This is a genomic window from Frateuria sp. Soil773, assembly GCF_001428405.1.
Taxonomy (GTDB): Bacteria; Pseudomonadota; Gammaproteobacteria; order Xanthomonadales; family Rhodanobacteraceae; genus LMSL01.
The window spans coordinates 423830-480385 of sequence record NZ_LMSL01000002.1; the positions used below are offsets into that span (position 1 = coordinate 423830).

General features: G+C 70.5%; 37 protein-coding genes and 1 tRNA gene. 16 read left to right on the forward strand and 22 right to left on the reverse strand.

From position 1 onward, the window contains the following. The first annotated feature begins 1646 nt into the window (after window positions 1-1646). On the forward strand, window positions 1647-3047 hold the full coding sequence (locus ASG87_RS01925; RefSeq protein ID WP_055999933.1) for a TIGR03013 family XrtA/PEP-CTERM system glycosyltransferase: 1401 nt from the start codon (window positions 1647-1649) through the stop codon (window positions 3045-3047). Between the two features lie 81 nt (window positions 3048-3128). Here ASG87_RS01925 and ASG87_RS01930 read toward each other — a convergent pair whose 3' ends face one another. Further along, the gene (locus tag ASG87_RS01930; protein ID WP_055999936.1) at window positions 3129-3800 is read right to left on the reverse strand and encodes a J domain-containing protein; all 672 of its coding nucleotides are present in this window, start codon (window positions 3798-3800) and stop codon (window positions 3129-3131) included. A 187-nt stretch (window positions 3801-3987) separates the two neighbouring features. Here ASG87_RS01930 and ASG87_RS01935 point away from each other — a divergent pair, with 187 nt between their 5' ends. Both ASG87_RS01935 and ASG87_RS01940 read left to right on the forward strand, forming a co-directional pair. Then, window positions 3988-4767, forward strand: a complete 780-nt coding sequence (locus tag ASG87_RS01935; protein WP_157510833.1) for a hypothetical protein — start codon at window positions 3988-3990, stop codon at window positions 4765-4767. A 321-nt stretch (window positions 4768-5088) separates the two neighbouring features. Further along, on the forward strand, window positions 5089-6027 hold the full coding sequence (locus tag ASG87_RS01940) for a cupin-like domain-containing protein (RefSeq protein WP_055999943.1): 939 nt from the start codon (window positions 5089-5091) through the stop codon (window positions 6025-6027). Between the two features lie 9 nt (window positions 6028-6036). Here ASG87_RS01940 and ASG87_RS01945 read toward each other — a convergent pair whose 3' ends face one another. Together ASG87_RS01945 and ASG87_RS20380 are read right to left on the reverse strand one after the other, a co-directional pair. After that, the gene (locus tag ASG87_RS01945) at window positions 6037-6861 is read right to left on the reverse strand and encodes a TIGR04325 family methyltransferase (RefSeq protein ID WP_162258290.1); all 825 of its coding nucleotides are present in this window, start codon (window positions 6859-6861) and stop codon (window positions 6037-6039) included. Between the two features lie 55 nt (window positions 6862-6916). Further along, window positions 6917-7225 (reverse strand): hypothetical protein, encoded by a 309-nt coding sequence (locus tag ASG87_RS20380; RefSeq protein WP_162258291.1) that lies wholly within the window; start codon window positions 7223-7225, stop codon window positions 6917-6919. A 224-nt stretch (window positions 7226-7449) separates the two neighbouring features. On the opposite strand from ASG87_RS20380, the gene ASG87_RS01950 reads away from it, so the two are divergent. The 11 genes from ASG87_RS01950 (at window position 7450) to ASG87_RS02000 (ending at window position 30193) form a co-directional block, all read left to right on the forward strand. Next, the gene (locus tag ASG87_RS01950) at window positions 7450-14805 is read left to right on the forward strand and encodes a type I polyketide synthase (RefSeq protein WP_082582681.1); all 7356 of its coding nucleotides are present in this window, start codon (window positions 7450-7452) and stop codon (window positions 14803-14805) included. Then, window positions 14802-19709: a non-ribosomal peptide synthetase gene (locus ASG87_RS01955; protein ID WP_055999950.1), complete on the forward strand. Its 4908-nt coding sequence runs from the start codon at window positions 14802-14804 to the stop codon at window positions 19707-19709. The genes ASG87_RS01950 and ASG87_RS01955 overlap by 4 nt, the downstream gene beginning before the upstream one ends. Window positions 19710-19739: 30 nt before the next feature. Further along, entirely contained in the window at window positions 19740-20870 is a 1131-nt protein-coding gene (locus ASG87_RS01960) for a glycosyltransferase family 2 protein (RefSeq protein ID WP_055999953.1), read from the forward strand. Next, window positions 20867-21973 (forward strand): polysaccharide deacetylase family protein, encoded by a 1107-nt coding sequence (locus ASG87_RS01965; RefSeq protein ID WP_235499539.1) that lies wholly within the window; start codon window positions 20867-20869, stop codon window positions 21971-21973. The genes ASG87_RS01960 and ASG87_RS01965 overlap by 4 nt, the downstream gene beginning before the upstream one ends. After that, window positions 21961-23235 carry an O-antigen ligase family protein gene (locus tag ASG87_RS01970; protein WP_055999956.1) on the forward strand — a complete coding sequence of 425 codons (1275 nt, stop codon included), beginning with the start codon at window positions 21961-21963 and terminating at the stop codon, window positions 23233-23235. Before ASG87_RS01965 ends, ASG87_RS01970 begins: the two co-directional genes overlap by 13 nt. 52 nt (window positions 23236-23287) lie before the next feature. Continuing rightward, complete coding sequence (locus ASG87_RS01975; protein ID WP_055999959.1) at window positions 23288-24634, forward strand: phenylacetate--CoA ligase family protein; 1347 nt, start codon at window positions 23288-23290, stop codon at window positions 24632-24634. Further along, window positions 24631-25761 carry a glycosyltransferase gene (locus tag ASG87_RS01980; RefSeq protein WP_235499540.1) on the forward strand — a complete coding sequence of 377 codons (1131 nt, stop codon included), beginning with the start codon at window positions 24631-24633 and terminating at the stop codon, window positions 25759-25761. Before ASG87_RS01975 ends, ASG87_RS01980 begins: the two co-directional genes overlap by 4 nt. Then, window positions 25758-26930, forward strand: coding sequence for a glycosyltransferase (locus tag ASG87_RS01985; protein ID WP_055999962.1), 1173 nt, complete (start codon window positions 25758-25760; stop codon window positions 26928-26930). The genes ASG87_RS01980 and ASG87_RS01985 overlap by 4 nt, the downstream gene beginning before the upstream one ends. Window positions 26931-26973: 43 nt before the next feature. Then, entirely contained in the window at window positions 26974-28146 is a 1173-nt protein-coding gene (locus ASG87_RS01990; protein ID WP_055999965.1) for a glycosyltransferase family 4 protein, read from the forward strand. Continuing rightward, window positions 28143-29333 carry a hypothetical protein gene (locus tag ASG87_RS01995; protein WP_055999968.1) on the forward strand — a complete coding sequence of 397 codons (1191 nt, stop codon included), beginning with the start codon at window positions 28143-28145 and terminating at the stop codon, window positions 29331-29333. Before ASG87_RS01990 ends, ASG87_RS01995 begins: the two co-directional genes overlap by 4 nt. A gap of 65 nt (window positions 29334-29398) precedes the next feature. Beyond that, the gene (locus ASG87_RS02000; RefSeq protein ID WP_055999971.1) at window positions 29399-30193 is read left to right on the forward strand and encodes a hypothetical protein; all 795 of its coding nucleotides are present in this window, start codon (window positions 29399-29401) and stop codon (window positions 30191-30193) included. A gap of 24 nt (window positions 30194-30217) precedes the next feature. Here ASG87_RS02000 and ASG87_RS02005 read toward each other — a convergent pair whose 3' ends face one another. From ASG87_RS02005 to ASG87_RS19750, 13 genes are all read right to left on the reverse strand, one after another. After that, on the reverse strand, window positions 30218-31765 hold the full coding sequence (locus ASG87_RS02005) for an oligosaccharide flippase family protein (protein ID WP_157510834.1): 1548 nt from the start codon (window positions 31763-31765) through the stop codon (window positions 30218-30220). Beyond that, a complete protein-coding gene (locus ASG87_RS02010) occupies window positions 31762-33471 on the reverse strand; it encodes a hypothetical protein (protein WP_235499541.1) in 1710 nt (569 codons plus the stop codon). Before ASG87_RS02010 ends, ASG87_RS02005 begins: the two co-directional genes overlap by 4 nt. A 24-nt stretch (window positions 33472-33495) precedes the next feature. Next, on the reverse strand, window positions 33496-34500 hold the full coding sequence (galE, locus tag ASG87_RS02015) for a UDP-glucose 4-epimerase GalE (protein WP_055999975.1): 1005 nt from the start codon (window positions 34498-34500) through the stop codon (window positions 33496-33498). Next, entirely contained in the window at window positions 34497-35342 is an 846-nt protein-coding gene (locus tag ASG87_RS02020) for an alpha/beta hydrolase (RefSeq protein ID WP_055999976.1), read from the reverse strand. Before ASG87_RS02020 ends, galE begins: the two co-directional genes overlap by 4 nt. Next, on the reverse strand, window positions 35342-36121 hold the full coding sequence (locus ASG87_RS02025; RefSeq protein ID WP_162258292.1) for an alpha/beta fold hydrolase: 780 nt from the start codon (window positions 36119-36121) through the stop codon (window positions 35342-35344). The genes ASG87_RS02020 and ASG87_RS02025 overlap by 1 nt, the downstream gene beginning before the upstream one ends. A 5-nt stretch (window positions 36122-36126) precedes the next feature. After that, a complete protein-coding gene (locus tag ASG87_RS02030; RefSeq protein ID WP_055999982.1) occupies window positions 36127-37425 on the reverse strand; it encodes an outer membrane beta-barrel protein in 1299 nt (432 codons plus the stop codon). A 61-nt stretch (window positions 37426-37486) separates the two neighbouring features. Continuing rightward, window positions 37487-38260, reverse strand: a complete 774-nt coding sequence (locus ASG87_RS02035) for a polysaccharide biosynthesis protein (RefSeq protein ID WP_235499542.1) — start codon at window positions 38258-38260, stop codon at window positions 37487-37489. Window positions 38261-38262: 2 nt separating this feature from the next. Then, window positions 38263-39807 (reverse strand): XrtA system polysaccharide chain length determinant, encoded by a 1545-nt coding sequence (locus ASG87_RS02040; protein ID WP_056000278.1) that lies wholly within the window; start codon window positions 39805-39807, stop codon window positions 38263-38265. A gap of 28 nt (window positions 39808-39835) precedes the next feature. Beyond that, window positions 39836-40459, reverse strand: a complete 624-nt coding sequence (locus ASG87_RS02045; RefSeq protein ID WP_082582683.1) for an XrtA/PEP-CTERM system exopolysaccharide export protein — start codon at window positions 40457-40459, stop codon at window positions 39836-39838. A gap of 670 nt (window positions 40460-41129) precedes the next feature. Next, window positions 41130-42116 carry a transglutaminase family protein gene (locus ASG87_RS02050; RefSeq protein ID WP_162258293.1) on the reverse strand — a complete coding sequence of 329 codons (987 nt, stop codon included), beginning with the start codon at window positions 42114-42116 and terminating at the stop codon, window positions 41130-41132. A 47-nt stretch (window positions 42117-42163) separates the two neighbouring features. Continuing rightward, window positions 42164-42595: a hypothetical protein gene (locus ASG87_RS20740; RefSeq protein ID WP_162258294.1), complete on the reverse strand. Its 432-nt coding sequence runs from the start codon at window positions 42593-42595 to the stop codon at window positions 42164-42166. Between the two features lie 50 nt (window positions 42596-42645). Next, window positions 42646-43005: a hypothetical protein gene (locus ASG87_RS19745; protein ID WP_157510836.1), complete on the reverse strand. Its 360-nt coding sequence runs from the start codon at window positions 43003-43005 to the stop codon at window positions 42646-42648. A 74-nt stretch (window positions 43006-43079) separates the two neighbouring features. Then, window positions 43080-43802 (reverse strand): hypothetical protein, encoded by a 723-nt coding sequence (locus ASG87_RS19750; protein ID WP_157510837.1) that lies wholly within the window; start codon window positions 43800-43802, stop codon window positions 43080-43082. A gap of 135 nt (window positions 43803-43937) precedes the next feature. On the opposite strand from ASG87_RS19750, the gene ASG87_RS20390 reads away from it, so the two are divergent. Beyond that, window positions 43938-44219 carry an ATP-binding protein gene (locus tag ASG87_RS20390; protein WP_326937872.1) on the forward strand — a complete coding sequence of 94 codons (282 nt, stop codon included), beginning with the start codon at window positions 43938-43940 and terminating at the stop codon, window positions 44217-44219. A 132-nt stretch (window positions 44220-44351) separates the two neighbouring features. On the opposite strand, the gene ASG87_RS02055 is transcribed toward ASG87_RS20390, so the two are convergent. From ASG87_RS02055 to ASG87_RS02080, 6 genes are all read right to left on the reverse strand, one after another. Further along, window positions 44352-44428, reverse strand: a tRNA-Arg gene (locus ASG87_RS02055). Window positions 44429-44585: 157 nt separating this feature from the next. Continuing rightward, a complete protein-coding gene (locus ASG87_RS02060) occupies window positions 44586-46484 on the reverse strand; it encodes a M61 family metallopeptidase (protein ID WP_055999990.1) in 1899 nt (632 codons plus the stop codon). Window positions 46485-46560: 76 nt separating this feature from the next. Beyond that, window positions 46561-48474, reverse strand: coding sequence for a M61 family metallopeptidase (locus tag ASG87_RS02065; protein ID WP_056000284.1), 1914 nt, complete (start codon window positions 48472-48474; stop codon window positions 46561-46563). A 337-nt stretch (window positions 48475-48811) separates the two neighbouring features. Continuing rightward, a complete protein-coding gene (locus tag ASG87_RS02070) occupies window positions 48812-50323 on the reverse strand; it encodes an amino acid permease (protein ID WP_055999993.1) in 1512 nt (503 codons plus the stop codon). Window positions 50324-50554: 231 nt separating this feature from the next. Further along, window positions 50555-53527 carry a TonB-dependent receptor gene (locus ASG87_RS02075; RefSeq protein ID WP_235499543.1) on the reverse strand — a complete coding sequence of 991 codons (2973 nt, stop codon included), beginning with the start codon at window positions 53525-53527 and terminating at the stop codon, window positions 50555-50557. A gap of 366 nt (window positions 53528-53893) precedes the next feature. Further along, complete coding sequence (locus tag ASG87_RS02080) at window positions 53894-54943, reverse strand: glycerophosphodiester phosphodiesterase (protein WP_055999996.1); 1050 nt, start codon at window positions 54941-54943, stop codon at window positions 53894-53896. A 355-nt stretch (window positions 54944-55298) separates the two neighbouring features. Here ASG87_RS02080 and ASG87_RS02085 point away from each other — a divergent pair. Then, a partial coding sequence (locus tag ASG87_RS02085; RefSeq protein WP_162258296.1) for a type VI secretion system Vgr family protein occupies window positions 55299-56556 on the forward strand: 1258 nt, incomplete at its 3' end.

The window sequence follows — 56556 nt, forward strand, 5'->3', positions numbered from 1 at the left end:
GTGGCCGAAGTTGGGACCGGCGCCGGCTTCGGCCAGGCGCACCCAGGTGCCGCTGTGGTCGTCGCCCGGGGCGTGCCCGTCGGGGGCGCTCTTGCTGGCCGTATCGGTCAGGCCGCCGGGCAGCGGCGCGGCGCCGCGCTGCCACCAGAACTGCACNTCACGATGGCCGTTTGCAAACCCGGCGCGATCGGGCGGTGGCGGTGCCGGGGCACAATCGGCGTGCCTGCCGGCACCGCGCGAAAGGTATTGCGGTAAGTGCCACTCTCTAATTCGGCCCGTTGCAGCAGGTGCGCCAGGTCCGCCCCCAGGTTGTTGGTGGCGTGGTGTTCCACCACCAACGGCACGAAGTCGATTCCGTCGAGGTTCGGATGATCGGTCAGCGTGTAGCGCTTGCCGGCTTCGAGCGTGCGTACCGCGCCCTGGCCTTCGAAGCATCGAGCGTCGAGGCGGTGCGCATCGAGGAGCTGCTCAGCGCGCCGCCGGGCCTGCTCGGCGTTGTCATGGAAGCCCGCACGGTCGGCATCAAACAAGTCCAGGCCGGGCAGGCTCGGGCCCTCATTGGCAGCGGCCTGCGCCGTGCCCGCGATGCCCCGCAGGGCGTCGGCTTTCCAGCTCGACACCACCACGCTGTCCGGCGCGACTTGCACGCGCTCACTGAATGCCGTGATGGCATCGTCTGCCTCGGTCGCGTCGATGCGATGGAAGCGAATCGATGCAGGCGCGCCGTCGGGCGATGAGGCGTGGCCATCGAAGATCACGAGCGTATGAGCCGGCATCTGATCGCCTTCGCCGCTGTCCTGGTCGTGCTCGAAACGATAGGACAGTCCTTCTTCACCGAGTAGACGCAGTACGTAGTCGGCATCCAGCTCGCGGTACTGGGTGCAGATCGGACGCACGCGCAATGCGGCGCTGACGTCCGTGCGATGGCGCACTTCCGGATGATCCGCGAACACCTGCGCAATCACATCGAGCGCGTGCTTGTCCTGGAAGATCAGCGCATTGCGGCGCAAGCGCAGGAACGCGAGGCTCGATTCAATCACCAAGCGGTAGCGAGCAAGCCCGCCATCGGAGCCCAGGGCCGCGGCGTGAGTGATGTACCCGTGCCAGGACCGTGTGCCGCCATCGGCGGTGGCGATGCGCAGACTGGCCAGGCTGCCGGGCAGCGGGCCCAGGTCGATAAAGGCCGAGGTCGACAGGCAAGAGACGGCGAACTGAAAATCGTCGTTGACCGTTTCGTGCCCGTGCATCTGCTCGACCAGGAATGCGTCGGGCAGCTCCGTGTCGATGCCGAGCAGACGGGTTGTTTGCGAGAGCAGGCCAAACAAGGCCGGTAAATCCAAAGCGTCCATGCAACATTCCTTATCGATCGCTTGCATCCAAGCCGGCAGCAGCACCTCCATTCATGCCGCTCGCTGCCTTATACGCCGCCATGCTTTGCTTTGCCATGACCGAGGCACGATCACGGGAAATCCGACACGGTCTTGCAGCCACGCAACGGATGGCTATCCCGAAACTTACCCCCACGACGATATGCCGACCTCCGTTTGGCCTAGGCGGGCTGTGCGTAAGTGGCATCGACACCGCGCGAAGCGCCGGCGTAGCCTCGCTGTCCGTCGGCACCAATCGGTGGCGTGGGGGGATTGGTCATGTTCCGTTTCCTGCGACAGCAGTCCGTGCGCTGGCTCGTGCTGCTCGGCGCGAGCGAGCTGCTGCTGCTCGCCGCCTCGCTGGGCCTGGCGATGTACCTGCGCTTCGCGCACCTGCCGGAGGATCTGGCCGAATTCTCGCAAAGCCTGCCGCAGCGCGCGCTGGTGTTCGCCGTCGTCATCCAGTTGGGCATGGCCGCGCTCGGCCAGTACCAGACCCACCTGCGCACGAGCTGGTTCGGCCTGCTGGCGCGGCAGGCGGTGGCGTTCGCGCTGGGCGGCACCGGGCTGGCGATCGGCTACTACCTCGTGCCGCAGGCCTACGTCGGCCGTGGCGTGCTGGGCATCGCGCTGGCGATCGGCTTCGTGGCGATCATGCTGTTCCGCCTGCTGTTCCTGCGCCTGGTCGAGATCGAGGCGCTGAAACGGCGCGTGCTGATCCTCGGCGCGGGCCAGCGCGCCGCGCAGATCCACCAGCGCATGCGCCGCCGCTCCGACCGGCGCGGCTTCAGCCTGGTGGGCTACCTGCCGCGGCTGGGCGAGCCGGTGCGCGTGCCGGAGGCGCAGGTGCTGCATCCGCAGGTGCCGCTGCACGTCCTGGCGCAGCGTGCGCAGGTGGACGAGATCGTGGTCGGCGTGGACGACCGCCGCGGCAGCCTGCCGATGGACGAGCTGCTCGAATGCCGGCAGGCCGGCGTCGCCATCACCGACCTCACCACGTTCTTCGAGCGCGAATCGGGCCGCCTGCAGTTGTCGCTGCTCGATCCGTCCTGGCTGGTGTTCTCCGGCGGCTTCGACGCCACCCCGCTGCACCGCGCGGCCAAGCGCGGCTTCGACCTGCTCGCCGCCACCGTGCTGCTGCTGGCGTTCTGGCCGCTGATGCTGCTGGTGGCGCTGGCGATCCGGCTCGAATCCGGCCCCGGCCAGCCGGTGCTGTACCGGCAGGAGCGCGTGGGCGAGCGCGGCCGCACCTTCTGGCTGCTGAAGTTCCGCAGCATGCGCACCGACGCCGAGCGCGACGGCGTGGCGCGCTGGGCGCGCAAGGACGACGACCGCGTGACGCGGGTGGGACGGATCTGCCGCAAGCTGCGCTTCGACGAATTGCCGCAACTGTGGAACGTACTCAAGGGCGAGATGAGCATCGTCGGCCCGCGACCGGAGCGGCCGCAGTTCGTCGCCGACCTGGCCACCAAGATCCGCTACTACAGCCTGCGCCATTGCCTCAAGCCCGGCCTCGCCGGCTGGGCCCAACTGAGCTATCCCTACGGCGCCTCGCAGGAGGATGCGGAGGAAAAGCTCAAGTACGACCTGTTCTACGTGAAGAACCACAACCTGCTGCTGGACCTGCTGATCCTGATCCAGACGGTGGAGGTGGTGCTGTTCGGACGCGGCGCGCGCTAGCGGTCCGCTAGGGCCGTCGGGTGGCCGTCCCTGGCCGCGCCGGAACCTTCCGGCACGGACCGGCGACGCCGCCTGACGACCCTAGCGGATCGCCATCTCGGCGGCCGGCGGCGCAGGGCGCACGCTGGCCGTCCTCAGCGCATGCAGCGGCGAGCTGTACCAGTCCACCACCTCGTCGTGCTCGAAGCGGATCCACGAGGGGCCGTATTCCCAGCGGTCGCCCTGCACCGCCGTCGGCTCGCCCTCGGCGGCGAGCACCTCGTCCGGCGACATGCCCGGCCGCAGCGCCGGGGGATCGTCCGCCACCGTCCAGCCCACCGCGGCGCTGGCGGCGACGGGCGACGAGGACATGATCTCCGGCGGCAGCGACGCCACGTTCCACAGCGATACGCCCAGCGCCGCGGCCAGCAGCAGGATCAGTACCTTCGGGCGCTCCTGCGACGGCGCATCCAGCTGGACCGCCGGCGGCTGCCGCCATGCCGGCGCCGCGGTTTCCGGCGCCGCCGGCCGCGACGATCCCGGTGCACCGGGCAGGCGCCCGTGCCGGCGCTGGAACTCCATCGCCGCCCCGTACTGCGCGGTGAGCCGCTGCAGGCGCTCGGCCGCCCTCGCGTCGAGCGGGTTCCCGACGCGGTGGTCCGGATGCAGCATGGATACGTGCCGGCGATAGGCCCGCTTGAGCTCCAGCAGGCCGCAGCCCGGGCTCAGCCCCAGTTTCCGGTACAGGTCGAAGAAATCGGTCTCGCTGGCCATGTCCTTTCCCCCGCACGGCCCGCGGTCCCTGCTAGGAGACTGCGGCTCCCGTATCCGGACGACGCCACGGCGGCACGGCCGGAGCGCAAGCCTCGCTCACCTCGGGCAAATTGGCAAGCACAATTTACTGTTGACATGATCTGACGCAATTCACAAAATCAACCGTACTTGGCAGGGAATACCACCCATGCACGGCCGTCGCACCCGGGTTGCCGCTCGTTGCCGCGCAGGCGTGGCCGCCGCGCTGCTGGCGGCCGGCCAGGCCGCGGCGCAGGCGCCGCCCGCCGTCACGCCCACCGGAACAGGCATGCCGCCGGCCGCCGCCGTCACGCTCGGCGCGCACACCCTGCTCGCCCAGTCCGAGGGCTTCGGCACGGACCCGGCCGTCACCGCCCCGATCGCGACCCGGCCGGGCGGCAGCGCGCTGATCGTGTTCAACGGCGGCTACGCCGGCAACGCCGCGCCGCCCGTCGACAGCTACGCCAACCGCTGGACCCGGCTCGGCCGCGTGACCTACGGCAACGGCTACGACGGTTTCGACGTCAAGGCCTACGTCGCGCTGCGCGCCAGGGGCGGCCCCGGCCACACGGTGAGCTTCGCCAAGCGCGCCAACGCCGCCGGCGAGATCTCGGTGCCGTTCGTCGAGGTCAGGAACGCGGGCAGGCTGCAGGACGTGGCGCAGAACTACCCGGCCGCCGGCCTGGTGCTGACCAGCGGCTCGGTCACCACCACCGGGCCCGCCACCCTGGTGGCGCTATGGTGGGGGGACGGCGCGGTAACACGGATGACCGCCACGCCGAACAACGGCTTCACCGTGATCGACCGCTTCCTGATGCTGCCGGACAACAGCGGCGTGCAATGCGCGGTGGCGTTCCGGCAGGTCGACGCGGCGGGGACATACAACGTCAGCTGGATAGGCGCGCCCATCCAGGGCGCCATATTATGGCTACTGGCATTCCAGTCCTAGGTAACGTCGATTCCGCCCGTAAAGAGGGCAAGGCGCTTTTGGCATTGGCCATCGAGGCGCTGGATTCCTGCCCGTGCAGGAATGGCGGGCGTAATGGGCGTCCATCCGGATCTTTCCCGATGGACACGCGCGGCGATTATCCACCGGCATTTCATTTTCCGGCACGGGTCTCATTCGAAAGGCATTTTCAGGAATAACCGCGATTCCATGTCGTCGGCCGGGCCGGCGAAGCCGATCGGAGGCCGCCGCCGGAACCGGCGAAAGGCGACAGGTACCGCACAACCGGCCATGCAATGCGGACAGGTTCCGGAGGGAGCCACCATGCTGGGCGAATTCGTCACCGACAGGCAATACGCCGCCCTGCTCGAGCGCGGCGGGAAAACGGCTGCGCCGATGCTCGCCTTCGAGCCCGCCGGCTTCGACGCCTGCTACAACCGCAAGCCCTTCCTGGTTGGGCACCGCCTGGCCGGCCACCCGCAGTTCGCGCTGCCGCGCCTGTTCGCGCTGTGCCGGCGCCTGCCGCCGGAACAGCTCCTGTTCCGGGTGGGGAACATCCCCGGCGACACCGAGCTGGAGACGTCCTACGACCGCTACCGGCGCGGCCTCACCCTGGACGAGGTGCTGGAACGCTTCGAGGAGAACCAGGCCTACCTGTGCATCAACAACCCCGAGCGCGACGCCGAATACGCGCCGCTGATCGAGGGCCTGCTCGCGGAAGTCGCCGCGCGCACCGACGCGCTCGACCCGGGCATGAGCTGGTACTCCAGCTACGTCTTCGTCTCCGCGCACGACTCGGTGACGCCCTACCACATGGACCGCGAGATGAATTTCCTGCTGCAGATCCAGGGAACCAAGAAGGTGTTCCTGTGGGACCCGGCGGACGACGAGGTGATGAGTCCGGCGCAGAAGGATTTCCTGCTCGCCCACGTCGGCAGCCGGCCGCGCTACCGCCCGGCGCTGGAGGAGAAGGCGATGGCGTTCGAGCTGCGCCCCGGGCTGGGCGTGCACCATCCCTTCATCGCGCCGCATCGCGTGCACACCGGCGCGGCGCTGTCGGTCTCGCTCGCGCTGACCTTCCGCACGCGGCGCTCGGACATGTGGACCGACGCGCACCGCTTCAACGCGCGGCTGCGCCACCTCGGCCTGCGCCCCGGACCGGTGGGCCGCAACGCGCTGCTGGACCGCGCCAAGTCGGAGATCGCGCGGGCCGGCCAGCGCGTGCACCGCACGCTGGCGCCGACCGCGCCGGACGCGCCCTAGCCCACCGCGCTAGGCCTCGCGGCTGAACAGGAAGCCGAAGTAGCGATCCAGCGAATGCCCGGGATGGAACGGGATCCGGCAGCGCCGGTCCGGGTTTTCCCAGCGGTCGCGCAACTGGTAGCCCAGCGCCTTCAGCCCGTCGACGAACTCGCGCTCGGCGCTGATCCGGTACGGGCAGCAGGTGGTGCCCATGTTCTGCACGGTGAAGTAGGACTCGGCCATGTGGATCGGCACCGAGTTCAGCAGCAGGTGCGCGGGCCGGCGCGGCAGATCGGCCAGCAGCCCGGCCAGCGTGTAGTCGAGGTATTGCAGCGAGCCAGCGGCGAACAGGATGTCGGCCTGCCCCGCGTCCGCGGCGCGCTCGGTGAACGCCAGGCGGCGCGGCGCATCGTGCTGTTCCGCCCAGGCGGCGCCGGCGGCGTTCACCGCCGGCACGTCGTGGACCTGCCAGCGCAGCCCCTCCGGGTAGTCCACGTAGCGCTGGTAGGCGTAGTAGGCGATGCCGATGTGGCCGCCCAGGTCGAACACCGAGCGGCTCCCCTCGGCGAACAGCCGCGCCAGCCACAGCATGACCGGGTAGTCGTAGAGGAACACGCGGCGGGTGCGGTCGCGGTACAGCGCGGCGGAGGCGCTGTTGTCGTAGCCGGTGGCGCGCGTCGGCGGCACGCTCGCCGCCGCCGCCGCCCAGCTCGGGAAGACGCCGCGGTAGAGGTTCTCCAGCAGCGAGTCGTGGGCGAGGAAGCGGCGCTCGTAGCGGGCCTCGCGCATGCGCCGGATGACCGGGAAACGGTCCGCATAGGCGACCCGCTCGCGCCTGGCTTGATTAATGTCCATGGCAACTGGCCATCCCGAAGATAATCGATCGTTGGCGCCAACCCATGGCGTCGGTTCATCGGCCATAAGGCAGGCCCGGGAAAATCGTTTCGGGCACCCGGGAAAATCCGCCGCCATTAGCCGCGACACAGCCTGCATCGCGCTTGTCCGCACGGTCAATTAGAGCGTAAGTGGTGTATATCGGCGCGGCATGCCCGATATATAAATCCATTGCCGTGACCGAAGGTTCGCCGGCGAGCCGCCACAGCAAGGGGGATGCATGAACGGCAACGCGACCACGCATTTCGAGCGCGCCCGCAGGCAGCCCGGCGCCGTGCCGGCCGTAGCGCCGCGACGCGGTGCGCGATCCGTCCGCACGGGCCATCGCCCCGGCAGCCGGGACCGACCCGGATCGCCGTGGCGCAGGGGGCCGGCGCACGGCAGCTGACCCCGCTTCAACCGTTCGACCTATGCCGGACCGCCATGCCGCCCGCACCCGGGCAGCCGGCCGGCCGCACGGTTCCGCACCTCCGCCCGCGGCGATCCGGAACCGACCGATGGAGCCATGGCGCGGCGCCCGGTGCGTTGCGCGCAGATGACGGAAGCCCGATGAACGTGTCTTCGGCAGAGTGTCCCGCGGTAGCCGCCGCACCCTTGTTCGACGCCCTCGCCTGCTCCGCCGGCCGTGCCGGTGCGGCCTGGCGGCGGCGCGAGTACCCGCTCGATCCCGGCTCGCTCGCCGCACTCGCCGGCGCGGCGCGGCCCGCGCTGGCCGGTTGCGCCGCGCTGGCGCTGGCCGAGGCGCGGCTGACCGGCGCGGACGCCGTGGCGGCCACCCTCGCCGCCGCGTCGGGCGCGCGGCAGGCGACCGTGGCGGTGCCGCGCGCCGAGACGCGCGCGGCCTGGTGCGATGCGCTGTCCCGCGCGCTGGCCGATGCCGGCCCGGCGCAGCCGGCGGCATGGGCCGTCGCGGATGCGGAGGAAGCGCCCGACGGCGCCTGCGCCAGCCTCTGGCGATGGCACGCCGACGCGGCCCGGCTGCAGGTGGATTTCCGCGCCCCGTTCGACGACGACGCCATCGACCTGCTGGCCGGCTGCGCGCTGCGCGCGCTGGCGGCGCTGGCCGCCGACGCCGAGGCGCCGCTGGGTACGCTCGACGTCATCGACGATGCCGAGCGCGAGCGCCTGCTGCACGACTGGAACGCCACCGCCCGGCCGCGGCACGGCACCGATACCGTGCACGGCCTGTTCGCCGAGGTGGCGCGCCGGCATCCCGCGCGCACCGCGGTCGAGGCGCGCGGCACCGCGCTCAGCTATGCCGAACTCGACGCGCGCTCCGACCGCGTCACCGCCGGCCTACTGGCCGCCGGCATCGCTCCGGGCACGCCGGTGGCGCTGCTGCTCGAACGCTCGCCCGACGCCATCGTCGCCCTGCTGGGCATCCTGAAGGCCGGCGCCGCCTACCTCCCGCTCGACCCGGCCTATCCCGCCGAGCGCATCGCCTTCGCCGTCGACGATGCGTGCGCCGGGCTGGTCGTCGTGCCGGCCGGCCAGCCCGCGCCGGCCGGCATCGCCGTGCCGGTGCGCACGCTGGAGCAACTGGAGCACGAGGCGACGCCCGCCGCCTTGCCGTCGCTGGACGGCGAGGCGCTGGCCTACGTGATGTACACCTCCGGCTCCACCGGCACGCCCAAGGGCGCCGAGATCGCGCACCGCGCGATCGTTCGGCTGGTGCGCGAGGTGGACTACGTCGCGTTCGGCGAACAGCCGCGCGTGCTGCACGCCGCGCCGCTCGGCTTCGACGCCTCGACCTTCGAGATCTGGGGCGCCCTGCTCAACGGCGGCACCTGCGTGGTCCACGACGAGCGCATCCCCAGCGGCTGCGGCCTGGCCACCACCATCGAGCGCCACGGCGTGCGCATCGCGTGGCTGACCGCGGCACTGTTCAACGCCATCGTCGACGACGACGCCAGCCGGCTGCGCGGGCTCGCCCAGTTGCTGACCGGCGGCGAGGCGCTGTCGGTGGCGCACGTGCGCAAGGCCTACGCGGCGCTGCCGGACATCGTGCTGATCAACGGCTACGGCCCCACCGAGTGCACCACCTTCGCCGCCACCTGGCGCATCCCGCGCGGGCTGGCGGCGGACGTGCGCTCGATCCCGATCGGCCGGCCGATCGCCGACACCGTGCTGCGCGTGCTGAACGCGCGCGGCGAGCTGCTGCCGGCCGGCGCGGTCGGCGAGCTCCACATCGGCGGCGCGGGGCTGGCGCGCGGCTACCTGGCGCGCCCCGAGCTGACCGCCGAGCGCTTCGTGGACGATCCCTTCGGCCGGCCCGGCGAGCGGCTGTACCGCACCGGCGACCTCGCGCGCTGGCTGCCCGACGGCACGATCGAGTTCGTCGGCCGCGCCGACGGCCAGGTCAAGATCCGCGGCTACCGCATCGAGACCGGCGAGATCGAGGCGGCGCTACAGGCGCTGCCCGGCGTGCGCGCCTGCGCGGTGCTGGCGCGCGAGGACCGCCCGCAGCAGAAACGCCTGGTCGCCTACGTCGTTTCCGCCGACGCGCCGTTCGACGCGCGCCGGCTGCGCGGGCAACTGGCGCGCACGCTGCCGGAGTTCATGGTGCCGGCGATCTACCTGCGGCTGGACGCGCTGCCGGTGACGCCCAACGGCAAGCTCGACCGCCGCGCGCTGCCGGCGCCGGACAACCGCCGCCCCGAGCTGGCGGTGCCCTACGCGCCGCCCGCCAGCGCGCACGAACAGCGGCTGTGCGAGCTGTTCGCCGAGGTGCTGGGGCTGGACCAGGTCGGCCGCGACGACCATTTCTTCGACCTCGGCGGCAACTCGCTGCTGGCGGTACGCGTCGTCGCGCGCCTGCATGCCGAGCTGCCGGCGGCGCCGACCATCGCCGCCTTCTTCGCCGCGCCGACCCCGGCGGCGCTGGCCGCGGCCGCCGAGGGGCGCGACGCGCGCGGCCCGCTGGCCGCCCGGCTCGCGCACGGCACCGCGCACGACGGCGCCGTGCCGGTGGCGATCGTCGCGATGGCCGGGCGCTTCCCCGGCGCGGCCAGCGTGGAGGCGTTCTGGAGCAACCTGTGCGCCGGGCGCGAGTCGATCACCTTCTTCGGCCCCGGCCAGCTCGACCCGGGCGTGCCCAGGCGCGAGCGCGAGGACCCCGCCTACGTCGCCGCGCGCGGCATCGTCGACGGCGTGGAGGATTTCGACGCGGCGTTCTTCGGCATCCCGCCGCGCGAGGCGGAGCTGATGGACCCGCAGCAGCGGATCTTCCTCGAACTGTGCTGGGAATGCCTGGAGCGCGGCGGCTACGTGCCGGACGCGCACGACGGCCCGGTCGGCGTGTTCGGCGGCATGCACAACGCGACCTATTTCCAGCGCCACGTCGCCACGCGGCCGGACCTGGTCGACAAGCTCGGCGCGTTCCAGGCGATGCTCGCCAACGAGAAGGATTACCTCGCCACCCGCATCGCCCACAAGCTCAACCTGACCGGCCCGGCGATCAGCCTGAACACCGCCTGCTCGACCTCGCTGGTGGCGATCTGCCAGGCCTTCGACGCGCTGCGCCAGGGCCACTGCGAGATGGCCCTGGCCGGCGGCTCGTCGATCGCCTGCCCGCCGCGCAGCGGCTACCTCTCGCAGGAAGGCTCGATGCTGTCGCCCGACGGCCACACGCGCAGCTTCGACGCCAACGCGCAGGGCACCGTGTTCAGCGACGGCGCCGCGGTGGTGCTGCTGAAGCGGCTGCCCGACGCGCTGCGCGACGGCGATCCCGTCTACGCGGTGATCCGCGGCGCCGCGGTGAACAACGACGGCGGCGGCAAGGCCAGCTTCACCGCGCCGAGCAGCGCCGGCCAGGCGGCGGTGATCAGCATGGCGCTGGACCGCGCCGGCGTCGATGCAAGCGCGATCTCCTACGTGGAAACCCACGGCACCGCCACGCCGCTGGGCGACCCGATCGAGATCGAAGGGCTGACCCTGGCGTTCCGCCGCCATACCGACGCGCGCGGCTTCTGCGCGATCGGCTCGGTGAAGAGCAACGTCGGCCACATGGTGATGGCCGCAGGCGCCGCCGGCGTCATCAAGACCGCGCTGGCGCTGCACGAGCGCCGGCTGCCGCCCACGCTGCACTTCACCGCGCCCAACCCCAAGCTGGGGCTGGCCGATACGCCGTTCGTGGTCAACGACCGGCTGCGCGACTGGCCGGCCGGGGACGGCCCGCTGCGCGCCGGCGTCAGCTCGTTCGGCGTCGGCGGCACCAATGCCCACGTGGTCCTGGAGGAGCCGCCGCCGCGCGCGCCCTCCGAGGCCGCCGACGGGCCGCAACTGCTGCTGCTCTCCGCGCGCAGCCCGCAGGCGCTGGCCCAGGCCGCGGCGCAGCTCGGCAGCCATCTCGCGCTGCAGCCGGAGTGCAACCTCGCCGACGTCGCCTGGACCCTGGCCGGCGGCCGCAAGGCCTTCGCCCAGCGCCTGCACGTGGTCGCCGGCAGCGTGGACGAAGCCGTCGCCCGGCTCTGCGACGCGTCCACGGCACCGGCGACCGCGGCGGCTCCCGGCCCGGCGCCGGGCGTGGTCTTCATGTTCCCCGGCCAGGGCTCCCAGTACGCCGGCATGGGCCGCGCGCTCCACGCCAGCGAGCCTGCGTTCCGCGCCGCGCTGGACGAATGCACGGACTGCCTGCGCGACGAGCTCGGCTTCGACCTGCGCGAGCGGCTGTTCGACGACGACGCGGACGCCCTGCGCGCGACCGCGCTGACCCAGCCGGCCACCTTCGCGGTCGAGTACGCGCTGGCGCGGCTGTGGATGGGCGCCGGCCTGCGGCCGGCGGCGATGATCGGGCACAGCGTCGGCGAATTCGTCGCGGCGGTGCTCGCCGGCGTGATGAGCCTGGCCGACGGCGCGCGCCTGGTGGCACGCCGCGGCCGCCTGATGCAGGCCCTGCCGGCCGGCGCGATGCTGTCGGTGCGGCTCGACGCCGCGCGGCTGCAGGCGCGCCTGCCCGCCGCGCTGTCGCTGGCGGCCGAGAACGCGCCGAACGCCTGCGTGGTCTCCGGCGAGACCGGCGAGGTCGAGGCGTTCCGCGCCGCGCTCGAACGCGATGGTGTTGCCTGCCGCCTGCTGCACACCTCGCACGCGTTCCACTCGGCGATGATGGACCCGGCGCTGGCGCCGTTCCGCCAGGAAGTCGAGCGCATCGCCCTGGCACCGCCGGCGATCCCGATCGCCTCCACCCTCACCGGCCGGCCGCTGGACGCCGCCGAGGCCGCCTCGGCGGACTACTGGACCGGCCACCTGCGCGGCACCGTGCGTTTCTCAGCCGCATTGCAGGGGCTGCTCGACGAGCCGCGCCACGCCTTCCTCGAAGTGGGACCGCGCGCCACGCTGGCCCTGCTCGCCCGGCAGCACCCGCAGAGCCGCGGCCGCACCGTGCTGGCCTCGCTGGCGGACACGGCGGCAGCCGAGCGCGCGGCCTGGCTGGATGCCCTCGGCCAGTTGTGGAGCGCGGGCGCCGCCGTCGCGCCGGCCACGCTCGACCGCCGCGCGCACAAGCGCCGCGTGCGGCTACCGACCTACCCGTTCGAGCGCAAGCGCCACTGGATCGACGCCGCGACGCCGGCCACCGCGGCCGGCGCGTCCAACGTGGTCGCCCTGCCGCTGCCCGCGCACGCCATGCCGGCCGGCGCCGCGCCCGACGCAGTCCCGCCGGCCACGTCTGCACCGGCCTCATCCGCACCGATTACGTCCGTACCGATTACGTCTGCACCGACTACATCCGTACCGACCGCACCCGCATCCATCGCATCCCTTCCGGAGGCCGCCATGCCCGCTCCACTCGCCGACGCCGACCGGCCCGCTCGCCTGGTCACCCAGTTGACCGCCCTGTTCGAGGACGTCGCCGGCACCGAGTTCGCGGCCACGGACGCGGACGCGAACTTCATCGAGCTCGGGCTGGACTCGCTGGCATTGACCCAGGTGGCGCTGCAGTTGCAGAAGACCTTCGCGCTGAAGATCACCTTCCGCGAGCTGATGGAATCGTGCTGCTCGTTCGAGCGCCTCGCCCGCCACATCGACCGGCTGCTGCCGCCGGATGCGCCGGCCGCCGCAGCCGCTCCCGCGGCAATCCCCACGAGCGCGCCGGCCATGGCCGCGCCCATCCCGATGGCGAACGGCGCCGCCGGCATCCCGCTGGCCTCGAACGGCGGCCTCGTGCAGGACGTGATCCAGCAACAGATGCTGATCATGCAGCAGCAGCTCGCCCTGCTGGCCGCGGCCGGCGGCAGTGTCCCGGCTACCGCCGCGGCGCCAGTGGCTGCGCCCGCCGTGGCCGCCGCGCCGGCACCCGCCGCCGCGCCCGCGTCCGCGCCCGCGCCGCAGGACGAGGAAGCCGCGCTCGCGCACACCACCTACGACGTGAAGAAGGCCTTCGGCGCGATCGCCCGCATCCACTCCGGCTCGACCGAGCTGACCGCGCGCCAGCAGGCGCGGCTGGACGCCTTCGTGCGCCGCTACGTCGAGCGCACGCGGCGCTCGAAGGAATACACCGAGCAGCACCGCCCGCACCTGGCCGACCCGCGCGTGGTTAACGGCTTCCGCCCGCTGCTGAAGGAGATCGTCTACCAGGTCGTGGTGGAGCGCTCCAAGGGCTCGAAGGTATGGGACCTCGACGGCAACGAATACGTCGATGCGCTGAACGGCTTCGGCATGAACCTGTTCGGCTGGCAGCCGGACTTCGTGCTCGACGCGGTGCGCCGGCAGCTCGACGCCGGCTACGAGATCGGCCCGCAGCATCCGCTGGCCGGCGTGGTGGCGAAGCAGGTCTGCGAGCTCACCGGCTTCGACCGCGCCGCGCTGTGCAACACCGGCTCGGAGGCGGTGATGGGCACGGTGCGCATCGCGCGCACGGTCACCGGCCGCGACACCCTGGTGATCTTCGCCGGCTCCTACCACGGCATCTTCGACGAGGTGATCGTGCGCGGCACGAAGAAGCTGCGCTCGGTGCCGGCGGCGCCGGGCATCCTGCGCAACACGGCGGAGAACGTGCTGGTGCTCGACTACGGCACGCCCGAGTCGCTGGCGATCATCCGCGAGCGCGCCGCGTCGATCGCCGCCGTGCTGGTCGAGCCGGTGCAGAGCCGGCGCCCGGATTTCCAGCCGCGCGAGTTCCTGCAGGAGCTGCGCGCGATCACCAGCGACGCCGGCGCGCTGCTGATCTTCGACGAGGTGGTCACCGGCTTCCGCTCGCATCCGCGCGGCGCGCAGGCGGTGCTCGGCATCGACGCCGACCTGGCCTCCTACGGCAAGGTGGTCGGCGGCGGCTTCCCGATCGGCGTGATCGCCGGCAAGCGCCGCTACATGGACGCGCTCGACGGCGGCGGCTGGCGGTTCGGCGACGCCTCGATCCCGACCGTCGGCGTCACCTACTTCGCCGGCACCTTCGTGCGCCACCCGCTCGCGCTGGCCGCGGCGCATGCGGTGCTCGCCCACCTGCAGGAATCCGGCGCGCCATTGCAGGAACGGCTGAACGCGCGCACCGGCGCGCTGGTCGGCGAACTGAACGATTTCTGCGCCAGCGTGGGCGCGCCGATCAGGCTCACCCATTTCGCCTCGGTGTGGAAGGTCAACTTCGCCGAGGACCACCCGCTGCAGGACCTGCTGTTCGCGATGATGCGCAGCCGCGGCGTCCACCTGCTGGACAACTTCCCCTGCTTCTTCACCACCGTGCACGGCGAGGAGGACTTCGCCGCGATCGCCCGGGCGTTCAAGGAATCGGTGCTCGAACTGCAGGAGGCCGAGTTCCTGCCGCGCCACCGCAACCTCGACGCGCACGCCTTCGACGCCGGCAAGCCGCCGGTCGGCGGCGCTCGCCTGGGCCGCGACGCCGAAGGCAACCCGGCCTGGTTCGTGCCGAACCCGGACGCCCCCGGCAAATACATGAGGATCGGCGCATGAGCCCGCACGACCACGCCATCGCGGTCGACTACGACCCGTTCGCCGGCACCGCGCTGGCGCGGGTGGTGCCCACCACCGCGCCGCAGCGCGAGATCTGGCTCGCCGCCAAGCTCGAACCGGACGCCTCGCTGGCCTACAACGAGTCGGTGTCGCTGCGGCTGGCCGGCGCGCTCGACGTCGCCGCGTTGCAGGCGGCGCTGCAGGCGCTGGTCGATCGCCACGAGGCGCTGCGCGCGAGCCTGAGCGCCGACGGCGCGGAACTGCGCATCGCCGACCGGCTGCCGCTGCCGTGCCCGCTGCGCGACCTCGCCGCGCCCGACGCGACGCGGCGCGAGGCCGAGCTGGCGGCGACCCTGCAGCGCGCGGTGACCACGCCGTTCGACCTCGAGCACGGCCCGCTGGTGCGCGCCGAGCTGCTGCGCCTGGCGCAGGACGATCACCTGCTGGTGTTCACCGCGCACCACATCGTCTGCGACGGCTGGTCGTTCGGCGTGATCGTGCGCGACCTGGCCGCGCTGTACGCGCAGCACGCCGGCCGCGGCGCCGGGCCCGCGCCGGCCGATCCCTTCAGCGGCTTCGCGCTGGGCGAGGCCTCCCGCGCGATGACCGACGCCGGCCGCGCGGCCGAGCGCTACTGGCTGGACCGCTTCGGCGGCAGCGTCCCCGCGCTGGACCTGCCCACCGACCGCCCCCGGCCGCGCCGGCGCAGCTTCGCCTCGCAGCGCGAGGACCGCATGCTCGACGCCGCCCTGCTGGCCGACGTGCAGCGCATGGGCGCGCGCCGCGGCGCCAGCCTCTACGCCACCTTGCTGGCCGCCTTCGGCGTGCTGCTGCATCGCCTGGGCGGGCAGGACGAGGTGGTGATCGGCATGCCCAGCGCCGGCCAGGCCGCCGAGGGACGCGGCGCGCTGGTCGGCCACTGCGTCAACGTGCTGCCGCTGCGCGCGTCGATCGATCCGCAGGCACCGTTCGCCACCGTGCTGGACCGGGTCCGCAGCGACCTGCTCGACGCGTTCGAGCATCCGCAGTACACGCTCGGCAGCCTGCTGGCGCGGCTGGCGCTGCCGCGCGACCCGGGCCGGCTGCCGCTGGTCAGCGTGCTGCTCAACCTCGACCAGGCGCTGGACGGGCAGACCGTCGACTTCCCCGGCCTGCGCTTCGAATTCGCGGCGAACCCGCGCGTGCGCGAGAACTTCGAGCTGTTCGTCAACGCGGTGCAGGTCGACGGCGGCCTGCGGCTGGAATGCCAGTACAACAGCGACCTGTTCCGCGCCGAGACGGTGCGCGCCTGGCTCGATGCCTACGCGACCCTGCTGCGCAGCGCGGCGGCGGCGCCGGAGACCGCGGTGCAGGCGCTGGGCCTGCTTTCCGACGCGGCGCGCGGCGCGCTCGACGCGCTGCAGCCGGCGCCCACGCCGTATCCCGAACAGCGGCTGGCGCACGAGTACTTCGAGGAGCAGGTCGACCGCACGCCGGCGCGCGCGGCCGTGCGGCACGGCGCCGCGCGGCTCAGCTATGCCGAGCTGGAGGCACGCGCGAACCGGCTCGCGCATTGCCTGCGCGCGCGCGGCGTGGGGTGCGGCGACCTGGTCGGGCTGACGGTCGCGCGCGGCACCGACATGCTCGCCGCGGTGCTGGCGGTGCTCAAGTCCGGCGCCGGCTACGTGCCGCTGGACCCGTGCTTTCCCGCCGACCGGCTGGCCTTCATGGCCGGGGACGCGGCGCTGGCCGCGCTGCTCGTCGACGACGACGCGCCGGACGCGTTCACGTTCGAACCGTCCCGCGTGCTGTCGCTCAGGCACCATGCCGCCGAGATCGCCGGCGCGGCCTCGACGCGGCCGCCGCGCGGCGACACCGCCGCCACGCCCGACTCGGTCGCCTACGTGATCTTCACCTCCGGCTCCACCGGCCGGCCCAAGGGCGTGCGCGTGCCGCACCGCGCCGCCTCCAACTTCCTCACCAGCATGCAGCGCGTGCCCGGCATCGACGCCGACGACCGGCTGGTGGCGGTGACCACGCTGTCGTTCGACATCGCCTTCATGGAGCTGCTGCTGCCGCTGAGCGCGGGTGCCGAGGTGGTGGTCGCCGGCCGCGACGACGTGCGCGACGGCGCGGCCCTGCGCACGCTGGTGGAAAGCTGCGACGCGACGATGATGCAGGCCACCCCGGCCGGCTGGCGCATCCTGGTCGAGTCGGGCTGGGCCGGCCACCCGCGCTTCCGCGCGGTGTCCGGCGGCGAGCCGCTGCCGGTGGACCTGGCCGAGGCGCTGCTGCAACGCTGCGGCGAGGTGTGGAACGGCTACGGGCCGACCGAGGCCACGGTGTATTCCACCTACTGGCGGGTGGGCGCGCCGCGCGACGGCATCTTCATCGGCCGGCCGATCGCCAACACCACGGTGCGGGTGCTCGACGCGCAGGGCGCGCCCTGCCCGCTGGGCGTGCCGGGCGAGCTGCACATCGGCGGCGCGGGCGTCGCCCTGGGCTATCTCAATCGGCCGCAGCTCGACGCCGAGCGTTTCCTGCCCGACCCGTCCGCCGGCACGCCGGATGCGCGCATGTACCGCACCGGCGACCGCGGCCGCTGGCTCGCCAACGGCATGCTCGAACACCTCGGCCGGCTGGATTTCCAAGTCAAGGTGCGCGGCTACCGGATCGAGCCCGGCGAGATCGAGGCGGTGCTGGCCGATGCGCCCGAGGTGGCGCGCGCGGTGGTGATCGCCCGCGAGGACCGCCCCGGCGACGTGCGCCTGGTCGCCTACGTGGTGGCGCGCGACGGCGCCGCGCTCGACCCGGAAGCCCTGCAGGCGCGGATGCGCCAGCGGCTGCCCGACTACATGCTGCCGCAGCACCTGCTGCCGCTCGCGGCGATCCCGCTGCTGCCCAACGGCAAGGTGGACCGCAAGGCGCTGCCGGCACCCGCGGTGCAGTCGGTGGCGGCGAACGCCGCGCGGCTGGCGCCGCGCAACGACGGCGAGCGGCGCGTGGCCGCGGCGATGGAGGCCGTGCTGGCGCTGCCGGACCTGGACGTGCGCGACGACTTCTTCGCGCTGGGCGGGCACTCCCTGCTCGCCGCCCAGCTCACCGCGCGGCTCAACCGCGAGTTCGGCATCACGCTGTCGTTCCGCACGCTGTTCGACGCGCCCACCATCGAGCGGCTGGCCGCGGCGATCGCGCAGCAGGCGGCCAGCGGCAGCGCGCCGGCGACCGAGCCGGTGGCGCGCCGGCCCGTGCAGGACCGCGCGCCGCTCACCCTGATGCAGCAGCGGCTGTGGTCGCTGGAACGACTGCAGCCGGGCCGCGTCACCTACAACGCGCCGTCCGCGCACCGGCTGCGCGGGCGGCTCGACGAGGCCGCCTTCGAGCGCGCGCTGCAGGCGCTGGTGCAGCGCCAGCCGATCATGCGCACCGCCTTCCGCGACGACGGCGAGGGCGTGGTGCAGGTGGTCGAGCCGCACGTCCCGACCGCGCTGTTTCCCGCCGAGGACCTGTCCGCGCTGCCGGACGGCGAGCGCGAGGCGACGCTGATGCGGCGCCTGCAGGCGCTGACCGACACGCCGTTCGACCTCGCACAGGCGCCGCTGTTCAGCGCGCGCATGTTCCGCCTGGCCGAGGACGAGCATGCGTTCTTCTTCATGCCGCACCACATCATCTGGGACGGCTGGTCGTTCGACATCCTGTACGCCGAGCTGTCGCAGCTCTACCGCGCCTTCGCCGAGGGCGTGCCCTCGCCGCTGGCGCCGCTGCCGGTGAGCTACGGCGACTTCGCCGCCTGGCACGCGCGCTGGCTGGAAGGCCCGCAGTTGCAGGCGCAGCTCGCGTTCTGGCGCGAGCGGCTGGCGCGCATGCACGACATCCGCGCGCTGCCCACCGACCACCCGCGGCGGCCGGGCATGTCGGGGCTGGGCCGCACCGAGTGGATCCACGTCGAGGCCGCCACCACCGGCGCGCTGCACGAGGTCGCGCGGCTGGCCGACGCCACCCTCAACATGACCCTGCTGGCGCTGTACTACGTGCTGCTGGGCGGCATGTCCGGGCGCGGCGAGCTGGTGGTCGGCACGCCGGTGCGCGGGCGCAACCAGACCGAGCTCGAATCGGTGATGGGCTATTTCAACAACCTGGTGCCGCTGCACATGACGCTGGACCCGGCGCTGCCCTTCGCCGACTTCGTGCGGCACGTGAAGCGGGCGGCGCTCGAAGGCTTCGGCCATCCCGACGTGCCGCTGGAATACCTGCAGCGCGAACTGAAGATCGACCACCGCGGCGGCGCAGTGCTGTACCAGGCGCTGTTCTCGTTCCAGGACGCGCGCGGGCGCATCGTTGACTGGGGCGGGCTGCGGCACGAGCAGATCCTGCTGTTCCAGAGCGGTGCCACCGAGGACCTGGGCCTGTGGTTCCTGGAGAACGGCCAGGGCATGGTCGGCGGCGTCACCTACAACGCCGACATCCTCGAAGCCGCCACCGCCCGCCAGTTGCGCGAGCGCTACCTGGCGATGATGGCGATGGTGGCCGAGGACCCGCAGCTTTCCCTGGCGACCCTGCAGGCGCGCGTGGGCGGCGCCATGCGGTTCGGCAGCGACGGCGGCGATGCCGGCGCGGCGGCGCCCGCCCCGGCGGCGACGGCCGCCGCGCCGGCCACGCCCGCCGAGCAATGGCTCGCCGCGCTGTGGGCGGAGCTGCTCGGCGCCGCGAAGCTGCGCACCAGCGACAACTTCTTCGACGCCGGCGGCCATTCGCTGATGGCGGTGGAGATGGCCGAGCGCGTCCGCCGCGAGGCCGGCGTGCAGCTCAACCTGCTGGACATCGCCAACGGCACGCTCGGCACGCTGGCGGCGGAACTGGCCGCGGCGCAGGCCCGGCCGGCGACGCTGGGGCAGCGCCTGGGCCGGCTGTTCGGAAGGCGCTGAGATGAGCCGCGCGACGGGGGAGCGACCGCGATGACCACCCTGGCCCTCCTTGCCTGCTGGGGCTGCGTGCTGCTGCTGGCGCACGTCTTCGTCGGCTACCCGCTGTGCATGTGGCTGCTGGCGCGCGTCTGCCCGCGGCCGGTGCGCACGCAGGCGGCGACGCCGACGGTGACGGTGGTGATCGCCGCGCACGACGCCGCCGCGCACATCACCGCCAAGCTGCGCAACCTGCAACACCTGGACTACCCGCGCGAAAAGATCGAGATCGTGCTGGCCTGCGACGGCTGCCACGACGCCACCGCCGGGCTGGCCCGCCGCTTCGGCGACCCGCGCCTGCGCGTGCTCGAATTCACCGAGCGCCGCGGCAAGGCCGCCTGCCTCAACGGCGCCGTCGCCACCGCCCACGGCGACGTGCTGCTGTTCACCGACGTGCGCCAGAAGCTGTCGCCGACCGCGCTGCGCGCGCTGGTCGCCAACCTGGCCGATCCCGCGGTGGGCGCGGTCAGCGGCGAACTGCAACTGGAGAACGCGCGCACCGGCTTCGCCCAGGGCGTCGACGCGTACTGGCGCTACGAGAAGCTGATCCGCCGCGCCGAAAGCCGCTCCGGCTCCACCGTCGGCGTCACCGGCGCGCTGTACGCGATGCACCGCGCCCTGTTCCGGCCGCTGCCGCTGGGCACCGTGCTGGACGACGTGCTGGTCCCGATGCGGGTGGCCGCCGCCGGCCACCGGGTGGTGTTCGAGCCGCGCGCGGTGGCCTGGGACCAGCCCTCGCAGCAGCCGGCGCAGGAGCGCCAGCGCAAGATCCGCACGCTCGCCGGCAACTACCAGCTGGTGCAGCTCGCGCCCTGGCTGCTGTCGCCGTGGCGCAACCCGCTGTGGTTCCGCTTCGTCAGCCACAAGCTGCTGCGCCTGCTGGCGCCCTGGCTGCTGGTGCTGCTGGCGCTGTCCAGCGCGGCGCTGGGCGTGCACCGCCCGGCCTACCTCGCGCTGCTGTCGCTGCTGCTGCTCGGCGCGGCGCTGGTGCTGGCCGAGCGCGTGCGCCCGCGGATCGGGCGCTGGCTGCCGGTGCGGCTGGCGGTGGCCTTCTTCCACCTCAACCTTTTCGCCGCGCAGGCGCTGGTCGCCTTCGCCCGCAACAGGGGACTGCATCTATGGTGATCCGGACGCAAGACCGCGGCAGGGCCGCCGGCATCCGCGGCCAGTTGGGCGAGCTGTGCTACGGCAGCGGGTTGCTGCACTCGCTGCAGCGGATGCGCGCGTGGTGGCAGAAGGACCTGCGCATCCTCGCCTACCACCGGGTGATGCCGTTGCCCGACCCGCAGTCCTACGACTTCGACCTGGAGCTGATAAGCGCCTCGCCCGAGCGTTTCCGCGAACAGATGAAGCTGCTCAAGCAGCGCTTCCAGCCGATGCGCCTGACCGACGTGGCCGCCGCGCTGGAAGCCGGCGACGCCCTGCCGGCCGATGCGGTGGCGGTGACCTTCGACGACGGCTACGACGACAACTACCGGATCGCCTACCCGATCCTGCACGAGCTGGGCATCCCGGCCACCTTCTTCGTCTCCACCGGGCACATCGACAGCGGCCGCCCGTTCGCCTACGACTGGCTGGTGCACATGATCCTGCGCACCGGCGCGCCGCGCCTGGTGCTGCCCGAGCTGGGCCTGGACGTGCCGCTGCCGGCGGCGCGGGCCGAGCGCCGCGCGCTGGCCGGCAACGTGCTGCTGCAGATGAAGGACATCGACGCGCGCGCGCAGTCGGCGCTGATCGCGCGGCTGGAGCACGAGTGGCAGATGCCCGGCGACGCCGCGCCGCCCGAATGCCGCCCGATGACCTGGACGCAGTTGCGCGAGATGCGCGCCGCCGGCTTCGAGATCGGCTCGCACGGCGTGCACCACCGCATGCTCGCCAAGCTGCCGCCGGCGGAGATGGAGGAGGAGGTGCGCCAGTCGCGCGCCAGCCTGGAACGCGAGCTCGGCCCGATGCCGCTGCTGATGTCCTACCCGGTCGGCGGCGACCGCGCATTCGACGACCGCGTGATCGGGGCGACCATGGCCGCCGGCTTCCAACTCGCGGTCTGCTACATCTGCGGCACCAACCCGCAGCCGGCGGCGAACCGCTACGCGTTGCAGCGCCTGCCGGTCGAGCGCGGCATGGGGCCGGGCTGGTTCGCCGCGATGCTGACCCTGCCCAGCCTGATGAGCTACCCCACCGCCAGCCGCGCGAACGAGCCCGCACGGGTGCCCGCATGTTCCCGCTGATCCTGCTCTACCTGGTGCTGACCATCGTGCGGCCGCAGGACTACCTGCCGGGGCTGGCCGGCGTGCCGCTGCTGCCGGCGGTGCTGGGGCTGGCCTTCGCCTGCTGGCTCGGCGCCGGCGCCAGGCGCCTCGCGGCGCCGCAGTTCCTGATCCTGCCGGCGTTCCTGCTGGTGCTGATGCTGTCGCAGGCGACCAACGGCTGGACCGGCGGCGCGCTGGACCAGTTGGCGAAGTTCGGCCCGGCGGTGGCCGCCTTCTTCGTGCTGGCCGCCTGCTGCACCAGCGCGCGGCGCGTCGTCGTGACGATGGCGGTGTTCGTGCTGTGCTCGATGGTGCTGGCCGTGCACGGGGTCGAGCAGGCCAGGACCGGGATGGGCTGGACCGGCGTGCCGATCGGCGACGACGGGCGCATCCAGTACGTGGGCATCTTCAACGACCCCAACGACCTCGGCCTGCTGTTCGCCGCGACCGTGCCGATGGCGGTGTTCCTCGGCGCGCGCAGCCACGGCGCGGCGCGGCTGTTCTGGCGCGCCGGCGCGCTGCTGCTGCTCTACGGCACCTACCTGACCAATTCGCGCGGCGCCATGCTCGCCGTGCTGGTGGTCGCCGGCGTCTACGTCTGGCACCGGCGCGGCGCGCTCGCCGCCGGCACGCTCGGCGTGGCCGGGCTGGCCTGCATGAAGCTGCTGTCCTCGCGCATGCAGGAGCTGGACGCCGGCGAGGAGTCGGCGTCCGGGCGGGTGGACGCGTGGTACTCGGGCCTGCACATGTTCTCCTCGCACCCGCTGTTCGGCGTGGGCGCCGGCAACTTCACCGAGTACAACGAGCTGACCGCGCACAACTCGTTCGTGCTGGTGCTGGCCGAGACCGGCTTCGTCGGCTTCATGCTGTGGCTGGCCTTCGTCGGCTACAGCTTCTGGATGATGCTGGCGCTGCTGCGCCACGCCCCCGCGCCCGGTCCGGAACAGGCGCAGGAGAGCCCCCAGGCGGCCGCCTGGCGCGAGGACCGCGCGATCGCGCTGGCCCTGCTGCTGTCGCTGTGCGGGCTGTTCGCCGCGGCGTTCTTCCTCAGCCGCAGCTACATGATCGTGCTGTACCTGCTCACCGCGGTGGTGGCCGGCCACTACATCGGCGCGCAGCAGCGCCATCCCGCGCTGCCGTCCTTCCGGCTGTCGGCCGACTGGTGGCGCTGGGTGCCGGCGACGGTGGGCGGCATCGCCGGGCTGTACGTGCTGGTCGCCGTGCTGTTGCGCACCGAATGAACGCCCGCGCCGCCAAGCACTGCCGCCCGGCCACGGAACAGGGGGCCATGCCATGAACGGCTGGTACGAGACGCTTTTCCGCCGCGTGCTGTATCCGGCCTACGAGACCGGTCTGCGCCGGCGCCATACCCTGGATCATCTCGACTCCTACCAGCGGGACCAGTGGCTGGCGCCGGAGCAGATCGCCGCCCTGCAATGGCGACGGCTCAAGCGGCTGCTCGAACACTGCGAGCGCGAGGTGCCGTACTACCGCCGGCGCTGGCGCGAGTTGGGCATTGCCGCGGCGGACATCCGCAGCCTGGACGACTACGCCAGGCTGCCGCTGCTGACCAAGGCCGACATCCGCGGGCACTTCGACGAACTCACCGCCGACGCCTGGCGCGGCCGCCTGCCGACCAAGGCCACCGGCGGCTCCACCGGCGAGCCGCTGCGCTTCGGCTTCGACCGCGAGAGCAACGACCGCCGCACCGCGGTGATGTGGCGCGGCTACGGCTGGGCCGGCGCGCGGATGGGGCGGCGCACGCTGTTCCTCTGGGGCGGCGCGGTGGGCGAGCCGAGCCGGGCGCACCGGCTCAAGGACCGCCTGTACAACGCGGCCTTCGCGCGGCGCATGCTCGACAGCTTCCGCATGAGCGAGGCCAACATGGCCGCCTACGCCGACGCGATCGACCGCTACCGGCCGCAGGTGGTCGTCGGCTACGTCGGCCCGCTGGTGCGGCTGGCGCAATGGCTGCTCGCCACCGGCCGCCGGCCGTGGCGGCCGCAGGTGGTGATCGGCGCAGCCGAGGCGCTGCACGAGTTCCAGCGCGCGGCCATCGAGCAGGCCTTCGGCTGCCCCGCCTTCAACACCTACGGCTGCCGCGAGTTCATGCTGGTCGCCTCCGAGTGCGAGCATCGCCAGGGGCTGCACGTGAACGCCGACCACCTGCTGGTGGAACTGCGGCCGATGGCCGGCGCGCCGGGCGGCGAGGTGGTGGTCACCGACCTGTTCAACTACGGCATGCCGTTCGTGCGCTACGCCAACGGCGACATGGCGACGGCGGCCGACGGCGCCTGCGCCTGCGGCCGCGGACTGCCGCGGCTGGCGCGGGTCGACGGCCGCGTGCTCGACGCGATCCGCACGCCGGCCGGCCACCTGCTGCCCGGCGAGTTCTTCCCGCACATGCTCAAGGACGTGCCCGGGCTGGAACGCTTCCGGCTGGTGCAGCGCCGGCTCGACCGGCTCGAGCTGTCGATCGTGCGCGGCCGCGGCTTCGACGACACCTCGCTGGCCTATATCCGCCGCGAGGTGGACAAGGTGCTCGGCGGCAGCGTCGAGCTGCACTGCGACTTCGTCGACGACATCCCGCTGACCCGCAGCGGCAAGCAGCGCGTCACCGTGTGCGAGCTGGCGCCATGAACGCCGCTCCCCTGAACATCACCCACGTCGTCGAGAACCTCAACCGCGGCGGCCTCGAGCGGATGGTGCTGGAGCTGGTCAAGCTGCAGCAGCGGCAGGGCCACCGCTGCCGCGTCGTGTGCCTGTTCGAGCGCGGCGCGCTGGCGCACGAGCTGGAGGAGCTGGGCATCCCGGTCGGCGCCTGCGGCAAGCGGCAGGGGCTGGACCTGCGCGCGCTGGCGCGGGCGCGGCGGATGATCCGCGCGCACGCCACCGAGGTGCTGCACACCCACAACGCGGTGGCGCACTACCAGGCCGTGCTGGCGAGCTGCGGCCTGGGCATGCGGCAGGTCATCAACACCCGCCACGGCATGGGCGCCAACCCGCGCGCGGGGCGGCGCGAATGGCTGTACCGCCGCACGCTCGCCCGCACCGGCGCGGTGGTGGCGGTATGCGAGGCGGCGCGGCGCGACGCGGTCGCACGCGGCATGCTGCCGCCGGCGAAGACGCGCGTGGTGCCGAACGGCATCCGCGTGGAGGCGTCCGGCACCGCCTCCGCCGCGATGCGCGAACGCCTGCTGCAACTGCTGGCGCTGCCGGCCTCGGCCCGGCTGATCGGCAGCGTGGGCCGGCTCAACTGGGCCAAGGACCAGGCCGGCCTGATCCGCGCCTTCGGCCGCGTGCACGCGCGGCAGCCGCAGGCCGCGCTTGTGCTCATCGGCGACGGCGAGCTGCGCGCCGAGCTGGCCCGATGCGCGCGCGACGAAGGCGTGGACGGCAACGTGCATTTCCTCGGCGACCGCAACGACGTGCGCGAGCTGCTGCAGGGCCTGGACCTGTTCGCGCTGTCCTCGCTGAGCGAGGGCTACTCGATGGCCCTGCTGGAAGCCTGCGCGGCGGCGCTGCCGATCGTGGCGACCGACGTGGGCGGCAACGGCGAGATCGTGCGCGACGGCGACACCGGCCGGCTGGTGCCGCCGCGCGATCCCGCCGCGCTGGCCGACGCGCTGCTGGCTCTGCTGCGCGAACCGGCGCGCGCGCAGGCGATGGGGCGGTCGGCGCGCGCCTGGGTCGAGCGGCACGGCTCGCTCGAAGCGATGGCGCGGCGCTACGACCGCCTCTACCGGGACCCGGCGGAGCAGCCATGAAGATCCTGGTCCTCACCAACCTGTTCCCGACCCCGTGGGACCCGCTGCGCGGCGCCTTCAACCGCCAGCAGTTCGAGCGGCTGGGCCTGCGCCACGAGGTGGACGTGCTGGCCGCGGTGGATTTCCGCGAGCGGCTGGGCGGCGTGCGCGGCGAGGTCCGGCTGGACCACCTGCGCGCCGACCACTTCGTGTTCGTGTACCCGCCGGGGATCGGCCGCTCGCTGCACGCCGCGTGCTGGCTGCTGTCGCTGCTGTGGAAGCACGGCCGCCGCCTGCGCGCGGCGCGCTACGACTGCCTGCTGGCGAGCTGGGCCTATCCCGATGCGGTCGCCGCCGGCTGGCTGGCGCGCTGGCTGGGCATTCCCTACGTGGTGAAGGTGCACGGCAACGACCTCAACGTGCAGGCCGGCCACGCCCTGCGCCGGCCGCAGATCCGCGCCAGCCTGCGCGGCGCCGGCGCGGTGGTGGCGGTGAGCCGCGCGCTGGCCGACAAGGCGGTGGCGCTCGGCACGCCCGCCGCGCGCGTGCACGTGGTCTACAACGGCGTGGACAACGCCCTGTTCGCGCCCGGCCGGCGCAGCGCGGCGCGCGCGCGGCTGGGCCTCGCCGAAGCCTCGCCGCTGCTGCTGTACGTGGGCAACCTGAAACCGGGCAAGGGCTGCCTCGACCTGCTCGAGGCGTTTCCCGCGGTGCTGGCGGTGCGGCCGCGGGCGCGGCTGGTCTACGTGGGCGCCGGCCCGGCGCGCGGCGCCCTGCTCGAACGCGCCGCCGCGCTCGGCTGCGCCGACCGCGTGCAGTTGGCCGGCGCGGTGCCGCACGCCGCGCTCGGCGACTGGTTCGGCGCGGCCGACCTGGTCAGCCTGCCCAGCCACAACGAAGGCGTGCCGAACGTGCTGCTGGAGGCGATGTCCTGCGGCACGCCGGTGGTCGCCAGCCGGGTCGGCGGGATTCCCGAGGTGGTGCCCGACTACGCCGGCATCCTGGTGCCGCCGCACGCCACCGGCGCGCTGTCGGTGGCCCTGCTCGAAGCCACCGGCCGGGCCTGGGACAGCGCCCGCATCGCCGCGCACGCGGGCGGCTTCCGCTGGGACGACAACATCGGCCGGCTCGAACGGATCCTGGCCGACGTGGCCGCCGCGGCGGCCGAACCTTCGAGGGCCACCGCATGACGCGCATGCCATACCGACCGTCCATCGCACACGGGAGCGCGGCATGAGGGTGCTCTACCACCACCGCACGCGCGGCCGGCAGGTCGAGGGCGTGCACATCCGCGGCATCGTGCATGCGCTGCGCGAGCTTGGCCACGAGGTGCGCGTGATGTCGTTCCCCGGCGCCGACCCGGAGCGCGAACCGGCCGCGCCCGGCCAGGCCGCCGCGGGCAGCCGGCTGGCCGGCCTGCTCGCGCGCCTGCCCGGCGTGCTGTTCGAGGCGTTCGAGCTGGGCTACAACCTGCTCACCCTGCTGCGCGTGGGCGCGGCGATCCGCCGCTGGCGGCCGCAGCTCATCTACGAGCGCTATTCGCTGTTCCTGTTCGCCACGGTATGGCTGGCGCGCCGGCACGGCATCCCGCTGGTGCTGGAGATCAACGACTCGGCCCTGGTCGAGCGGGTGCGTCCGCTGCACCTGAAGCGGCTGGCGCGGCGCATCGAGGGCTGGTGCCTGCGCCGCTGCACCGGCCTGGTGTTCATCTCCGGCCACTTCCGCGACCAGGCCCGCGACGCCTACGGCCAGATCGCGCCGTCGGTGGTTTCGCCGAACGCGGCCGACCTGGTGCAGTTCGACCCGGCCCGCTTCGACCGTGCCCGCCTGCGCGCCGAACGCGGCCTGGACGGCCGGGTGGTGTGCGGGCACGTCGGCGCGTTCGCGCACTGGCACGGCGTGGACGGCTTCGTCGAGGCGATCGCCGCCCGGCTCGAAACGGCGCCGCAACTGGCCCTGGTCTTCATCGGCGACGGCCGCACGCTGCCGGCGGTGCGCGCCCTGGTGGCCGAGCGCGGCCTCGCCGACCGCGTGCTGCTGCCCGGCCGCGTTCCGCACGGCGAGATCGCCGGCTGGATCGCCTGCATGGACTACGCGGTGCTGCCCAACTCCAACGCCTACGGTTCGCCGATGAAGCTGTTCGAGCTGATGGCGATGGGCGTGGCGGTGGTCGCGCCGGACTACGCGCCGGTCGCCGAGGTGATCGGCGACGGCCGTACCGGCTGGCTGTTCCCGCGCGGGCGCACCGACGCCTGCGTGCAACGCGTGCTCGACCTGGTGGCGCAGGCGGACGAGCGCCGTCGCGTCGGCGGCGCGGCGCGCGACTACATCGTGCGCGAGCGCCAGTGGCGCAACAACGCGCAGCAGCTGCTGACCCTGGTGCCCGCGCGCGGAGCGGTCCGATGAGCGCGCTGCTGCTGGTTCCCCTGGCGATGCTGGCGCTAGCGGCGCTGCTGCTGGCCCGCGCGGTCCGCGCGCGCAACATGCACCTGTGGCTGGGCGGCTACCTGCGCCGGCGCCGGCCGCGCCCGCCCGCCGGGCCGGTGCACGTGATGTTCTGCTTCGTCGACCATTTCGAGCCGGCCTGGGGCAAGGTCGACCTGGCCACCCAGCGCGCGCGCGTGGACCGCTGGTGCCGCGACTACCGCGCGCTCGCCGCCGCGCACCGCGACGCCGACGGCCGCCCGCCGCAGCACAGCTTCTTCTACCCCGAGGAGGAGTACCTCGAGGAGCACCTCGACAAGCTCGCCGCGCTGTGCGCCGAGGGCTACGGCGAGATCGAGATCCACCTGCACCACGACAACGACACCGAGGAAAACTTCCGCGCCACCATCGCCCGCTTCAACGCGCTGCTGCACGAGCGCCACGGCGCGCTGCCGCGCGACCCGCGCACCGGCCGGTTGCGCTTCGGCTTCATCCACGGCAACTGGTGCCTTGACAATTCGCGCGCCGACGGCCGCTGGTGCGGCCTCAACAACGAACTGGTCCTGCTGCGCGAGCTGGGCTGCTACGCCGACTTCACCCTGCCCTCGGCGCCGAGCGACACGCAGACGCGCACGATCAACGCGATCTACTACGCCACCGACGACCCGCTGCGGCCCAAGTCGCACGACACCGGCGTGCCGGTGCGCGTCGGCGGCCGGGACCGCGGCGACCTGATGATCGTGCAGGGGCCGCTCGGGCTGAACTGGCGCGAGCGGCGCTTCGGCATCGTGCCGCGCATCGAGAACGCCGACGTGCGCCGTGCCTGCCCGCCCACCCCGGCGCGCGTGGATGCCTGGGTGCGCACCGGCATCCACGTCGAGGGGCGGCCCGAGTGGGTGTTCGTCAAGGTGCATACCCACGGCACCCAGGAGCGCGACATGGACACCCTGCTCGGCAGGGCCGCGCATGCGATGCACGAGCACCTCGAACGCGCCTACAACGACGGCGCGCGCTACGTGCTGCACTACGTCACCGCGCGCGAGACCTACAACATCATCAAGGCGGCCGAGGCCGGCCGCACCGGCGACCCGAACGACTACCGCGACTACGCGCTGCCGCCGCCCGGCGCGGTCGCGGCGCCGGCCCGGCAAGCGGGCGCGCAGCCATGAACGCATCCTCCTTCCACCCGGCCGCCGCGGCGCATGGCCGCCGGCCGCCCCCGCCGGAGCCCGCCATGCAGGCCGATACCGAAGCCGCCCCGCGCCCCGCGCGCCCGAACGACGAAGCCCCCGGCCTGCTCGGCCGGCTGCGGCAGTGGGCGGCGCTCGTCGCCGAGGCGCGCCGGCTGCCCCGGCTCGCCATCGACCTGCAATGCGCGCTCACCGCCGGCAACGACCCGTTCTTCGAGCGCATCGTGCGCGAGTTCCACCGCGAGGCGACGCGGCGGCACCGCAAGTTCCCGCTGGTGCGGCAGTACGAGTACGGCTTCTGCGTGTGCCCGCTGCCGGCGCGCTTCGACGACTACTTCCGCGCGATCGAGGGCGCCGCGCGGCGCAACTACAAGAAGTCGCTGCGGCTGGGCTACGTCTTCGGCCGGCTCGACTACAACGCCCATGCCGACGAGGTGCTCGACATCCTCGGCTCGGCGCACGTGCGCCAGGGCCGGCCGATGCCGGCCAGGCTGCTCAGCCGCCAGGACAACAGCATCAGCGACCCGCCGTCGCGCTCGAACCGGCACGACTACCCGCACTTCGGCGTGTTCCGCGACGGCAGGCTGTACGCCTACGCCAGTTGCCTGGTCGCCGGCGAGCTGTGCGCGATCCAGACCATCTACGGCCACGCCGACCACCAGGACGACGGCATCGTGCCGATGCTGATCGTCGGCCTGGCCGAGCAGCTGGGGAAGGACTACCCGCACGTCAGATACTATGCGTACGGCAGCTACTACGGCGCCACCGCGACGCTGCAGCGGTTCAAGCGCAAGTTCGGCTTCATGCCGCACATCGTCCGCTGGAACCTGGGCGACTGACGGACGCGCACCGCGCGTCGCCGTTCACGGCGCGAGCTTGACCGGCGCGCCCTGCAGCATGCCGAGCACGCGCATCAGCGTGCGGCCGGGCGGGCCGAGGCGGTCGCCTATCGCGCTCATCAGGCGGTAGTCGTCCTCGCTCCAGTAGCGCACCAGGAAGCTGGCCGGCAGGAACACCGCGACGAACGCCAGGCCGCCCGCGACGAAGCCGAAGCGGCCGGGCGTCAGGTCGACGGCCAGCCACGCGACGGCCGTGGCCGCCGCCGCCACGCCCAGCAGGCGCGCCATCGCGGCCACCGGCAGGCCGCCGGAAGTGACGCGCCGCAGGTACATCACCGCCAGCCCCAGCTCGGCGAGCCGCGTGCCGGCATAGGTCAGCACCGCGCCGGCCAGCCCGAAGGGCGGGATCAGCGCGATGCCGAGCGCGGCATTGACCAGCAGCGCCATCACCGAGATGCGCACGCGATCGTCCTGCCGGTCCACCACGATCTGGAAGGCGGCGATGCTGTTGCCGATCAGCAGCAGCCCCGACAGCACCAGGGTGGCCTCGATCGCCGGGATCGCCAGCACGTACTTCTGGCCGTACATCAGGGTGACGATGCCGGGCGTGGTGACCAGGCCGACGCCGGCGATGACCAGGCCCGCCGCCCAGTAGAAGCGGGTGGCGTCGCCCAGCAGGCGGGCCGCCTGGGCCTGGCCGCTCTCGCCGAACGACTTGGCCATGTACGGCAGCAGCGTCGCGGTGAGCCCCACCGAGAACAAGTCGACCGCGCCGCGGGTCAGCGTGGCGGCGATGGCGAAGAAGCCCACCGCGGTGGAGCTGGCGAAGGTGTTGAGCAGGAACACCTCGATCATGCTCGCCTTGAGCGAGATCAGCAGCACCAGCACCGCCGTCAGCCGCAGGTGGCGCGACAGCCGGCGCCCGACCTCCGCGGGGATGGGGCCGGGCGCGAGCGGCCGGCAGTAGCGGCGGAAGGCCAGCCGGTTGATCAGGTTCATGACCAGGCAGGCCACCGCGAACAGCGCGATGAAGTCGATCACCGGCGCATGCGCCAGCGTGGCCGCGCCGATCAGGCCGATCCCGATCACGCCCGACAGCACGGTGGACAGCGACGCCGGCTCGAAACGCTCCTGCCCCTTCTCGATCGCCACCAGCATGAAGTAGTTGGCCTTGGCCGCCACCGCGATCACCACGTACGCCGTCACCGGCCACAGGAACTCCCGCCACTCGTCGGGCCGCACGATGGCCGTGGCCGCCACGAACAGCGCCACCACCAGCAGCGTGCTCAGGTGCTGGTAGCGGCTGAGCCGGTGCGCGATGTGCGCGGCCAGTGCCGGCGAACCGGCGCCGTCGGCCTCGGCGATGAACTTGGTCGAGGAGGTGGTCAGCGCGTGGTTGCTGCAGGTGATCAGCCAACTGCACAGCCACAGCGTGAAGGCATAGCGGCCGAAGTCGGCCGGTCCCAGCGTGCGCGCGATCCAGATGCTCACCACCAGCCCGAGCGCGTACTCGATATAGGTGGCCGCCGAGACCAGGGTGATGCTGCGCAGCACGGCCATCCGGCGGTTCATGGCGAGGCCTTCGGCGTGGACGGCGCGGCCAGGCCGCTGCCCGCCGGCTGCCGGATCAGCCAAGCCACCACGCCGCTGCCGCGGTTGTTCCAGTTGAAGCGGCGCAAGGTGTCGGCATCGACGGCGCAGGCCTTGTTGTAGGAATGGGCGATCGCGGCGAGCCGCCGGTCCAGCGCCTTGACCTGCTGCGGATCGCGCTCGAAGTAGCGCGCCGCGGCCACCGGCAGCGCCAGTTCCACCGTGTGGGCGTCGCTGTACCAGCCTTCCGATTCCTGGATCGCGTCGAGCGCCGCCTGGCTGGCGTGCGCCGACGACCAGTACCAGGCGATCTGCCCGTCGTCGCCCGAGCACGGGTTGCGCCAGCCGTGCGGGTTGAGCATCTGCCCGGGACGGATCCAGCCGTAGCGCTCCATGTAGCGGCCGAAGCCGGTGATCATCGGCGGGATGCGCGGATCGTGCGTCACCAGCCACGCATGCCACAGGCCGTCGACGATGTTCTCGCTCATCCACGGCGAGCTGCCGCGCACCTCGCGCGCCGGGTCCCAGTCGGCGCCCTCGTGCATCAGCCAGCTGTTGCGCCACGAGCCGTCGTCGCCGAGCCCGTCGGGATTGTTGCGCTGGTGCTGGTCGAGCCAGCCGATGCGATCGCGGACGCGCTGCAGGTAGCGCCTGTCGCCGGTCAGCTCGTAGGCGCTGACGGTTTCCAGCAGGCCGAGCCCGGCGAAACGCTCGGTGAATTCCTGGCGCGGGTCGCGGTACGGGCCCGGCGGCGCGTTCCAGCCGCCGTTCGCCCAAAGCGTCATCATCTTGTCCACCGTCGCGGCGTCGTGCGCATCGTCGTCGCCGGTCAGCGCCAGCGCCAGCAGGATCGGTTCCACGTAGAGGTACTTCAGGTCGCAGGGCTTGCCGTTGTAGGTCCAGCCGCCGGCGCATTCCGGGCTCATCGGCACGCCGTCGCGGCGGATGTACTTCATGTAGAAGCGATAGCTGAGCTCGGCCGCCTGCAGGTAGTCGAAGCGGCCCGTGCGGACGTAGGCCTTGAACAGCGTGGACGGACGGTCGAACAGCCACGCGGTCGGATCGTCGATCGGCAGCTTGCGCGCCCACTCGAACTGGGTGGACACGAAGCCGGCCTGCGCCTCGCCGGCGGCCGCCGGTTGCTGCGGTCCGGCGACGAGCGAGGCGCACAGCCAGGAAGGCGTCAGCGTCGCCAGCACCGCCGGCACCCGCACGCCGTGCCCGCCGTCGACCAGGCCGTCGCGGTACGGCCAGCCGGCCAGTTCCTGCCGGCGCGGCTGGCCGAGCGCGAAATAGAAGACCGGCGGCTTGCCGGCCGGCCGGGTGCGGAACTGGACGCGCACCGCGCGCACGCTGCCGTCCTTCGCATACCAGCGCAAGGTCGGCTGCACCGCCGCCGGCACCTCGGTGCCGGACGCGTCGAGGATGCGCAGCAGCCGCGGATCGCGCAGCATGCCCGGCGGAAACGGGATGCCGACGGACACCTGCGCCGTGCCGTCGCCGCCGGCGTTGCGATGCAGCTCGATGCGCTGCTCCGGGCGCAGCGCCGCTGCGTCGCGGTCCGTGCCGATGGCGGGCAATGCGGCCAGCGCCAACGCCGCCAAGGCGAGGGCGCGCACCGCGATGCTTCCGGCCGTGCGCCGCAACGCGGCGATCCGGCGGCGCGCCATGCCATGCGGCCACGCCATGCGATTGGGCATGCCGCCGCCCATTCACGCCACCGAGGTCAGCGGCGCGGCCTGCCGCGCCAGTTGCAGCTCCCACAGCAGGGCAGTGCGCACGATGAAGTCCAGGTTGTCGTAGCGCGGCTGCCAGCCCAGGCGCTGCTGCAGGCGCTCGCTGCGCGCGATCAGCATCGGCGTGTCGCCGGCGCGGCGCGGCAGCTCGACCACCGTCAGCGGCCGGCCGCTGACGCGCTCCACCGCGTCGACCACCTGGCGCACGCTGTAGCCGTGGCCGTAGCCGCAGTTGAGGGTGAGCGACTCGCCGCCGCCGCGCAGGTGGTCCAGCGCCTGCAGGTGCGCCGACGCCAGGTCCTCGACGTGGATGTAGTCGCGGATGCCGGTGCCGTCCGGCGTGTCGTAGTCGGTGCCGTAGATCGACAGGCTGGCGCGCTTGCCCACCGCGTGCTCGCAGGCCACCTTGATAAGCAGCGTGGCGTGCGGCGTGGAATGGCCGATGCGCCCCTGCGGGTCGCAGCCGGCGACGTTGAAGTAGCGCAGGATCACGTGCCGCATCGCGCCGGCGGCGCAGACGTCGCGCAGCATGGTCTCGGACATCAGCTTGGAGGCGCCGTACGGGTTGGCCGGCCGGGTCGGCGTGTCCTCGTCGGCGACGCCGCCCGCCGCCGCGCCGTAGACCGCGGCGGTGGAGGAGAAGATGAAGTGCCCCACGCCGGCCGCGCTGCAGCAGACGAGCAGGTTCTCGGTGTTGCAGGTGTTGTTGCCGTAGTACTTCAGCGGGTCGCTCACCGACTCGGGCACCACGGTATGCGCGGCGAAGTGCAGCACCGCGCCGATGCGGCGTTCGGCCAGCACGCGCGCGACCAGCCCGCCGTCGCCGACGTTGCCCACCACCAGCTCGGCGCCGCGCACCGCCTCGCGGAAGCCGGTGCTCAGGTTGTCGATCACCACCACGCGCTCGCCGCGCGCGACCAGTTGCTGGACCACGTGGCTGCCGATGTAGCCGGCGCCGCCGGTGACGAGGACTTCGTTCATGGTGAATGGCCCGTGCCGGGTATCGGGAAATTGAGCGTGAGCCAGCGCTCGATGCTGTCGAGCAGGCGCTGGCGGTCGCCGGCGAGGACGTAGGTGTGGTCGGCCTCGCGGTCGAAGGCGGTGCAGATGCCGGGGCGCTCGACCAGCCGCCCGAAGCACTCGCGGAACTGGCTGGCGTGGTTGAAGTAGCGATTGATGCCGCCGCTGTAGATCAGGCACAGCCTGAGGCCGCGGTCGAGCATGCCGGCGAGGTCGGCGCGCACCACCGGCCGCGGCAGCCGCTCCACCGCGAACACCGGCTCGCCGCGCGCCGCGGCGACCTGCCGGCGGCGCGCGAGGAGGCGCCACCAGCGGCGCGGATCGACCAGCTTCGGCAGGGTGTGGCGCAGGTGGAAGCCAGCCGTGCGGTAGGCGTAGCCGTCGAGGAACACCGCGCCGGCCACCTTCGCATCGGTGCAGGCCACCGTATGCGCGTTCTGCGCGCCGGAGCACAGCCCCACCAGCACGAAGCGGCTGCAGCCGGCCTGCCGCTGCAGCAGGTCCATCGCGTCGCCGGCATCGGCGCACACCTGCGCGGTGCGCGTGCGCGATTCGCCGCTGGCGCCGCTGTCGCCCACGGTGGAGAGGTCGAAGCGCAGCGTCGGATAGCCGCAGGCATTGAGCCGGCGGGTCAGTTCCACGTGCAGGCGGAACGGCCCGATCCGGTGCACCAGCCCGGCGTTCAGAACGATCACGCCGACCGGCTCCAACGCCTCCGGCACGTTCGCCGGCCGCCTGTCCGGCATGCCGGCGATGCCGACCAGGTGATGCGCGCGCCCGAAGCGGAAAGCCTGCTCGCGCATCACGCCGGCTCCCGCAGGTGGTTGGCGACGGCCTGGATCAGCGGGCGCGACAGGATCGCCTGCTCCAGCCGGGCCAGGTCGTCCCACGGCGTCGCCGAAAGGGTCCGCACGCGCTCCGCGCCGAGGCCGAGGCGATCCCACGGGCGCGGCGCGGCGGGGCCCAGCGAATCGAGCAGCAGGGCCGGCACCGGGACCGGTGCCGGCCGCAGCCCGGCGAGCTGCCGGCGCAGCCGGTCGCTCACGGCGAAGCCCGTCCACTGTCCGGCGGCGGCGGCTGGCGGGCGCGGCGCGCCGAAGCGCTTCGGGTCCACCCGCAGTTCGTCCTGCAAGGCGTCGAGCCGGGCGATGTACGCGTCGCCGTCGAGCACCGGGTCCCACAGCACCAGCCCCGCGAAGTGGGCCGGCGATGCGGCCTCCAGCGCGATGCTGCCGCCCAGGCGCGCGCCGAACGCAACCACCTGCGCCACCGAGCTGCGCCGGCGCAGCTCGGCGGCGGCGGCCTGGGTGTCGGCGATGCAGCGCAGCCAGTCCACCTCGGCGCTGGCGCCGGCCGAATCGCCGCAGCCGTAGTAGTCGAAGCGCAGCACGGCCATGCCCTCGGCGGCCAGCGCGTGGGCCAGTTGGCGGTAGATCCGGTGGCAGCGGATCTGCTCCTGGCCGAGCGGCGCGCACAGCAGCACCGCCTTGCCGGCGCGGCCGCCGGGCGCGTGGTACAGGCCGAACAGCTCTCCGCCTTCGCCGAAGTACAGCGGCCGCTCGGCTTCCAGTGGCGTCGCCATCAGGGTCATCGCCGGTACGCCACGCCGAAGAAGATCTCGGTCTCGCGGTAGCTCTGCTCCGCCGCGTTGCTGTTGCGCCGCTGCCGGATCACCGAGGCGTGCCAGCTCCAGTGCGGGGTCCACTGCTGGCTCAGGTCGAGGCCGAGGCGGATGGTGCGGTCGCGGCGGTCGAGCCGGCTGTAGTCCATCCGCTCGCCGTTGGCGAAGGCCGATAGGGTGAGCGTGGGCCGCAGCCGGTAGGCCAGGCCCATGCCGACGCCGCGGCTGGTCTGGTCGAGCGTGCGGTCGTTGAGGTAGTGCAGCTTGCCGTAAATCGGCGTCACCGACAGGGTCAGGCGCTCGTCGTGGAAGGCGTACGTGGCCTCCACCCGGCGGTCCAGGTAGACCTGGGCGTTGATCACCGCGTTGCCGGTGCCGATCGCGCCGCCGCTGGCGCTGCTGACGGCCATGTCCAGCGGCTGCATCAGGTCCTGCGCGGCGTCGGAATACTGGTAGACGCCGGCCAGGGTGAACGTGCTGCGCAGCGTCGGCCGCCAGTCCAGGGTCAGCCGCGCCAGCGGCTTGGACTGGTCCGGCGCGTGCGAGAAATCCAGCCGCGACCAGCCCAGCAGCACGTCGGCGTCGAACCGCGCCAGCTTGCTGGTGTAGCGCAGGTAGGCTTCGGTGCGGTCGAAATCGAGGTCGGCGTGGTTGTCGAAGCGCACGCGCTGCGCCTCGACGTTGAACGAAAGCTGCGCGGTCGGGCCGAGCGCCCGGTACACCCGGAACGCGGCCAGCCCGCGCGAGGAATCGAACTCGTCCACCTTCGACGCGTAGCTGTCGATGTAGCGCAGCTCGGCCTGCGCGGTGAGGGCGTTGCCGAAGCGCAGGTGCAAGGTCGGCCCGAGCGACAGCACATTGGTCTGCTGCAGGTTGTTCGGCCCGTTGCTCACCAGCGTGTCGATCGGCTGCACGCCGGCGTAGTCCTCCACGCTGAAGTCCAGCCGCTGCGGCAGCACCGTCCAGTTGCCCTGGCCGGCGAGCTGGGTGCGCGTCTGGTTGTCGAAGCGGCCGCCGAGGTAGTCGCGGTATTCCAGGTTGCCGACCACGCTGGCCTGCAGCACCGAGCCCTGCTGGCGGTAGGCGAAGCCGATGCCCGGCGTGAGCACGTTCTGGCTGACCGGGTTGTTCGGGCTCAGGGTGATGTTGTTGCTGTGCTCGAGGTCGGCATACACGGTGTAGTCGAGCTGCGCCGCGCACAGCACGCCCGGCGCGACGGCGAGCGCGAACGCCACGGCGCGAGCGAGCGTGATGGATGCCGGCATGTTCCCTCCGCCTGGATGGGTCATGGTTGAACCGCTGTCGAAATCGATGCCTGACGCCGCTTCAGGCCGCCTTGTTGAACACCACGCCGGCCAGCTTGTCCGGCTCGAAGTTGGCGACGGCCTGGCTGATCGCCGCCGGCGTGTCGCGCCCGTAGCCGGCCACCACCACCACGAAATCGGCCAGGTCCGAGAGGATGCGGGCGTCCGGCGAGCCCTTGATCGCCGGCCCGTCGAGGAACAGGTAGCGGTCCGGGTAGCGGCAGCGCAGCGAGTCGAGCACGGTGCGCATGCGCGACGAGGAGAAGTACTCGCCGCCGTTCTCGCGCGCGCGGCCGGCCGGGATCAGGCGCAGGCGCGGGATGCCGGTGTGGTACAGGATCGGCTCGATGCCCAGCGCCGGGTGCTCGAGCAGGTCGATCAGGCCGCCCTTGGCCGGGTCCACGCCCAGCGCCTTCTGCTGGTTGGGGTAGCGCAGGTTGCAGTCGATCAGCAGGCTGGTCTTGGCCTCGTCGAAGGCGAATGCCGCCGCCAGGTTGCGCGCGACGAAGCTGCCGCCCGAGCGCGGGCTCACCGGCACCACCAGGGTCACGAAGTTCTGCTGGCCGGCGAGCCCGAGCAGGCGCGTGCGGATCTCGCGGAACGCGTCGGACTGCCGGCGCACCGAATCCTCGCGGTGGATCAGCCGCCGCTGCTCGAGCTGCAGCGGCACCAGCGCGCCGCGCTCGTGCATACGCGCGATCGAATGGCCCGCGTGCGGGCCGAACCCGTTCGCCGCCGCCTCCAGCACGTCGCTGACGCGCTCGGACAATGCCCTCGTACCGTCATGGTTCTTCATGGTCATCCCTTCAGCCTGAGCCAGAACAGGGTCAGATAGACCGCGGCCACGCCCGCGACGATGAGCACCAGCAGGAGGTTGCTCAGGTGCTCGTGGCGGCGGTCGCGCGGCGTGGGGTAGAACGGGATCGTCGCCAGCACCGCCATGCCGGTGGCGCGCTCCAGTTGCCGCACCGAGCGCACGCGCGGGTCGAAGCGCGCGATGGCGAACAGCAGGCCCAGCGGAATCGCCAGGGACAGGCCGATGCCGGCCAGCCCGAAGTGCATGAAGCGCAGGCCGGTCGGGGTCAGCGGCATCAGCGCGGGGTTCTGGATCAGGAAGGTGAGCCCGCGCTGCTCGGCGTCCAGGTTCATCGACACGCGCGCGTTCTCGCGGCGCTTGAGCAGGTCCTGGTAGACGTCGCGGTTCACGGTGTAGTCGCGGGTCAGCTCGGAGGTCACGTTCTCCGAGTTGGCGATGCGCTTGCTGCGCTCCAGCTCCGACTGCAGCATCGACTCGCTCGCCCCCATCCGCGCCGCGGTCGCGGCGATGTCGCCGCGCGCGGCGGCGAGCTGGGTGCGCAACTGCTGGTAGAGCGGGTTCATCTGCACGCCGCTGTCCAGCACGCCGGGCACGCCGGCCAGCGCGGCGCCCTGCCGGCGCTGCGCCGACTGCGCGAGCTGCTGGCGCAGGTCCTGCATCTGGTGGCGGATGCGGATCACGTCGGGGTATTCGTCGGTGTAGGTCAGCAGCAGCTTGTCGAGCTGGCCCTGCAGTTCGGCGAGCTGGGTCTGGTAGATGCCCTGGGTGGTCTGCACCGCGTTGACCTCGGATTCGCCGGACAACTGCGCCTCCAGCGAGGCCGCCTGCGAGCGCTTCTCCATCAGGTCCATCCGGGTGTTCTCGATCTGCGTGCGCAACTGCCCGATCCGCGCGTTGGTGTCGGTCTCGCTGCCGGGGCGCGCGTCGGCGTTGGCTTCGCGGTAGCGCTTGAGCTTGTCCTCGGCGTCGGTCAGCTTCTGCCGGTAGGCCTCCACCTGGCTGTCGATGAACTCGTACGCCTCGCGGCTCTCGCGCTGCTTGGAGGCCAGGCTTTCGCTGATGAACAACTGGGCGAAGCGGCGGGCGACCGCGAAGGCGCGCTTCGGGTCGGAGTCGAAATAGCGGATCGTGATCAGGTTGTCGCGCGTGAACTGGACCTGGGTGCGCCCCTTGATGCCTTCGATCAGCCGGTCCTGCTCGACCGGGGTCGGGTGCGTGGCCATCCAGCCGCCGCTGGCGAGGATCTCGTCCATCACCTTGCGGCTGAAGATCACGTCGCGCGCGATGCCGGCGCGGTTCTTGTTCCCGGTCGGCGAGGCGACCCCCTCCATCAGCGGCGTGATGATGCTGCTCTCCTGCGCCAGGATGGTGGTGGACGCCTCGTATTTCTTCGGCCACAGCAGGCCGACGCCCAGCGCGGCCAGCGCGATCGCCGCGAACGCCAGCGCCAGCGCCAGCCGGTGGCGCTTCGCTTCGCTCGCCAGCACCGGCAGCATGTCGCCGAAAGGCACGAGTTCCCCGCTCATCATTCTTCTCCCCTCGCCGCTGCCGGCGTCAGAACGTGCGCTGCGGCACCGTGATCACGTCGCCCGGCTGCACCGGGTAGTTGTTCGCCAGGTCGCCCTGCTGGAGGATCTTCTCCAGCCGCACCGCGTACGACGCGGTGGTGCCGCCGTCGCCCTTGCGGTACAGCTCGGTGCGGTCGGGCGCGGCGAATTCGGTGGTGCCGCCGGCGGCCAGCACCGCGTCGAGCACGGTCATGCCCTGCCGGTAGGGGATCGAGATCGGGCTGCGCACGGCGCCGGTCACCCGCACGCGGGACAGGTATTCGTGGCTGCGCAGGGCGGTGAGGATCACCGCCACCTGCGGATCGCGCACGAACGACTGCAGCCGGCCCTTGATCTCGGTGGAGACCTCCTCGGGCGTCTTGCCGCCGGCCACCACGTCGCCGATCAGCGGCACGGTGATCCGGCCGTCCGGCCGCACCGGCACGCTCACGCTGAGGTCCGGGTTGTGCCACACGGTGATCTGCAACTGGTCGTCCACGCCGATGCGGTAGGTGCCCACCGCCTGCGCATCGGCGCTGATCGCCGGCGGCGCGCCCGTCCCGCCGCCGGTGGCGCACGCGGCCAGCAACAGGGCAAGGCAGGTCGCGGGAAGGCGGGCTAGGATCTTCATGGGAGTCCCCTGACTGCGGCGAAATAATGTGATGCAAATCACAATACTCCCGTCATGAAGACTCTTGACAAATCCATTCGTTCTATGACTTAAGGCATCTATACCCCGCCCGCCCAGGCCGCTTTGCGCGGCGCCCGCGCGACGCCGCTACGGCGTAGGCGGTATCGCCCGGAAACCCCCTCGCAACAGACCTGCCCGTTCGAGACGAGGCAGCATGGAAGGATCGAGGCACCAGAACCGGCATCGCGCGATGCCGCACGTACCAGACCCAAGGCCGCGCCCAGCCGCGAAAGCAGGATCGCCGGAATGGCCTGCGCGAAGCGCCCCCGGATGCGGAGGCCGAACGACACACGCCCCGGCGGGACACCGGGAACGGCCGTCCATGGCCGCCCCCGGCGCCACGACCACGCAGGCCCGATCGGCAGGGCCCGCCGACGCCAGCGCCGCCTACGTCAGGACCGGCTCATCGCCGAAGATCCCTGGCCCGGTTAGCGGATTCCGGTCACCGCTGATCAGGCATCCGGTTTGGTTGTGCATACTGCCGGTGTTGAGCAACAGGCCGGTTCTGCGCAGGTAGGCCAGCTTGGCGAGAGGGTAAGACGCGGGATAGGAGACTCCAGGAGGAAGTGCTCGCTTCATGCGCATTTGGACCGCGACCGGTCCAAGAGAGTCATTTGCCGTGTTCGGACCTGTAGCGATCCACGCGCTCCAAATACTCCTTGTCGCCGGCCTGCGTGGGCGGAGCCCATCCCATCGCCCTCACCCTGTTCATGACCCGCGTATTGGCGCCGTAGAGAGCATTAAAATCCGCGCGCTGCATCGGCGGCAACGCCTCGGGGGTCAGGTGGTGAGTCAGGTAGCGATGGGTCAAAGTCAGGAAATAGGCATTCGCCTCATTTACGTATCCCGCCGCATTCTTCGGGTCGATCCGCTGCGCTAGCTTCGCCAGGCCGAGCAGATAGCCGGGCGGCCGCGTGTGCGCGTAGATGCCTTCCAGCGGTTCGAGCATCGCCGCGACGGTTTCCTGTGGCGTGGTGGTCCGCAGGTAGATCCCGCTTTGGATCGATAGCGGCGTGACATGCAGTTCGTTAATGTACTTGGAGTCGGGCGGCGAACCGGGATTGGTGGCCTCGATATTGAACCATCGTCCGTTGGCATCTTGGAGACGCGCAAATTCGTGCTGTGGTGCTTGGCTCAGAGTCATATTCAGGCCGAGCTTCTGGCCCAAGATGATCAGTAGTGTGGGCATCGACACGCAGTTGCCCTTACGTGTGCGCAGATACGTCGACACCAGCTTGTTCTGATATTTCGCGCCGAGCGGATCGTCCAGGTCATAGGAGAACGGGCGGTTGTTGTTCCACGGCCCGGGCGTGTAGATCACCTGCCCCAGTGCCGTCATCACCTCGGTGGGAGGTGCGCCCTTCGACACTCGCGCCCGGACCAGATTGGCCCAGCTGTCCAGTTCCGCGTTAAAGGCCGTCGCGTCGAAGGAGGATTTGACCGCACGCTCAATGGCGGTCTGCACTTTTGCGTAGTCCACGCCATCCTGCGCGTTCGCCAATTGCTCCAAGACTTGGATGTTTGGATCGTTGGGGCTCGGAACGGTACCGGGCGTCTGAGTCCAGCCCCAAGGACTGGCCGCCATGAAGGCGATCACCCCCCAATGCATCGTACGATGCGCCCTTCTTTCGCGAGCATGGATTGTCATCGGGATTGCGAGGACAGTTGTTTTCGGAACCAAGCGACGTGGTCGACGTAGAACAAACCGCGTGGACTGGTTTCCGACGCCCCGATGTAGGTGCCGATGACTTCGGCATCGAATACCCGGAGAGACAAATCCATGACATCCCCCGTCAGTGCCCGGTCAAACTGAGCTGCCTTCGAGGTTGGCGGAAGATGATCGGCAAATCGAAACGCAATCGCCGTCCTTGGCGGACAATTCGGGGCCACAAAGACGGCTTCATCCCTCGGCCCCATGAGTGCCCTAGCCTTGATGCGAACTTCACCCATAGGCGGGGAATGACGACTGGCATAGAGCTGGCAAACCGTCATAGCTTGGGTCCCAAAGCTATTGGTAACTTGAAAAGCCCTGTAGGGTTGTGCCCAGATCCCCGGCGCCAACCAGAACGCCGCCACACCCAACCTCCTCGCACGCTTGGTAACGTGAGCCGTACCAAAGGCTCGAATCATTTGCGCTGTTCAAACCATTCGACGTCATGGACAGTAAATGAGCCAGTGGGCTCTGAATCGGTAGGCGCCGAAAAAACGCCAATCACCTGCACTTCAAAAATGCGTGGTGTCAGATCCATCACATCACCGGTCATCGCCCGGTCCAGCTTCTCCACTTTAGGCCGTGTCATTGCGTCATCGGCAAATCCAAACCCAATCGCCACTTTGGGGCAATCTGGATCTTGCAACAAAGCTCCCCCATGTCGTAATGCCACCCATGCGGTGGCGCGGACGCGAATCATTTCCCCCTGACTCGCTTGGCGATTGGCGTAAAGTTGACAAACGGTCGATTTCGCAACGACAGTCTTAGCTTCCATGGCGGATATCACCGGACAGCTCATTGAGCACGCGGTGAGGAACCATAGGAAGCCTATTGCTATAGCGCGAGATATTAACATCCGTTGACCTTGCAAAAGGCCTCCGTCGAATCATTCGCGGCTTGGTTCACACGAGCGTCGATGTCCTTTTGGAGCGCCCCTGGCGCGTAGAGGTCAGTGGAAACGCCCAACCCCTTGGCAACACCAAGTTCGGTGGTATAGGCGTTCATCTCGGTTGCATGCTCGGACGCACGATCAGTCGGATACCCCATGGAAGGATTCAAATAATCAAGCTGATGTTGCCCTTCATGAGCGATCGCTCCTGCACCGAACGCCCGCGCCAAACTGCTTGCACTTCTTCCTGGGTTGTACTGGCGAAACGCAGCTGACAGGGTCGATGCCTTTTGCACATCAATAGTCATAGTGGTCGCACTGTTTGCAACCGCAATCACACCCGCCGTCTTGAATGTGCCGGCATTTAACGTCACGCCGTTGCCATCCCCCAAGGTGCCGATGTGCGTGGACACTGCACTGAGCTTGGCATAGGTGGCCGAGTGCGGATTGAGATGGGACAGGGCCGTATGCATCGTGTTCACGAACCCGTTGATCTGGGTGCATGTTTGCTTATTGTCGCTGCCGCATGCATAGCGCCCGTCCGGATCGATATTGACCACCGGGTTGTTTTTCGCGTAGGCGTATCGATTGAAGACGAAGACGTCGCCGGCTTTCGGCGGTACCGGATCCGGCGTTAAAAAGTGTGCTTGCGCGATCTGGCTGATACTGACGGCTACGGCCATGAACAGGCCAACCCTTGTTCCCTTCCCCATACCAGAATTTCCTTGTACCCCTCCCGCCGGAGTCTACACTCACATACAGTCCATGAGGTCAATTTATCGACTACCCTCTGGCGTTCCTGGGCCCTAGCATCGGTCGTGACTCGACGTGACCGAGTCCATGACCATCCCTCAGCGCCCGCCGCTGATCGATCTGCCGGAACGCGACAAGATCTGCTGGAAGTGATCGACGATCGCGTCGGAAGCGGTTCCGTGGCGATCACCTCACAACTACCGATCAGCGAATGGCATGTCTATCTGGGAGAACCGACCATCGCGGATGCCATTCTGGATCGTCTCGTGCATGGCGCGCATCGGATTCAGCCCCAAGGAGAGTCCATGCGCAAGCTGAAAAGCCGAGGAACAACCCGACAGGCTTGAGGCAGCAGGTAACGGCTCCGCGCTCGCGCGCCGCCATCCCGCCCAACGGTTCCCACGGGATTGCCGGGAGCGACAAAAAAGCCGGACCCTCGGCATACCGAGGTTGTCCGGCCTTTCGGTTCGACTCGAATCTGGCGCGCCTGGAGGGATTCGAACCCCCGACCAATGGCTTCGGAAGCCACTACTCTATCCGGCTGAGCTACAGGCGCGTGGTGTTGCGGCCGACGCGGGGATCAGGGCGATCCGGCCGCGGCGGACGCGCAGTATAGCGGAGTTGGCGGCGGGCGCCCATGCAGTGCGAAACACGGCTTGCCGCACACCGCCGGACTCCCCTCTCCCCGATGGAGGAGAGGGGAAGCAAGGCGATCAGAGCGCCTTGAGCAACTCGGCCAGGTGGTCCGGCTTGCTCTTGTCGCGCTCCAGGTGCGGGTACTTCAGGCCGTCGTGGTAGTCGATGCGCAGCGTCTTGTACTCGTCGAAGTTCTTCACCAGCAACTCGACCGGCGCGTTCTTGTCCTTGGCCGAGGCGGTGACCGCGTCCTTGATCGCATCGCCCGAGTACTGCCTGCCGTTGACCGCCACGATCTTCATGCTCGGCGCCAGGCCGGCCTTGAAGGCGGGGCTGTCCCAGCGCACGTCGCCGATGTCGCCGTCCTTGCCCACCGACACGCCGAGCGAGTAGGTGAGGTCGGTGAAGTGGCGGCGCGACTCGACCGCCTTCACCGCGGCCGACGGCTTGTCGGTGTAGACCAGCTTCCAGCCGTGCGAGGCGATGCCGCCGATCAGCGGGCCGTGGCCGTCAAGGCGCTCGCGCAGGTACTTGGCCCAGTCGTACGGCTGGATGTCGTTGAGCGTCTTGACCACGTCCTCGAAGGTGTAGGTGTTGACGTCCCACTTGCCGTTCTCCATGCCGAAGAACGCCTTGCCGAAGTTGTCGATGGTCTTCTTGTTGCCGCTCAGCTCGCGCAGCTTGCCGTCCACGTCCAGCCAGATCATCTGGCCGGCCGAGTAGTAGTCCTCGCTGGCCTGGTAGTTGCGGTACGGCAGCGGGCGGCGCTGGGCGATCACCGGGTCGTTGGTGGTGTCCTGCACGTTGCGCCAGCTCGCCAGGCCGGGCCGGTTCATGTCGTAGGTGGCGGCGGTGTAGGCCCACATGTCGTGCGCCTGCTCGGTGTTCCACAGGCCGGAGCGCGCGGCCATCACGTGGCCCCAGAACTGGGTCTGGCCTTCGTACACCCACAGCAGGGTGTCGCTCATCGGCACGTTGAAGTTCGGCGTGGTGAGGTCCTTGCCGCGGCGGTACTTGCCGTCCCAGGAATGGTTGAACTCGTGCGAGAACAGGTCGCGGCCGAGCGCGTTCTTGTCCCACTCGGTGAAGAAGTCGGCGCTGGCGCCGTCCTCGCTGGAGCGGTGGTGCTCCAGGCCGTTGCCGCTCATCTTGTCGCTCAGCGAGACCAGGAAGTCGTAGTGGTCGTAGTGGTGCGCGCCGTACATCTTGTACATCTGCTGCACCAGCTCGCGGAACGGCTTGATCTGCTCGGGCTTCATCTCCAGGTACTTCGGATCGTCGGCGACGAAGTTCATGCGCACCGGCGCCTTCGCGCCCGGGTCCAGGTCCACCTGCTTGAAGTACTTGCCGGCGTAGATCGGCGAGTCGACCAGGTCGTCGTAGTTGATCGGCTTGTAGTTCACCGTGGCGCCGTTCTGCGAGGCGACTTCAAGCGCGGTGCCGGCCTTCCAGCCGGCCGGGTAGGTCACGCTGACCTCGGTCTGGATGCGCTTGGCGTAGTAGCCGGCCGGGTACAGCGAGACGGTGTTCCACTGCAGGTTGAGCATTTCCGGCGTCATCACCACGCGGCCCTGCTTGGTGTCCTGCGGCGACAGGAACTCGAAGTACGCCTCCACGCTGGTCGCGCCCTGCGGCACGTCGACGTGGAAGGCGTAGACGTCGAGCGGATCGCGCGTCCACGGCAGCACCTGGCCGTTGGCCTTCACCACCAGCCCGGCCAGCTTGTCGATCGGCCCGGTCGGCGAGTGGTGGCCCGGCAGCCAGGCCGGATACAGCAGGGTCAGCGGACCGGCCTGCGCCGGGATCGTCTCGCGCACGCGGAACACGCGATGGGCGAGGTCGGTGGCGTCCACGTTGATCTTCAGGGTGCCGTTGTACGGCACGTCCTGCGGCGGCGGCACGTCGGCGAACGCCGATACGCTGGCCAGGGCCAGGCCGGCGGCGACAAGGGCGGAAGCGAGAGCGGTGGTTTTCAAATCGGATCTCCAGTGGTTCGTGCCGTGCCTGCGCATCCGCGAAGGCGATGGCCGCGACAAGGGTTGATGGCCCGCGTCACTTGCGGGCGGTGGTGATGGCGCCGAGCAGGTCCTTGCCCTTGCTGCGTACGAGGTGCGGATACTTCAGGCCTTCGTGGTAGTCGATCTTCGCGGTGCTGTAGACGTCGACGTTCTTCACCAGCAGCTCGATCGGCGCCTTGCCGCCCTTCGCCGCGGCAACCGCGTCCTTCAGCGTGTCGGGCGAGTAGTCCTTGCCGTTCACCGCCACGATCGTGAGGCCGGGCACCAGGCCGGCCTTGAACGCCGGGCCGCCCCACTGCACGTCGTGGATCTCGCCGCTCTTGGACGCGGACAGCCCGAGCGAGTAAGCCAGGTTGACGTTGTGGAACAACCCCTCGCCGCTCTTGGCGAGGTCGCTGGGCTTGTCGGTGTAGACCAGTTGCCAGCCGCCGCGCTCGATGCCGTGCTCGGGCAACTGGTCGCCGGTGTAGTCGAGCCGGCTGCGCAGGAAGGTTTTCCAGTCGTACGGCTGCACCTGGTTCAGCGTGGCGACCACGTCGTCGAAGGTATACGTCTTGGTGACGTAGCTGCCCGGGTCCATGCCGAAGAAGGCGTGCGCGAAGTCGTCCAGCGAACGCTTGCCGCCGCTCAGCTCGCGGATCTGCGTGTCCACGTCCAGCCACAGCAACTGGCCTTCCGGGTAGAAATCGGTGCCGCGGCGGTAGTTGCCCCAGCCGCTGCCGCCGAAATAGGTCAGCGGCGCGGCGTCGGCGGTGTCCTGCAGCGGGCGCCAGGCGCGGCCGGTGCGTGCGCTCATCTGCGCGGCGATGCTGGCCATCGAGTCGCGGTACTGCTCGGCCGTCCACAGGCCCGAGCGCGCGGTGAGCACCCCGGCCCAGTAGTCGGTGAGGCCCTCGTACACCCACAGCAGGTCGTCTTCCTCGGTGGTGTTGAAGTCCGGCGCCCACAGCTTGGCCGGACGGCGGAACTTGCCGCACCACGAATGCACGTACTCGTGCGGCATCAGGCTGGCCATCAGCGTGTACGACTTGTCGTCGGTGAGCATGTCGGCCGGCAGGCGGTCGTCGCTGGACTGGTGGTGCTCCAGGCCGAAGTGGCCGGTGTGGTCGGACAGCGTCAGCAGGAAGTCGTAGTGGTCGTAGTGGTGCGTGCCGAACAGCTTCTCGGTCTGCGCGACCAGCTCGCGGTGCTGCTTGAGCTGCTTGTCGTCGAGCTTGACCTGGCCGGCCTCGTCGGCGATCACGTTCAGGTGCACCGGCACCTTGGCGCCCGGCGCGAGGTCGACGCGGTTGAAGTGCCTGCCGGCGATCAGCGGCGAATCGACGAAATCGTTGAAGCCCAGCGGCTTGAACTGCGTGGTGTTGCCGTTCTGGCCGGCCACCTCCAGCGCGCTGGCGAACTTCCAGCCCGCGGGCAGGGTCACCGACGGCTGGATCCTGATCTGCCGCGTGTAGTGGCCGGCCGGGTAGAACGCCACCTGGTTGAACTCGACGTCGACCAGGTCCGGCGTGGACGAAGCGCTGGCGCCGAACATGCCGCCCTCGCCGGGCGACAGGAACTGGAACTGCAGGTCGAGCTGGCTCGCGCCCTCGGGCACGTCCAGGTGCAGGGTGTACATGTCGCGCAGGTCGCGGCGCCAGGCAACGCGCTTGCCGTTGGCGGTGATGATGAGGCCGGCCACGTTGTCGATCGGGCCGGACGGCGCATGCTCGCCGGGAATCCACTTCGGGTAGTACAGCGCCAGCGGGCCCGGCGCGACCGGGATCGTCTCGCGGACGCGGAAGATCCGGGTCGGCGCATCGGTCAGGTCCACCTGCACGGCCAACGTGCCCGGATACGGCCGGTCCACCGGCGCCGGCTGCTCCGCATGCGCCAACGGCGCGGACGACGCCAGCGCCGCCCCCAGTGCGAGCGCCAGCAGGCTGGAGCGAACGGATACTTCTTTCAAGGCAAAACTCCCCTGGCCGGGCACCGGCGACGCGAACATCGCGCCGTCGGCCGTCATGCGGCCGGTCGAAGCGCGGGAACGCAACGACTGCCGTGACAGCCGTCCGATGGTAGGGCGAAGGTCACGCCCCTCCCCCTGCCAGAGGTCATGCGCGGTCCCGGCTGATTCTCATCGTGGGCCGCCGGGACGCTCCCGTCGCCATTGCGCATCCCGAACGACCATGCCCTCGAACAACCAGCACTGCGCGTCATTCCAGCGAAAGCTGGAATCCCGCGCCTTTGGCGCCTCGCGGCTCCTGCCCTTTCTGGAAGGGGCCGGAAAGACGACCCCGAAGCGGTTATTCGCCCCCTGCCTGCGCCAGCTTGCTATGCCGCACCCCATAGCCGAGATAGATCACGCAGCCCAGCGCCATCCACAGCACGAAGCGCTCGTAGGTGATCCAGGGCAGGCCGTAGATCAGCACGGCGGAGAACACGATGCCGAGCGGCGCGGTGAACCATACCGCCGGCGTGCGGAAGTTGCGCTGCAGTTCCGGCCGGCGCCAGCGCAGCAGCATGATCGAGCCGCAGATGATGATGAAGGCGCACAGCGTGCCGATGTTCACCAGCTCGGCCACTTCGCCGATCGGCAGCAGGCCGGCGACCAGCGCGGTGAACACGCCGAGGATCAGGGTCGGGCGCGCCGGCGTGCCGAAGCGTGGGCTCACCCGCGCGAACCAGCCCGGCAGCAGGCCGTCGCGCGCCAGCGCGAACCAGATCCGCGCCGCGCCCAGCATGAAGGCGAACAGCACGCTGGTGACGCCGATCACTGCCGCCACCGCGATCGCGACGCTGAGCCAATGCAGCCCGATCGCCTCGAACGCGTCGGACACCGAAGCCTCGCCGCTGAGGTTGCTGTAGTGGGTGATGCCGGTGAGCACCAGCGATACGGCGATGTACAGCACCATAGCGATCGCCAGCGACAGCAGCACCGCACGCGGCAGGTCGCGCTGCGGATGCTTCGCCTCCTCCGCGGCGGTGGTCAGGGTGTCGTAGCCGAACACCGCGAAGAACACCACGCTGGCGCCGGTGAGCACGCCCTGCCATCCGAAGTGGCCGACGCCCGTGGCCGCGTCCACGATCCGCTCGGGGATGAACGGATGCCAGTTCGCGGTATCGATGTAGAACACGCCCACGCCCACCACCAGCAGCACGCCAACCACCTTGATCGCCACCACCAGGGTGTTGAAGCGCGCACCCCATTCGGTGCGCACGGTCAGCAGCAGCGCCACGCCGAGCGAGACGGCGGCGGCGATCACGTTGAAGCGGTGGCCGTCGCTGGGCGCGGCGATCGCGTCGGCGCCGTGCGTGCCGAACAACTGCTGCAGGTAATACTGCATGGTCTGCGCGCTCATGCTCTGCTGCGCCCATTCCGGCAGGTGCACGCCGGCCGAGTTCAGCAGCACCTGCACGTAGCCGGACCAGCCGATCGCCACCACCGCGACCACCAGCGCGTATTCCAGCAGGAGATCCCAGCCGATGATCCACGCGGCGAACTCGCCGAGCACCGCGTAGCCGTAGGTGTAGGCGCTGCCGGTGACCGGGATCAGCCCGGCGAACTCGGCATAGCACAGCGCGGCGCAGGCGCTGCCCAGCCCCGCGATGATGAAGCTCAGCGCCACCGCCGGGCCGGCGTTGGTCGCCGCCTGCTGGCCGGCCAGCACGAAGATGCCCACGCCGATGATGCCGCCGATACCGATCGCGGTGAGCTGCCACAGCCCCAGCACGCGCCGGAAGTCGCCCCGCGTCCCAGCCTCCGCCTGCAACTGCTCGACCGACTTGTGGCGTACCAGCTTGCTCAGGAAACTCATCGCATGATCCTTGGGTAGGTTGCGCGCCCGTGCGGGTGGATCGCCCGGGCAAGGCGAGCGGCGATCATAGCGAATGAGCCGGTTCTTACACGGCGCATCGCAACACCGGACGCCACGGCGCCTGCCAGGTCCGGCCGGCTGGACGTCCTTTCCGTCCACCCATCGGACAAAAAAATGCCGCAGCCCGCGAGGGCTGCGGCATCGGTCGGTGGAAACCGTCCGGAACTACGATCAGAAATCGTAGGTCACGCCGAAACGCACGTAGCGCGGGGCCTGACGGTAGATCACGCGATCGTAGGACGTGGTCGGCGTGCCGCTTGCGCTGCCGTAGCCGTAGTCAAGCAAGGTCGGACGCTGCTGGTTGAGCACATTGAACACGTACAGGCTGAAGCCCAGCTTCTTGTCCGCCCACAACGGCCGGTATTCCACGTTGGCCGACAGGTTGTACTGCCACGGCAGGCGACCGGCCTTGCCCGGCGGCTGCGGCTCGCCATTGCACCAGTGGTACTGGCTCTTTCCGTAACTGGCTGGGTCACCATTGTTCGGATCGGTACCGTACGTGCCCAGGCAGCTCTTGGGCGCACCGGAAGAGATCGACAGGTTGGCGCCGACCAGCCACTCGTCGGTGATCTGGTAGTAGCCGTTCGCCTTGAACTGGTGCTTGCGGTCGTTGGACAGATAGCCGTTCGAGTACGACATCAGCTCCGGCGCATCCCAGGCCGAGCTGGCCGATACGTCGGTCTGGCTGATGTCGGTACGCACCTGGCCCTCGGTGTTGCCGTAGCTGCGCGAGTACAGGTAGTTGAACGAGGCGTACCACTTGCCGTCGAACGGATGCTCCAGCGAGAACTCGGCGCCGTAGTACTTGCGCTTGAGCTTGGGGAAGCCCATTTCGGCGTTGGTCAGGTGCACCGTGCTGAAGCTGCCGTCCTTGTTCAGGAACACGAAGTCGTTGGCGCGGCCCGGGTTGAAGATGCGGCCCTTGGTATCGGCGAAATTGCTGATGTCGATGCCCTTCGCCTCAGCCGCGTTGAGGATCGTGGTCGCACTCGTATCGTCGATCGCGTTGCGCAGGTTGCGGTAGGTCAGCTTGGCGCCGTAGACCCACGACGGATTGAGCTGCTTCTGGAAGCCCAGGATGTACTCGTCCTGGAACTCGGACTTCAGGCCCTTCGCCGCCACCGTGCTCGGATCCGGGGTCTGGCCGTTCTCGCCGTCGGGCGATACCGGGCCCGGGCCCAGCGCGTGCAGATTGAGCGGAGCGCCGGTCACCGGATCGATGCCGCCGTAGGTGAAGTACTCGTTGGTGTACTGGCTGGGGCCGGCACCACGGATGGCCACGGCATTCGGCAGCGCCAGGTAGTAGCGGCCGGCGTTACCGAACACCTTGAAGCTCGAGTCGCCGTTAACGTCCCAGCTGAAGCCGACGCGTGGCGCCCACTGCGGCGAGGTCTGCTTCACATAGACTTCGGCATCGGAGTTGTAGTTGGTGAACTGGTCGTTGCGCAGGCCCAGGTTCAGCAGGAAGCGGTCGCTGACCTGCCAGCTGTCCTGGATGTACTGAGCACGCTCCACCGTGCGGGCATCGGCACGTGCATGGTAGATGTACTGGGACACATAGTAGCCCTGGCCGCCAGGCGCACCTACGCCCTGGGTTGGGCTGATCGGCGTGTTCTCATCACCCTCGGGCGCCTGGTCGTAGATCCACCAGTACCCCGGACCGGAAGATATCTGGCCCACGTTCTTGGCGCGCGCGGTGAGGTTGTCGATACCCGCGCTGAGCGTGTGGTCGCCCAGGTGGTAGCTCACGTCGAAGCGCAGGTTGGTGGTGCTGTTCTTCGCGTTGGTCGGATCGATGTAACCGATGTTCTGGATGCTGCGGATCGACTTGCCACCGTTAAGGGCCGGATCCTGGAAAGTCGAGCCGGAAATGTAAGCTACATCCGGGTGATAGCCCAGGTAATCAGTATGGCTGTTCAGCCGCATCTTGCCGTACATCGCGCTGATCGTCAGATCGTCCGTGATGTAGCCGGTGTACTTGGCCACGCCGATGTTGCCGCCCTGCTTGGTCGAGGGCCGGTAGCCGTACAGGCCACCCGTATCGCCGGTGGTGTAGTCGTAGTAATGCTGGTTGCCGTGGTACTGCGACTTGTCCGAGGCGCCGGTGAACTCGAGGATGTTGCTGTCGTTGATGTTCCAGTCGACCTTGGTGTACCAGCGCGGGTTCTTGTAGTTGTTGCTCGTCTTGTAGGGCGAGTCCTTGCTGCCGATGCTGCTGCCCTGCTGGCGCTCGACTTCATAGGCACCGAAGATGAACAGCTTGTCCTTGATCAGCGGGCCGCCGAAGTACGCGCTCTCGGTGGTCGTCCAGCTCTTGTCGTCCTCGTTGGAGTTGAAGAGCTGACCACGCCGGGAACCCTTGGCGTAGTAGGTGTTCTTCGGATCGGAATAGCCGAACTTCGGCTGCCACAGCACCTGCGCACCGAAGTGCCACTCGTTGGTGCCGCGCTTGCCGACCTGGCTGATCACGCCGCCATCGGAACGGCCGTACTGCGCGCCGTAGCCGCCGGACAGCACTTCCTGCTGGTCGATCGAACCGTACGGCAGCGAGATGCCGCCGATGTTCTGCAGCGGATCGGAGGTGTTGAAGCCGTTGATGTAGTAGGCGTTCTCACCCACCGACGAACCGCCGAACGACACCACGCCGCGGTTGTTGAAGGTGTAGGCATCGCTGCCGGCGATGACGCCCGGGGCCAGCATGGCCACCGCTTCGGCGCTGCGCGCCACCGGCAGCTTGGCGAGCTGCTCCGAGGTGATCACGGTGCGCGAATCGACGCCGGTGACGTCGATCGCCGGCAGCGCGTTCGCGCTAACGGTGATCGCCGACAGATCCTGGGCGTTGGCGCTGTCGGCCGCCTGGGCGGCCGCCGCGAAGGACACCTGGGTACCGGCGCCCACGCGCAGCGTGACGTTCTTGCGCGTGTCGATGGTCTGGCCATCGCGACGCAGGCTGACGGTGTAGTCGCCCAGCGGCAGCGAGCCGACGACGAAACGACCGCGGCCGTCCACCGCGACTTCGCGGGTCAGGCCATTGTTGTTCTGGATGAGCACCGTCTCGCCCTGGGCCACCGGCGCGTCGCCGAAGATGCTGCCCGTGGTCGACTGCGCGAACACCGCGCCGGTGAAGCCCATGCTCAAGGCCATGGCCAGAGCGGTCCGGCGCAACATGCGCGGACGATTGGAAACCTGCAAGTTCATGCAACCTACTCCCCAAACCGTACTTTTTTTAGATGGCTGGACTAAGGCGGATTGATCCGCCTCGTTGGCAACGAGCGCAGTCGTCCATGTCCGCCATCCGGATCCGGTGGTGCAGGAGTGCCCTCAAGAAGCCAGCGCCGCATAGGGGGATCGGCTGCTGACGAGACAGGCTGTGGGGAAGCGGGGCTCGTTTGGCTGAACCCTAGAGTCAAACCAGCAAAAATTCAACATTTGATGATGAACTTTTTTAACGAGCAATCCGCACTACATGCCGCGCTGCGACGCAGCAAAGCCCGCGCAGCCCTTTGGTCATCAGCGATGCAAGATTTTGCGGCCGATCGCCGGATCGTCGGTGAAGAAAGCATCGATGCCCGCATCGAGGTACGCCCGGATCTCGGCCATCGAGCCTTCGGGGTTGCGCGTGCCCGGATCGCTGCCACGCCAGAGGCTTGGCGGCAGGAAGGCATTCTCCGGACGAAAGGTATACGGCTGCACCAGCAACCCCGCGGCATGCGCGTCGCGCACCAGCCTGCCCGGCGTACCCAGGCGGCCGTCGGGCGTGAGCGGGATGATCTGGCGAAGCTGCGGCCCGATGGCATCGGCATAACCCGCGGTCGCGCGCAGCCCGGCGGGCGTCATCATCTGCGCATAGGTGAGTCGGCCGCCGCCGGCGACAACGTCGTAGGGCTGCTGTTCGGGCGCATCGAGCAATTGCAGCAGGCGGATGTTGGAATGCGCTTCCCGGCCCAGCCGGCCGCGCAGGTAGCGCAGGTTGGCGACTTCGAACGACTGGATCTCCACCGGCGCGCTGCGCGTATAGGCATGCGCCGCCAACGCGGCCAGCAACGCGTCTTCCATCGGCAGGCCGAGCCCGCGGAAATAGGTGCCGTGCTTGATCTCGGGGATGAGGCCGATCGTCCGTCCGCGCGCCGCCGCCTCGACCGCGGCGAGGTCGATGATCTCGTCCAGCGTGGCGATCGGGAACCGGCCGTCGTGCCGCGTGCCGCGCAATTCGGGCAGCCGCTCGCGTGCGCGCAGGGTCTTCAGCTCCGCCAGGGTGAAATCCTCGGTGAACCAGCCGGTGAGCTCATGACCGTCGATGCGGCGGGTGGTCCTGCGCGCGGCGAACTCGGGATGGCTGGCGACGTCGGTGGTGCCGCCGATCTCGTTCTCGTGGCGCGACACCATCACGCCGTCCCGGGTCATCACGAGGTCGGGTTCGATGAAGTCCGCGCCGTCGGCGATCGCCCTGGCATACGCGGCCAGCGTGTGTTCGGGCAGCAGCGCACTGGCGCCGCGGTGGGCAATCACCAGCACCTCCGGGGCCAGCGGCTTCTCGGTGGCGTCCACGGCGTGCGGCATGCCTGTTCCGGTGATGGCGAGAAAGGCCAAGCATAGGCGAAGCCCGGGCATGCCCGGGACAGCCGCGCCATGCCGGCGCGGGAAGGATGGAAACGGCAATCGCAGTCGCCGCCGGCGCTTCCGCGGCATCGCAAACCTCCGCGCCGGCCGTGCCGGCCCAGTGGGTGGTCCGCCGCCGGACCGGCGGCAGGGCCCATCTTCGCCCGCCCTTGTGCAAGGCGCTTTACAGCGGGGCGCCTGCGGCCGGCAAATGCCGTCTGTTCGTCATTTTCGGACTTTCCCGCTTGCCAAGCACGGATGCCGGGGCGAAGATGAAAAACCCATTGGAAGGGTTGTCGGAACAGAGGCTTACCTCATGGAAGTACCCGCCTGGCTCGGCCTGCTGTCCCAACGCACACGGCTGATCGGCATCGATACCGCGCTGTCCGACGGCACCCTGCTGGTCGAGCGCATGCATGGCCGCGAGGCGGTCAACGAGGGCTTCCGTTTCGAGGTGGACTGCCTCGCCGCCTCGGCCTTCATCGACCTCGAGCCATTGCTTGGCAGCGTCGCCACGCTGCGCCTGGCCACCGCCGACGGTGGCACCCGGTGCTGGCACGGCCACGTCACGCAGGCCGCGCCCATGGGCGCCGACGGCGGCCTCGCCCGCTACCGGCTCACGCTCGAACCCTGGCTGGCCTTCCTCGCGCTGCGCCGCAATGCGCTGATCTTCCAGGACAAGAACGCGCTCGACGTGATAGCCCAGGTCTTCGCCGACCATCCGGAAGCGGCCTGGCGCCACGAGGTCGGCGCCACATTGCGCACGCGCCCGATCTGCACCCAGTACCGCGAGACCGACCTGGCGTTCGTCCAGCGCCTGCTCGGCGAGGAAGGCCTGTCCTACCGCTTCGAGCACCGCCAGGGCGAGGGCAACGACGGCGACCAGGCACCGGGCGGCCACACCCTGGTGATCTTCGACGCGCGGGCCGCCGCGCCGGCGGGCGAGCCTTCCACCGTCCGCTTCCACCGCATCGACGCCACCGAGCAGGACGATGCCGTGTCGATGTTCAGCGAACGCCGCCAGGTGGCGTCCGACAGGGCGACTGCGGCCAGTTGGAAAGCCAGCGAATTGCTCGGCGTCGCCGGCAGCGCGCAGGCGCCGGCCGACGACGATGCCCCCGCCCTGCCCGGCCTGGACGTGTTCGAGGCCGACCGTGCCGGCTTCTTCGACGCGCCGGACCAGGCCCGCCGCCGCGCGGAGACCGTGCTCGACGCGCGGCGGCTGTCGGCCCACACCTATGGCGGCAGCGGCGCCGTCCGCACACTGGACGCGGGCCGCCAATACACCCTGCAGGGCCACCCCGACCTCGACGGCGTCGCCTTCGTGACGCTGGCCGTCGAGCACGCCGCCGCCAACAACCTCGGCACCGGGCTGGCGCACCTGCTGACCCGTACCGACATCGAAGCCGGCAGCTACCGCAACCGCTTCGAGGCCGTGCCGGCCGCCACGCCGCTGGCCCCCCTCCATCGCGACCGGCCCACGGCGCCGGGCCTGCAAAGCGCCATCGTGGTGGGCACGCCCGGCGGCGCGCTGACCAGCACGCGCGACCACCAGGTACGCGTGCAGTTCTGGT

Bases quoted from the DNA above. Each gene is read 5' to 3' on its own strand.
- ASG87_RS01925 (WP_055999933.1), top strand. From the start codon at position 1,647: ATGTTCCGTTTCCTGCGACAGCAGTCCGTGCGCTGGCTCGTGCTGCTC.
- ASG87_RS01930 (WP_055999936.1), bottom strand. From the start codon at position 3,800: ATGGCCAGCGAGACCGATTTCTTCGACCTGTACCGGAAACTGGGGCTG.
- ASG87_RS01935 (WP_157510833.1), top strand. From the start codon at position 3,988: ATGCACGGCCGTCGCACCCGGGTTGCCGCTCGTTGCCGCGCAGGCGTG.
- ASG87_RS01940 (WP_055999943.1), top strand. From the start codon at position 5,089: ATGCTGGGCGAATTCGTCACCGACAGGCAATACGCCGCCCTGCTCGAG.
- ASG87_RS01945 (WP_162258290.1), bottom strand. From the start codon at position 6,861: ATGGACATTAATCAAGCCAGGCGCGAGCGGGTCGCCTATGCGGACCGT.
- ASG87_RS20380 (WP_162258291.1), bottom strand. From the start codon at position 7,225: ATGGCCCGTGCGGACGGATCGCGCACCGCGTCGCGGCGCTACGGCCGG.
- ASG87_RS01950 (WP_082582681.1), top strand. From the start codon at position 7,450: ATGAACGTGTCTTCGGCAGAGTGTCCCGCGGTAGCCGCCGCACCCTTG.
- ASG87_RS01955 (WP_055999950.1), top strand. From the start codon at position 14,802: ATGAGCCCGCACGACCACGCCATCGCGGTCGACTACGACCCGTTCGCC.
- ASG87_RS01960 (WP_055999953.1), top strand. From the start codon at position 19,740: ATGACCACCCTGGCCCTCCTTGCCTGCTGGGGCTGCGTGCTGCTGCTG.
- ASG87_RS01970 (WP_055999956.1), top strand. From the start codon at position 21,961: ATGTTCCCGCTGATCCTGCTCTACCTGGTGCTGACCATCGTGCGGCCG.
- ASG87_RS01975 (WP_055999959.1), top strand. From the start codon at position 23,288: ATGAACGGCTGGTACGAGACGCTTTTCCGCCGCGTGCTGTATCCGGCC.
- ASG87_RS01980 (WP_235499540.1), top strand. From the start codon at position 24,631: ATGAACGCCGCTCCCCTGAACATCACCCACGTCGTCGAGAACCTCAAC.
- ASG87_RS01985 (WP_055999962.1), top strand. From the start codon at position 25,758: ATGAAGATCCTGGTCCTCACCAACCTGTTCCCGACCCCGTGGGACCCG.
- ASG87_RS01990 (WP_055999965.1), top strand. From the start codon at position 26,974: ATGAGGGTGCTCTACCACCACCGCACGCGCGGCCGGCAGGTCGAGGGC.
- ASG87_RS01995 (WP_055999968.1), top strand. From the start codon at position 28,143: ATGAGCGCGCTGCTGCTGGTTCCCCTGGCGATGCTGGCGCTAGCGGCG.
- ASG87_RS02000 (WP_055999971.1), top strand. From the start codon at position 29,399: ATGCAGGCCGATACCGAAGCCGCCCCGCGCCCCGCGCGCCCGAACGAC.
- ASG87_RS02005 (WP_157510834.1), bottom strand. From the start codon at position 31,765: ATGAACCGCCGGATGGCCGTGCTGCGCAGCATCACCCTGGTCTCGGCG.
- ASG87_RS02010 (WP_235499541.1), bottom strand. From the start codon at position 33,471: ATGGCGTGGCCGCATGGCATGGCGCGCCGCCGGATCGCCGCGTTGCGG.
- galE (WP_055999975.1), bottom strand. From the start codon at position 34,500: ATGAACGAAGTCCTCGTCACCGGCGGCGCCGGCTACATCGGCAGCCAC.
- ASG87_RS02020 (WP_055999976.1), bottom strand. From the start codon at position 35,342: ATGCGCGAGCAGGCTTTCCGCTTCGGGCGCGCGCATCACCTGGTCGGC.
- ASG87_RS02025 (WP_162258292.1), bottom strand. From the start codon at position 36,121: ATGGCGACGCCACTGGAAGCCGAGCGGCCGCTGTACTTCGGCGAAGGC.
- ASG87_RS02030 (WP_055999982.1), bottom strand. From the start codon at position 37,425: ATGCCGGCATCCATCACGCTCGCTCGCGCCGTGGCGTTCGCGCTCGCC.
- ASG87_RS02035 (WP_235499542.1), bottom strand. From the start codon at position 38,260: ATGAAGAACCATGACGGTACGAGGGCATTGTCCGAGCGCGTCAGCGAC.
- ASG87_RS02040 (WP_056000278.1), bottom strand. From the start codon at position 39,807: ATGAGCGGGGAACTCGTGCCTTTCGGCGACATGCTGCCGGTGCTGGCG.
- ASG87_RS02045 (WP_082582683.1), bottom strand. From the start codon at position 40,459: ATGAAGATCCTAGCCCGCCTTCCCGCGACCTGCCTTGCCCTGTTGCTG.
- ASG87_RS19745 (WP_157510836.1), bottom strand. From the start codon at position 43,005: ATGGAAGCTAAGACTGTCGTTGCGAAATCGACCGTTTGTCAACTTTAC.
- ASG87_RS19750 (WP_157510837.1), bottom strand. From the start codon at position 43,802: ATGGCCGTAGCCGTCAGTATCAGCCAGATCGCGCAAGCACACTTTTTA.
- ASG87_RS02070 (WP_055999993.1), bottom strand. From the start codon at position 50,323: ATGAGTTTCCTGAGCAAGCTGGTACGCCACAAGTCGGTCGAGCAGTTG.
- ASG87_RS02075 (WP_235499543.1), bottom strand. From the start codon at position 53,527: ATGGCCTTGAGCATGGGCTTCACCGGCGCGGTGTTCGCGCAGTCGACC.
- ASG87_RS02080 (WP_055999996.1), bottom strand. From the start codon at position 54,943: ATGCCGCACGCCGTGGACGCCACCGAGAAGCCGCTGGCCCCGGAGGTG.